Source organism: Kitasatospora sp. NPDC058444, assembly GCF_042721415.1.
GTDB lineage: Bacteria > Actinomycetota > Actinomycetes > Streptomycetales > Streptomycetaceae > Kitasatospora.
This window is the reverse complement of record NZ_JBHXLL010000002.1, coordinates 247,762-304,368: the sequence shown is the minus strand read 5'-3', so window position 1 is coordinate 304,368 and position 56,607 is coordinate 247,762. Positions and strand designations below refer to the sequence as shown.

Here is a 56,607-nt window from a genome sequence, read left to right as displayed (position 1 = left end):
GGGACTTCTTCGCCATTGGCTCACGCCTCCTTGAACGGGAAGCCCAGAGCGCGCAGGAGCGCCCGGCCCTCGTCGTCGGTCTGAGCGGTGGTCACGACGGTGATGTCCATACCGCGCTGACGGTCGACCTTGTCCTGGTCGATCTCGTGGAACATAACCTGCTCGGTCAGACCGAAGGTGTAGTTGCCACGGCCGTCGAACTGCTTCGGGGAGAGGCCACGGAAGTCACGGATTCGCGGCAGGGCCAGCGAGACCAGACGGTCCAGGAACTCCCACATGCGGTCACCGCGGAGGGTGACGTGCGTGCCGATCGGCTGGCCCTCGCGCAGCTTGAACTGCGCGATGGACTTGCGAGCCTTGGTCACGGCCGGCTTCTGACCGGTGATCGCGGTCAGGTCGCGGATCGCGCCCTCGATCAGCTTGCTGTCACGGGCGGCCTCGCCGACACCCATGTTGACGACGACCTTGACCAGGCCGGGCGTCAGCATGACGTTCTCGTACGAGAACTGCTCCTGCAGCTGACCCTTGATCTCGGAGTTGTAACGCTCCTTGAGACGGGGGGTCACCTTCTCAACAGTCGTCTCAGACATCAGATGTCCTCACCGGTTCGCTTGGCAACGCGGATCTTGTTGCCCTCGTCATCGAAGCGGTAGCCAACGCGGGTGACGACCTTCTTGCCGTCCTTCTCCACGACCAGCTGGACGTTGGAGACGTGCACCGGGGCCTCGACGGTGACAATGCCACCCTGAGTGCCCGGGCCCGGCTTGGTGTGCTTCTTGACCCGGTTCACACCCTCGACGAGGACCTTGTTCTCGGCGGGCATGGCCTGGATGACCTTGCCCTGCTTGCCGCGGTCCTTGCCGGTGATGACCTGAACCAGGTCACCCTTCTTGATCTTCATGCTGTTCGCCATGAGTTAGAGCACCTCCGGCGCAAGCGAGATGATCTTCATGAACTTCTTGTCACGCAGCTCGCGGCCCACCGGGCCGAAGATGCGGGTACCGCGGGGGTCGCCATCGGTGTTCTTGAGGACGACGGCGGCGTTCTCGTCGAACCGGATGTACGAACCGTCGGGACGACGGCGCGACTTCACGGTACGGACGACGACGCACTTGACGACGTCACCCTTCTTCACCGAACCGCCGGGGATCGCGTCCTTGACGGTGGCGACGATGACGTCCCCGATACCGGCGTAGCGGCGACCGGAACCACCGAGAACGCGGATGCAAAGGATTTCCTTCGCGCCCGTGTTGTCGGCGACACGCAGTCGCGACTCCTGCTGGATCACAGCTTTCTCCTGATCGTCAACGAGAGCTGACGGGCCGGCCGCTGCTCACACCGGCGCCCGCAAGGGACCCGGTGCACATACGGCCGTACCGCATCAACTTCGTTACTTGGCCTTCTCGAGGATCTCGACGACGCGCCAGCGCTTCGTCGCGGACAGCGGGCGGGTCTCCGCGAGGAGGACCCGGTCGCCGATGCCGCAGGCGTTCGCCTCGTCGTGCGCCTTCAGCTTGTTCGTACGGCGGATGACCTTGCCGTACAGCGCGTGCTTGACGCGGTCCTCGACGGCGACGACGACGGTCTTGTCCATCTTGTCGCTGACGACGAGACCCTCACGGGTCTTGCGGAAACCGCGCGTCTCGTTGGTGTTCTCAGTCATCAGGCGCTCTCCACCGTCTCGATGCCCAGCTCGCGCTCGCGCATCAGGGTGTAGATCCGCGCGATGTCCTTACGGACGAGCTTGAGCCGTCCGTGGTTGTCGAGCTGCCCGGTCGCCGCCTGGAAGCGGAGGTTGAACAGCTCCTCCTTGGCCTCACGGAGCTTGGCAACGAGACCCTCGTTGTCCAGCTCACGGAGGTCAGCAGCCTTGGTGCCGGCCGACATCAGCTCTCACCTGCCTCGCGCCGGATGATCCGGCACTTCATCGGGAGCTTGTGAGCAGCGCGGGTCAGCGCCTCACGAGCCACCTTCTCGTTGGGGTACGACAGCTCGAACATGACCCGACCCGGGTGCACGTTCGCGATCCACCACTCGGGCGAACCCTTACCGGAACCCATGCGGGTCTCGGCCGGCTTCTTGGTGAGCGGACGGTCCGGGTAGATGTTGATCCAGACCTTGCCGCCACGCTTGATGTGACGGGTGACGGCGATACGAGCGGACTCGATCTGCCGGTTCGTCACGTAGGCCGGGGTGACGGCCTGGATGCCGTACTCGCCGAACGCGAGCTCGGTGCCACCCTTGGCAGCGCCGCGGCGCTTGGGGTGGTGCTGCTTGCGGTGCTTGACCCGACGGGGGATCAGCATGGGAGTCAGGCCTCCGTTCCGGTGTTCTCGGCAGCCGGAGCCTCGGCGACCGGGGCCGCGGGGGCCTCGGCAGCGGCGGGGCGACGGCCACGGCCACCGCGCTCGCCACCACGGCGGTCGCCACCGCGGGCGGGACGACCACCCTCGGGACGGGCCGGGCGGTTGCCCGAGCGGGCAGCGGCGTTCTCAGCGCGGACCTCGGCGATGTTCTTGACGTCGCCCTTGTAGATCCAGACCTTCACGCCGATACGGCCGAAGGTGGTCTTGGCCTCGAAGAAGCCGTAGTCGACGTTCGCACGCAGGGTGTGCAGCGGCACGCGACCCTCGCGGTAGAACTCCGAACGGCTCATCTCGGCGCCGCCGAGACGACCGGAGCACTGGACCTTGATGCCCTTGGCGCCGGACTTCATGGTGCCCTGCATCGACTTGCGCATGGCACGACGGAAGGAGACGCGCGAGGACAGCTGCTCCGCGACGCCCTGAGCCACGAGCTGGGCGTCCAGCTCGGGGTTCTTGACCTCGAGGATGTTCAGCTGGACCTGCTTGCCGGTCAGCTTCTCGAGGTCGCCGCGGATGCGGTCGGCCTCGGTGCCACGGCGACCGATGACGATGCCGGGGCGAGCGGTGTGGATGTCAACGCGGACGCGGTCGCGGGTGCGCTCGATCTCGACCTTGGAGATGCCGGCGCGCTCCATGCCCTTCGTCATCATGCGACGAATGGCAACGTCTTCCTTGACGTAGTCCTTGTACAGCTTGTCGGCGTACCAGCGGGACTTGAAGTCCGTGCTGATGCCGAGGCGGAACCCGTGCGGGTTAACCTTCTGGCCCATTACCGGGTCCCTTCCTTGCTGCTGACGACCACGGTGATGTGGCTGGTCCGCTTGCGGATCCGGTAGGCACGGCCCTGGGCACGCGGACGGAACCGCTTCAGGGTCGGGCCCTCGTCAACGTACGCCTCGGAGATGTAGAGGTCGTCCACGTTGGAGTGGTTGTAGTTGTGCGCGGCGTTGGCGATGGCGCTGTCGAGCACCTTGCCGACCGGCACGGTGGCGGCCTGCGGAGCGAAACGCAGGACGGCCTGGGCCTCCGTGGCCGGCAGGCCACGGATGAGGTCCACCACGCGGCGGGCCTTCATGGGCGTGACGCGGATGTACCGCGCCTGGGCCCTGGCTTCCATGGTTGTCCCCTTAATGGAGTAAGTCATTGAGTCGGTCTGGCGGTGAAGCTCAGGCGACTAGCGACGCTTCGACTTGCGGTCGTCCTTGACGTGGCCGCGGAAAGTGCGGGTCGGAGCGAACTCGCCCAGCTTGTGGCCGACCATCGACTCGGTGACGAACACCGGGACGTGCTTGCGACCATCGTGAACCGCGATCGTGTGGCCGAGCATGGCCGGGAAGATCACGGAGCGACGGGACCAGGTCTTGATGACGTTCTGGGTACCCGCCTCGTTCTGCGCGTCCACCTTCTTGAGAAGGTGGCCGTCGATGAAGGGGCCCTTCTTGAGACTGCGCGGCATCTGACCTGCTCCTAGCGCTTCTTGTTGGTCTTGCGGCGGCGCACGATGAGAGCGTCCGACGCCTTCTTCGGGCGACGGGTACGACCCTCCTTCTGGCCCCACGGCGAGACCGGGTGGCGACCACCGGAGGTCTTACCCTCACCACCACCGTGCGGGTGGTCGATCGGGTTCATGGCCACACCACGCACGGTCGGGCGAACGCCCTTCCAGCGCATACGGCCGGCCTTGCCCCAGTTGATGTTCGACTGCTCGGCGTTGCCGACCTCGCCGACGGTCGCGCGGCAGCGCGCGTCCACCAGGCGGATCTCACCGGAGGGCATGCGCAGGTGCGCCATCTTGCCCTCACGCGCCAGCAGCTGGATGCCGGAGCCGGCGGAGCGGGCCAGCTTGGCACCGCCACCGGGACGCAGCTCCACCGCGTGGATGGTGGTACCGACCGGGATGTTGCGCAGCGGCAGGTTGTTGCCCGGCTTGATGTCGGCGCCAGCGCCGTTCTCGATCCGGTCGCCCTGCGTGATGCCGCGCGGCGCGATGATGTAGCGCTTCTCGCCGTCCGCGTAGTGCAGGAGCGCGATGCGCGCGGTGCGGTTCGGGTCGTACTCGATGTGCGCGACCTTGGCCGGCACGCCGTCCTTGTCGTGACGACGGAAGTCGATCACGCGGTAGGCGCGCTTGTGACCGCCACCCTGGTGGCGAACGGTGATCCGACCGGCGTTGTTACGGCCGCCCTTGCTGTGCAGGGGGCGAACCAGCGACTTCTCCGGGGTGGACCGCGTGATCTCTACGAAGTCGGCCACGCTGGAGCCACGACGGCCCGGCGTAGTCGGCTTGTACTTGCGGATGCCCATTTGGCTCTCTCGTCCTCGTCCTTATCGACGATCACGATCTCCGTTAGGAGACCGGACCACCGAAGATGTCGATGCGGTTGCCCTCGGCCAGCGTCACGATGGCGCGCTTGGTGTCCTTGCGCTTGCCAAAGCCCGTCTTGGAGCGCTTGCGCTTGCCCTGACGGTTGATCGTGTTGACAGCCTCGACCTTGACCGAGAAGACCGCCTCGACGGCCTGCTTGATCTGGGTCTTGTTGGCGCCCGGCGACACGATGAACGTGTACTTGTTCTCGTCGAGAAGGCTGTAGCTCTTCTCGGAGATGACCGGCTTCACCAGGACGTCACGGGGGTCCGTGAACGTCTTGCTCGTAACGTCGCTCATCAGGCGGCGCTCCCTTCGAGCTCGCCCTCAGCGGCAACGGCCTTGGCGGACGCGGCCGGACCGGCCACGAAACGCTCGAAGGCGGCCTGGGTGAAGACCACATCGTCGGAGACGAGCACGTCGTAGGTGTTCAGCTGACCGGCGTCCAGGATGTGCACGTGCGGCAGGTTGCGAGCGGACTTCAGGCCCAGCTCGTCCTCGCGCTCGACGACCAGGAGGACGTTCTTGCGCTCGGTGATCTTGCCGAACAGGCTCTTGGCGGCCTTGGTCGACGGCACCTCGGCCGCGACCACGCCGGTGACGACGTGGATGCGGTTGTGGCGGGCCCGGTCGGTGAGCGCACCGCGCAGAGCGGCGGCGATCATCTTCTTCGGGGTCCGCTGCGAGTAGTCGCGCGGCACGGGACCGTGCACGACGCCACCGCCGGCGAACTGCGGCGCACGGGTCGAGCCCTGACGGGCGCGGCCGGTGCCCTTCTGGCGGTACGGCTTCTTGCCGCCACCGCGGACCTCGCCACGAGTCTTGGTCTTGTGGGTGCCCTGACGGGCCGCAGCGAGCTGCGCCACGACGACCTGGTGCATCAGCGGAACGCTGACCTTCGCGTCGAAGATCTCGGCCGGCAGCTCGAGGCTGCCGGTCTTGTCACCCGAGGGCGACAGGATGTCAATGGTGCTCATATCCTTCACAGCCCCTTCGCCGCGGTGCGGACGAGGACGAGGCCGCCGTTCGGGCCCGGGATCGCACCCTTGATCAGGAGCAGACCCTTCTCCGCGTCGACCGCGTGCACGGTCAGGTTCTGGGTGGTCACACGCTCGTGACCCATCCGGCCGGCCATCTTCAGGCCCTTGAACACGCGGCCCGGGGTGGCGCAGCCACCGATGGAACCGGGCGAACGGTGCTTGCGCTGCACACCGTGACCAGCGCCGAGACCACGGAAGTTGTGGCGCTTCATGACACCGGCGAAGCCCTTGCCCTTGGAGGTGCCGGTCACGTCGACCTTGACACCCGCCTCGAACAGCTCGGCGGTGATCTCCTGGCCCAGGGTGTACTCGGACGCGTCCGAGGTACGGAGCTCGACCAGGTGGCGGCGCGGGGTGACACCGGCCTTGGCGAAGTGGCCCGCGAGGGGCTTGTTCACCTTGCGGGGGTCGATCTCGCCGAAGCCGATCTGGACGGCGTCGTAGCCGGCCGGGCTGTCGGCGGTGTGGACCTGGGTCACGACATTGGGCCCAGCCTTGACGACGGTCACCGGGACGACCCGGTTGTTCTCGTCCCAGACCTGGGTCATGCCGAGCTTCTCGCCCAGGATGCCCTTAATCTGCTTAGCCATCTTCGGTGCGCCTCTCAGAGCTTGATCTCGATGTCGACGCCAGCCGGCAGGTCGAGACGCATGAGCGAGTCAACCGTCTTCGGCGTGGGGTCGAGGATGTCGATCAGACGCTTGTGAGTACGCATCTCGAAGTGCTCGCGCGAGTCCTTGTACTTGTGCGGCGAGCGGATGACGCAGTACACGTTCTTCTCAGTGGGCAGCGGCACCGGGCCCGCGACCTGCGCACCAGTACGGATCACCGTCTCGACGATCTTCTTCGCCGAGGAGTCGATGACCTCGTGGTCGTAGGCCTTGAGCCGGATGCGGATCTTCTGTCCCGCCATGGCTACTCAGTAGTCCTTTGTCCTTAGTCACTGCACGACCCCCTCCGACCCCCGCGCTCGGGCGTGTCGCACTCGCGCTTGCAAAAAACCGGCGAAGTACTTCGTCGGTTTCAAACTTTCGGGGTGGGGGGTGCCGGATCGAGGCCCCGCGTACGCTTCCCGGAAGATTCCCGTACTTTCGCCCCGCAGCTGCCGTGGCGTAGAACTCACGCTTGACGGCCATCACGGGAACGACGAGTACATGGGACTCGCTTCCGGTCCTCCCGGCGGGAGGCGCGCAGCATCGGCACTCAACCGAGCAACTTGGACATACTGCCACATGGAGCAGCCCGGATGCCAATCGGGGCCGGTGAGGCGCTCCTCACCGGCCCCGACGGGTGACGTCCCCGCTCAGTCCTTGCGCCAGAGCGCCCAGCCGCGGTCCTTGTTGAACTTCACGACGTGCCAGCCGGGCCGCGGGTTCGACCAGCTGGCCTGCGGCAGGGCGCCCTTGTCCCAGCCGGTCAGGACCGCGGTGGCCGTCTCCGGCAGGTCGGCTCCTTCCTTCAGGTCCTTCGACCAGACCCGGCCCCCGTAGACCTCGTAGGCCATCGCCATCCGGGTGTCCCAGTCGAGGTCCAGGTCCAGGACGACGTTGTCGCCCTTGCGCAGGCCCGCCTCCTTGACCACGCCGACCGCCTGGTACTTGCGCTCCTTGGCGTGCGGCACGGAGACGTTGTCGGTGATGGCGGCCGTCGCGTAGACGGCGAACAGTGCCAGGCAGGCCACCAGCGCGGCGGCCACCCGGCGCCCGCCGGTCACCCGCAGCAGCAGGCAGGCGCCCAGCACCGCCAGCGCGCCGAAGCTCGTCCGGATCATGTGCAGGCCGTCCCAGGTGGAGGCCAGGAACATCGCGTCCGGCACCGTCCACGGGCTGACCCAGAGCTTGAGCACGGCGCCCGCGTACGCGCCGACCGACAGCTGGATGACACCGATCGCCACCGTGCCGACCAGCGCCGCCCCCAGCAGCGCGCGGACCCCGGCCCGCCACAGCGCGGCGAGGCCGACCACCAGGAACAGCGGCACCAGCACCGCGCAGTAGCGGGCGTACACCCAGTTGTCGGTCCGGCCGTTGTCCGCCAGGCCGGCCGCGGAGGCCAGCGCGGTGCCGACCAGCATGGCCACCATGGTGAAGGCCACCACCCGGTCGGCCACCGGGTACCGGCGCCGGAACACCACCACCACGCACAGCACGAGCGCGATCGCCCCGAAGCCGTACGTCGAGACCATGAAGTACCAGAGCTGCCCGAACGTGCGGGCGACGATCGTGCCGATGTAGTCGCTGTTCTCGAGGTTCTCGAAGACCTTGTTGCCGACGTCGCTCGGCGGCACGTCCTTGAAGCGGCTCTCGACGAAGCCCGCCAGCAGCTTCGCGCCCAGGTACGACACCCCGAGCGCGCCGACGCCGGCCAGCGAGGCGAGCCGCGGCGCCCAGCCGAAGGCCAGCACCACGACCAGGACCAGCGCGGTCAGCGCCACGACCACGCCGCCGCGGTCGTGGGTGGCCATCGTGTAGCCGGCCGCCAGGCCCGTCCCCACCGCGTACAGCGCGCGGCGGCGCGTCGAGCCCGGCGAGAGCCAGCCGTGCATCGCGATCACCCAGGCCAGCAGGAGCACCGGGAGCACGGTGTCCGACATGACGAACTGGGAGTAGAAGATCACCGGCGGCACCAGCGCCGCGGCGGTGCCCACCAGGTACGCCTGCGGCCGGGACAGGCCCAGCCGGCGCGCCGCCACCACGGCCAGCGGGAACACCAGCGCGTTGAGCACCGCGTTGATGCCCATGATCAGGTGGTACGCCGTGGCCGGGTTGTCGGCGATCCGCAGCGCCGGCGAGATCAGCAGCGGGTACCCGCCGGGGATCACCACGCCGACCGGCAGCTCGGTGGCCGACCGGCCGGCCAGCACCCGCGCGATCACCAGGTAGGAGTCCTCGTCGGCGTGCACCGACGGGAAGTAGTTGTGGACCGACAGCACCAGGCGGAACACCACCTGTCCGCCGTACCCGAGCAGCAGGGCGACCGGCCAGAACCAGCGGTGGGCGGCGAGCGCCCGCAGCCGGGCCGGCACGACCGGGGTGTCGGGCGCGTTCGTGCCGCCGTTCTCACCCCGGTCCGGACCGTCGGACGTGTGGGCAGAGTCGATCAGCGGCTGCACCGGGACACTTCCCTACTTGTATGAGTTTGACGATCTCGTCATGACCGGCTCCGGGCGGCGCGCCACGGTTCCCGCCACCACTCGTCGAAGCGCATCGGCAGTGTGCCACGCGGTGATCTGCCGGAGCCAACGCACTCCGCCCCCACGGACGACAACGGCCCGCTCCGACAGGATGGTTCGGCCCCTGCTGATCCCCCGCCGCCCGCGGTGCTGGCAGAATCGCGGTGTCCGGCACCGAAACCACACACCGCCTCCGCACCCACTCGCTGCGGAAGAGCAGAAGGACCGAATCAGTGACGACGAGCGTGCAGCCCGCCTCCACCCCGGGCATGCAACAGGGCATACCGTCCAGCCGAACAAGACGGGCAGCCGCTCTGCGTCGCCCCGCCGTCGTCTGGACCGCGGAGGTCCTGACCGCGATCACGGCAGCCCTGCTGATGACGGGCCTGGCGACGTCCATCGAGCTGAACCCGATGTCGAGGATCGGCCAGGTCAGCGGCCTCGCCGCGCTGCAGCTCCGGCTCCTCCTGCTGCTCGGCGTCGTCGTCCTGGCCCTGGTTCCGGCGATGCGCCGCTGGGCGGACGTCCCGGTCCGGTTCGCCGCCGCCGCGGTGGCGGGCCTGTCCTCCGGCGTCCTGGCGGCCGGCGTCTCGCTCGCGCTGCGCGACACCAACTGGCCGCTGTACGCCCAGTCGGGTGACTCCGGCAACCTCCAGGCCTGGGTCAACGCCCTGATGGAGGGCAAGCCCCTCGACGGCGCCTACCCGCCGATGTTCCCGCACATCGTCGCCTTCGTCGCCGAGCACCTCACCCACGGGGACATCGGCTTCGCGCTCAAGCTCGTCGACCTGCTGTTCGTCGCGCTGCTCGGCCCGCTCGCCTACCTGTCCTGGCGGCTGCTGCTGCCCCCGCTCTGGGCGCTCGGGATCGGCGTCACCGCCGCCCTGCCGATGGCGCAGCCGTACAAGCCGTACACCACCTTCGTGCTCGTCGCCTTCCTCCCGGTGCTGGCGAAGCTGATGCAGCTCCTCCAGCGCGCCCCGGAGCTCCCGCGCCGCACCGCCGCCCTCCGCGGCGCCGTGCTCGGCCTCGGGATCGCGCTGCTGTTCAACCTCTACTCCGGCTGGTTCGTGTGGTCCGCCGCCGGCGTGGTGGTCCTCACCGTGGTGCTGCTGCTGCGCGCCCGCCGCACCGGCGGGACCCCCGGCCTGCTCAACGCCCTGACCGCGATCGGCGCCGCCGCCGGGGTCTTCCTGGCCGCCTCCTCCCTCTACCTGGTCCGGCTGCTCGGGTCCGCGGGAAGCACGGTCGACCGCTACTGCTACTTCGACACCTATACCGAGCCGACCTACTTCGCGATGTGGCGCGACGACCTTCCCGGCACCGACGGCCAGAGCACCTGGCCGGTGCCCGGCGAGCTCGGCGGGGTCGGCCTCTTCACGATCCTGCTGCTGGTCGGCCTGGGCGTGGCGCTGGCCCTCGGGATCGGCCGGGCCGTCGTCCTGACCGCCGCCGCCTGCACCGCGAGCGCCCTGCTGATGCGCTACTGGTACGCCTCCCACATGGAGCGCGACCAGGCCGTCATGCTCTACCCGCGCACCAGCGCCCAGCTGCTCTACTGCCTGCTGGTGCTGGTCGGCCTGGCGTGCTACCTGATCGCCCGCCGCCGTCGGAACACCGCTTCGGCCCCCGCCGCCGAGACCGCCGAGCAGACCGGCCGCCGCCTGCCGCTGCGCCTCAACCCGCGCGCGGTGGCCATCGGCAGCATCTGCGCGCTGGGCCTGCTCTTCGGCATGGCCGGCTCCGCCACCGCCAGCAAGTACATGCCCGACCCGCACGAGGGCACCGGCATGCTGGCCTGGATCTCGCAGACCACCGCCGACACCAAGGGGCACTGCTCCCGCTACGCGCCCAAGTGCGTCCCGGCCCCGGGGCTCCTGAACCCGGCGGACCCGAAGGTCGACCTCGGGAAGCTGATCTGCCCGAAGGTCAACCCGTACCCGCGCAAGGGTGAACTGCTCCCCGGGTTCTCCGCGGACCTGCCCGAGTGACCCTCGCCGAACCACGAACGGCACTGGGCCGGTAGTCCGAACTCGGACTACCGGCCCAGTGCCGTATCAGGACGTACGAGGCGTCAGTGCCGCTCTCCGCCGGTCAGCGCGTGGCGGACCAGCACCTTGGCGCCGGCCCGCTGGCCGCGCTTCAGCGCGCCCGGCAGCATGGTCAGCGCGTGCAGGCGGGAGGCGCTGCGGAACCGGGCCGCACGGGCGGCCTTCGGCCAGCCGCGGGCGTCCATCCGCTCGGCCACCGCGTTGAAGTACCGCTCCGCCTCGGTGAACCGGGTGCCGGAGAAGGCCTGCACCGAGGACTCGCTGACGGCGTGCCGCCGGTACTGGAAGACGACGGTGGTGTTGTCCACCATCATCTGCTCGCCGCGCTCCAGCAGGTCGACGACCAGGGCCAGGTCCTGGATCACCGAGTACTCGTCACGGAAGTTGACCGCGCGCAGCGCCTCGCCCCGCCAGCAGATCGACGGGAAGTACAGCCAGTTGCCGCGCAGCACGCTGGCCGCCAGCTCCTCGCCGCCCATCAGCCGCCGGCCCTTGACGGTCGGCGCGTAGATCTTCTCCTTGACGTTGTCCGCCAGGCCGGCGCGGCTGACCTCGCCGTTGCCGTCGATGACCTCGACGCCCGGCTGCACCATGCCCAGGTCCGGGTTGTCCTTGACGATCGACCGGACGGTCTCCAGGTAGTGCGGGTGCAGCAGGTCGTCGCAGCCCATGATGACCACGTGGTCGGCCGTGGACAGCTCCACGCACTTCTGGAAGTTCTTGGTGATGCCGAGGTTCCGCTCGTTGCGCAGGTAGCTCACCCGGTCGTCGCCGAGCGAGGCGAACCAGCCCGGGACGTCCGGCTCCTTGCCGTCGTCGATGACGGTCAGCCGGAAGTCCCGGTCGGTCTGCGCGAGGATGCTCCGCACGGCGGCCTGCATCAGCGCCACGTCGCCGTAGTACGGCAGCATGAACTCGAAGGTCGCCACGGGATCAGGCCTTGCTGCGGTCGACCGGCGCCGAGACCGGCAGGTCCAGGTCGAAGCGCTCCTCGTTCAGGCGGGCGCCCTCGTTGATCGCCACGGTGCGCGCCAGGTCGGTGAGCTTCTTCTCCAGCGAGCGGAAGCGCAGGAAGGTGTTCAGGGTCAGGAAGCCCATCCCCAGCACCATCACGTACAGCACCAGGTCGGTGCCGCGGCCGACGCCGAGCTGGTGGGCCAGCCAGGTCACGTCGGTGGGGCGCAGCACCGCGTAGATGTTCACGATCACGAAGACCGAGAACGCGATGCGCTTCCAGGCGCGGGTGTTGGCACGGTCCCAACGCCGGATGAACATGAAGGCGAGAGTGACCGAGCCGAGAATGAGAACCAGCTGGATCCAGAAGAATTTCATCGGCGGCTACGCTCCCGCAGCGAGATGTCGAAGATGATGTTGACGCCGTTGATCAGGGACTGACCCTTGGCGCGTGAGTAGTCGGTGTACAGGATGTCCACCGGGAGCTCGGCGACCCGGAGGTCCGAGCCGGCGAGGAAGCTGACGATCTCCGACGCGTGCGCCATGCCGTTCATGGTGATCCGCAGCCGGCCGGCGGCCTCGCGGTTCAGCACCCGCAGACCGTTGTGGGCGTCGGTCAGCTTGAGCTTGCGAGCGGTCGGGCTGACGGTCGCCGCGGTGCGCAGGACGACCCGCTTGATCCACGGCACCTGCCCGTTCTGCTCGATGAAGCGCGAGCCGAGGACGACGTCCACGTCGCCCTCGCGCAGCAGGGCGACCATCTTCTCGACGTCGCCGGTCTGGTGCTGACCGTCGGCGTCGAAGGTGGCGAAGTACTTGGCGCCCGGCTGGGCCAGGGCGTAGGCGAGGCCGGTCTGGAGGGCGGCGCCCTGACCGAGGTTGACCGGGTGGCGCACCAGGTGCGCGCCCGTCTCCATGATGTGCTTGGCCGAGTCGTCGCCGCTGCCGTCATCGACGACCACGATGTTCGGGAACGTCTTTCGCGCCCCCTCCACAACGTCGGCGATCACCTGGCCCTCGTTGTAGGCCGGGATCACCAGCCAAACATCGTCGTACTGGGACACGGAGGCTCCATGAATGGGGTCTGGCCCGCGCTGCTGCGCGGTGATCTGAAGGTGAGGGGCGGACACGGTCATTCACCGGCCGTCCGGCTGCTCAACACCGCGGCGTTCGGGTCCCCCGACTGCTGGACGGGGCCGGCGGAATGCGTCGCCGAACGGGCGAAACTCTGCCTCAGCACCGCCAGCATACCGAGGACGGCGGCCACGGAACCCGCCGTGTACGCAATGATCACGCGGGTCGAGACCTCGCCCGGCAGGAACGTCACCCCGGCGAGGACCGCGGTGCCGACCGCCCAGCAGAGCAGCTGAAGGTTGTGCCGCTTGAATACCATCAGCGCCTGGCCGAGCACCATCGCGAACATGTACGCCACGGTTCCGGCGGACAACCAGAAGAAGTCGAGGCAGCCGAGCACCGGCTTGGCGCCGAACAGCACCTGGATCAGCCACGGGCCGAGGGCGACCGCCGGGATCCCGCCGAGCACGCCGAGCCCGCCCACCACGAGGCCGATCTTCTTGAGCATGCCGGTGAAGGCGGCCCGGTCCCCGACCGCGATCGCGGCGGAGAGCCCGTTCAGCAGCGAGGCCTGGAGCGAACCGAAGACGAACAGCGGAACCCGGGCCAGCACCAGCGCGTTGAGCAGGGCGGCGATCAGCGCGGAGTCGGAGGGGGCGAGGAGCTTGGTGCTCACCACGGCCGCGTTCACCACGACCTGCGAGAGCAGCGTGGAACAGATCAACAGGCCGAGCCCGGAGCAGAGTTCGGACCAGCCGACCTGCTCGCCCGGCTTCACCGCGCGCAGCAGCGGCGGCAGCGTGACGATCGTGGCGAGGACCGGCGCGACGGCCAGGATCAGGCTGAACGCGAGCGCCGAGTGCACCCCGGCGACGCCGAAGGCGAAGGCCAGGCCGATCCGCAGGCCGCCGTCCAGGCCGAGCTGGGTGCCGTACGCGCCGAAGCGGCCGAGGCCGGCCAGCACGCCACGGGTGAGGTAGCAGACGGCCATGCCGGTGAAGGCCCCGCCGAGCGCCAGCACCAGCGAGCGGTCGCCGTGGAACATCGACCGCGAGATCGGGCCGGAGGCGGCACCGAGGACGAGCAGGGTCGCCGCGAGGATCCCGCCGGTGAGCAGGGTCGCCCGGCGCAGCACCGGGGCGGCGCCGTGGCCGAGCGCCGCGCGCGCCGCGACGATCCGGGTGAGTTCCTGCTCGATCGGGAAGAAGACGCCGATGCCGACGGACATCACGATCGTCCACAGCAGCGAGACGTTCGCCATGTCGTCGACGGACAGGCTGTGGCCCGCCACTCCGAGGTGGATGTAGGAGGCGGCGCCCAGGACGACGGTGCCGCCGGCCACCGCCAGGGTTCCCGGCGGTAGCGCGGCAGCCACCTTCGTCAGTGCTTTCTTCACTGAGGTCTGTCGCTCTCCGTGGTCCGGGCCGTGGCGGCCAGTTCGGCGAAGACGGGCCGGGCCAGCGCCTCGGCCAGCATGGCCCGCCACTCGGGCAGCGGAGCCAGTCCGGCGGCGGCCCAGCGGTCGTGGGCCAGCACGCTGAAGGCCGGACGGGCGGCCGGGCGGACGAAGGCCTCCGACGTGGTCGGGCGGATCCGCTCCGGGTCCAGCCCGCTCAGCGCGTAGGTCTCGCGGGCCAGTCCGCACCAGGTGGTCCGGCCGCTCGCGGTGCCGTGGTAGATCCCGGCCGGGGCCTGCCCGGCGAGCGCGGCCCGGCCGAGCTCGACCAGGCGGCCGGCCAGCGCGTACGACCAGGTCGGCTGGCCGTGCTGGTCGTCCACCACGTCCAGGGTGTCCCGCTGGGCGGCGAGCTTGAGCATGGTGGCCACGAAGTTCGGGCCGTGCTCGCCGTACAGCCAGGCGGTGCGCACGACGTAGCCGTGCGCCGGGAGCAGCTCGGCGACCGCCTGCTCCCCCACCAGCTTGCCGCGGCCGTACGCGTTCACCGGCGCGGTCGGGGCGTCCTCCGGGCAGGGCTCGGTGGCGTCGCCCGGCAGGACGTAGTCGGTGGAGACGTGCAGCAGCCGCGCGCCGGTCTTGGCGCAGGCCGCGGCGAGGTGGCGCACACCGGTGCCGTTGACGGCGGTGGCGGCGTCCTCCTCGGTCTCCGCGGCGTCGACGTTCGTCCACGCGGCGCAGTTGACCACGATGTCGTGGCCCTCGACGGCGGCCAGGACGGCCGCCGCGTCGGTGATGTCGAGGTCCGCCCGGCGCAGCGCGGTGATCTCGGCGGTCCCGTCGGCGCCCAGCACCGACAGCAGGTCCTGCCCGAGCATCCCGGCCGCGCCGGTGACCAGCCAGCGCACGGGCGCGGCGGCGTTCGCGGTCACTTGGCCAGGGCCGCCTTCTGCTTCAGCGGCTCCCACCAGGCGCGGTTCTCGCGGTACCACGCGATGGTGGCGGCGAGGCCGTCCTCGAAGCGGACCTGCGGCTCGTAGCCGAGCTCCTCGCGGATCTTGCTGATGTCGATGGAGTAGCGGAGGTCGTGGCCCTTGCGGTCCGCGACGTGCTCGACCATGTCCCAGCCGGCGCCGGCGGCCTCCAGGAGCAGGCCGGTCAGCTCCTTGTTGGTGGCCTCGGTGCCGCCGCCGATGTTGTAGACCTCGCCCGCGCGGCCGCCGCGCATGACCAGCTCGATGCCCCGGCAGTGGTCCGAGACGTGCAGCCAGTCGCGGACGTTGCCACCGTCGCCGTACAGCGGCACCTTCTTGCCGTCGATCAGGTTGGTGGTGAACAGCGGGATGACCTTCTCCGGGAACTGGTAGTGCCCGTAGTTGTTGGAGCAGCGGGTCACCACGACGTCCATGCCGTGGGTGCGGTGGTAGGCCAGCGCCAGCAGGTCGGAGGAGGCCTTGGAGGCCGAGTACGGGGAGTTCGGCTCCAGCGGCCAGGTCTCGGTCCAGGAGCCCTCGCTGATCGAGCCGTACACCTCGTCGGTGGAGATGTGCACGAAGCGGCCGACGCCGTGCTTGCGGGCCGCGTCGAGGAGCACCTGGGTGCCGACGACGTTGGTCAGCACGAACGGGCCCGCACCGGCGATCGAACGGTCCACGTGGGACTCGGCGGCGAAGTGCACCACCACGTCGTGACCCGGCATGACCTGGTCGACGGCGTCCGTGTCGCAGATGTCGCCCTGGACGAAGGTGTAGCCCGGGTGGTCGGCCACCGGGGCCAGGTTCTCCAGGACACCCGAGTAGGTGAGCTTGTCAAAGACCGTGATCCGGGCATTCTCGTCAGCCCCGAGGAGCTGACGGACGAACTCCGAACCGATGAATCCGGCGCCGCCGGTCACGAGGATGCGCATAATGCGCGTAGTCTACCGCCGCCCGAACGCCCTCCCGACCCGGCCCCTCCCGCGTTCACCGATCTCGAATAGGGTGCACCCATGCGTGGAATCCTCCTGGCCGGCGGCACCGGCTCGCGGCTGTGGCCCCTGACCCGTGCGGTGTCGAAGCAGCTCCTCCCGGTCTTCGACAAGCCGATGATCTACTACCCCCTCTCGACCCTCGTGATGGCCGGGATAAGCGAAATCCTGATCATCACCACCCCGAACGACCGGGACCAGTTCGAACGGCTGCTGGGCGACGGCTCCCAGTTCGGTCTGAAGCTCCAGTACGCCGTCCAGGAGAAGCCCGAGGGCATCGCCCAGGCCTTCGTGCTCGGCGCGGACTTCATCGGCGACGAGCCGGTGGCCCTGATCCTCGGCGACAACATCTTCCACGGCACCGGCCTGGGCACCGCGCTCACCGAGCACTCCGACATCAAGGGCGGCCGGGTCTTCGCGTACCCCGTGGCCGACCCGACCGCGTACGGCGTGGTCGAGTTCGACGAGACCGGCCAGGTCATCTCCATCGAGGAGAAGCCGACCGAGCCCAAGTCCCGTTACGCCGTCCCGGGCCTGTACTTCTACGACAACCGGGTGGTCGAGATCGCCCGCACGCTGGAGCCGAGCGCCCGCGGCGAGCTGGAGATCACCGCCGTCAACGACGCCTACCTGCGCACCGGCGACCTGCACGTGACGATCCTGGACCGCGGCACCGCCTGGCTGGACACCGGCACGTTCGTGTCGATGGTCCAGGCCTCGGAGTTCGTCCGGGTCATCGAGGAGCGCCAGGGCTTCAAGATCGGCTGCATCGAGGAGGCCGTCTGGCGGGCCGGGCTGATCGACGACGCCCAGCTGCGCGAGCTCGCCGAGCCGCTGCTGAAGAGCGGCTACGGCCAGTACCTGCTGGGTCTGCTCGAAGAGGCGGCCGCCAAGTGAAGTTCCGTGAACTCTCCATCGAGGGCGCCTTCGAGATCACCCCTCAGGTGCACGGCGACCCCCGCGGCCACTTCACCGAGTGGTACCGCTTCGACCGCCTCGCCGAGGTCGTCGGCCACCCGCTGAACCTGGCCCAGGCCAACCTGTCGCTCTCCGCCAAGGACGTCGTCCGCGGCATCCACTTCGCCGACGTCCCGCCCGGCCAGGCCAAGTACGTGGCCTGCACCCGCGGCGCGGTGCTGGACGTCATCGTCGACCTGCGGGTCGGCTCGCCGAACTTCGGCAAGTGGGAGTTCGTCCGGCTGGACGACACCGAGCGCAAGGCCGTCTACATCCCGGAGGGCCTCGGCCACGGTTTCTGCGCCCTGACCGACGACGCCACGCTGACCTACCTCTGCTCGGCGACGTACAACCCGACCGGCGAGCACGGCGTGCACCCGCTGGACCCGGAGCTCGGCATCGAGTGGCCGACCGACGCCCCGCAGCTGTCGGCCCGTGACGCGGTGGCCCCCTCCCTCTCGGAGGCCCTCGCCACCGGTCTGCTGCCGGACTACCAGGCCTGCAAGGCCTACACGGACTCGCTGAAGCAGCAGTAGCGTCCCCCGGCCGGCCGGGGGGCGAGCGCAGGCCCGGACGTCCCCTCGGCCGTTCTCCCTGCCCCATTCACAGGCCCTTTTCCAGGCCGCTCCCCAGCCGGCCGGATCGGACGGACCATGACCCACCATGCGGGACGCTCAGACGGCATACGCGAGGGCGTCGACACCCGACGCCCTGCGTGGCTGAGGGGAGGCAGTCTGTCCGGCCGGGTGAACAGCTTCGGCGCGATCCGGACGACCCTCGCGGTAGCCGTCGTGTTCTCCCACGCCTACCCGCTCGGGTTCGGCCGACCCGCTCCGCTCTCCCACTTCAGCGGCGGCCAGATAGACCTCGGGCGGCTCTCGGTGGTCGGCTTCTTCGCGCTGTCCGGGTTCATGATCACCGGAAGTGCCATGCGCAGCACGTCCGGCCGGTACTCCTGGCACCGCGCCCTGCGCATCCTGCCCGGGCTCTGGGCGTCGCTCCTGGTCTGCGTCCTGCTGGTGGCACCCGCCCTGTACTACCGGACCCACCACTCGCTCTCCGGCTACTGGTCGCACCCGCACGGGCCGCTGAACTACCTGGCGGGTGCCTGGAACGCCTCGCTCTCCACCGGGTTCGACATCTCGAACGTGATCGACGACGGCATGCGGGCCGGCACCAACCACGACCCCGGGATCAACGGCTCCCTCTGGTCGCTCGACTACGAGATGCTCTGCTACGTCATGATGGGCCTGCTGGCCGCCGGCGGCGTGGTGCTGCGCGCGAAGAAGACGGTGCCGCTGCTGACCCTGGTCGGCTGGATCCTGATCTTCGAGGACTGGCGGACGACCCCCGGCTTCGTCAACTACCCGCACAGCATGGGCTTCTACATCCACGTGCCGGTCTTCGGCCAGGTCTACACGCAGTACTTCGTCTACCTGTCGTTCGTCTTCCTGCTCGGCGCCACGGTGCAGCTCTACAAGGAGCGGATCCCGCTCAACGCCGGGCTCGCGCTGCTGTCGGCCGTCGTGCTCGTCGCCAGCATGCGCTACGGCGGGCTGTTCGCGTTCGGCTACCCGGCCTTCACGTACCTGCTCTTCTGGCTGGCGGTCCGGCTGCCCAGGCCGTTCCAGCGGATCGGCGTCAAGCGGGACTTCTCGTACGGCATCTACGTGTACGGCTTCACCGTCGAACAGGCCGTCGCCGCGCTCGGGGGCAACGCGTACGGCATGAAGGTCTACCTCCTGCTGTCCCTCGGCGGGACGGTCGCCCTCGCCGCGCTCTCCTGGTACCTGGTCGAGAAGCCCGCGTTGAAGGCGAAGGACTGGACGCCGCGGCCGGTGCGCGCGCTGGTCGAACGCCGGGCGCGCAAGGTCGTCGTCCCGGCCACGGCCGAGCAGGCCGGGGAACCCGCCAGGTCCACGGTCTCCGCGCCCTGACCGACCGCACGACGCCAGGCCCCAGGTGGCCCGGTTCGCCCTCAGCGGGTCCTGAAGACCCACACCTTGAGGAGGACGAACCGGGCCACCGTCGCGAGGCCGTTGGCCGCGATCAGGCCGGCGACCTCGACCGCCCACGAGGCGTTCGGCGCCAGCCGGGCGAGCAGCGCGAGCGCGCCGCTGCTCAGGCCCAGACCGAGCAGGAAGGCGACGGCGCCCTGGAGCTGCTGGCGCACCGCGCCCTCCGAGCCGGTGATGCCGAAGGTGAAGCGCCGGTTGGCCGCGGTGTTGGCGACCGCGCTCACCACCAGGGCGATCAGGTTGGCCGCCTGCCGGTCGACGACATGGCGGGCCACCACGTACAGGCCGAGGTAGACGAGCGTGCTGAGCACGCCGATGACCAGGAACGACGGCAGCTGCCGCTTGGCGGTGCCGGCCGCCGGGCCGTCGGGTGCCGGTGCCGGCGTGTTGTCGGTGGAGACCATCGGATTGCCCACTGCTTCGTTCGTCGGATCAGGAGAGCTCGTACACAGCCACCCGGCCGTTGTCGAACACCAGCTTGGCGAGGTTCCTGAGCTGTGGCGACTCGGCGCCCGCCAACCGCTGGACCACGAGGTAGCGGACCTCGTGATCGCGGTGCAGCCGGTTCAGGACGTCCGGCGTCGGCGCGTAGAACGCGGCCTCGTTGAGCTGGAACAGCTCGGTGTCCCAGAACGGCGAGCCGGAGGCCGACGACCCGTTCGAGGCGGACATCAGCCTCGGGGCGTACGCCCAGCCCTCGATGAGGACCGAGCGCTCCGAATAGGCGCTGAGCCAGTGCGAACGGTAGTTGGCGCACGGCAGGCCGTCCGCGTAGTCCTCGTACTGCCAGCAGTGGCTGTTCGTCGCCAGGATGTCCGAGGGCGCGCTGTGCGAGCGGATCCAGCGCGCGGCGTTCACCTGGCTCGCCGGCATCACCCAGCTGCCGTCCCACGGGGACTCGTGGGCCTGGATGGCGTCGAGGGCGAGGCCCGGGGTGCCGAGCGTCAGTCCGGCGGTGAGCAGGACGATCCCGCCCCGGCGCCGCAGACCGCGCGCCGCCCTGGAGAACAGGCGCCAGAGCAGCCCCAGGAGGACCGCCAGTACCGCGAACGCGGCCGCCACGGTCAGCGCCGGCAGCAGCGGCGTGTACGGCTCGGTGCCGGTGCCGTCCCCGGTGTGCGTACGCAGGAAGGCCTCCCAGTCCGCCGAGTACCGGTACGAGAGCCAGGTGAACAGCCCGGTCAGGGCCACCGCGCCGACGGCCAGGGCGGACTTGGCGGCCCTGGACAGCGTGGCCCGTTCGAAGGCCTCGCAGTACCCCCAGGCGGACAGCACCGCCCCGAAGGGCATCGCGGAGATGGTGAAGTAGCTGGCGTTGTAGCCGTTGACCATCAGGTAGGCCGCCGGTCCGGCGACCACCGCGCCGAGCAGGAACCACTGCTGCGCGTCCAGCCGGAGCCGGCGCCGCCACAGCAGCGGCACCGCGCCCAGGAGCTTGATCTGGTGGTTCAGGAAGAAGGCGATCAGGACGACCACGACCAGACCGCTCTGCAGCAGCACCGGCCGGCCCTCCACGGGTTCGGCCCAGTACTTCTGGATGTTGCCGAAGGGGAGGACCTCCAGGCCGTAGCTCTCGAAGTCGAAGATCAACGCCGTCGCGAAGAGCTGGGCACCCGCGATGACCGCGCCCAGCCCGACGACCGTCCAGGGGATGCGCCGGGTCCTGATCAGCACCGCCAGGCCGGCGACGGCCAGGCCCGCGAGTGCCACCGGGAGGGTGCTCGCCTTGGCCGCGCTGGAGGCGGTCGCGAACATCGCCGTCAGGACGAAGGCTCCCCGCCCGAACTCCGGTGCCCTGGGCGGCCCGTCCGCGTCGCCCGGGCCGCCGACCCCGCGGAGCCGGTCGGCGACCACGCCGATCAGCGCGATCAGCAGTGGCTGGCTGTACGTCAGCGACATGCTCGACCAGGACATCAACCGGATGGCCGGCGCACCGAAGGTCCAGCTCATCACGGTGTTCGGGTAGACCGCGGTGAACTCCCCGACCGCGAAGAGCAGCAGCGCGGCGAGCGGGCCGGCCCACACCCGACCGGTGATCCGCTGGGCCACCACGGCCGTGATCAGCGCACCGAGCGCGACGAACGCGGGGACGAGCAGCCTGGTCTCGACCACCGGCAGGTCGATGTGGCCCACCATGTCGGTCATCGCCATGTGCGCGAACGTGAACCAGTGGTAGTGGAGCGGCTCCCCCGCCACCTGCGGCAGGGTCGGCGGCATGTGCTGCTTGGCGTTGGCCGCCAGCGACAGCATGTACGGCATGTCGCCGAACAGCCGTGACTTCTCGTCCGTCGCCAGGACCGGGAACTTCGACAGGAAGACCAGGTAGTAGTACAGGCTGGTCAGGCCCACCACCCCGGCCATCGACCAGGACCAGCCGAGGGACTGCCGCCGGTAGCCGCCGGGGCGCCAGTGCCGGCGCAGGCCCGGGACGAGCGCGAACGGGACGACCACGAGGAGCGGCCACCCGACGGCCACCGACTGGAGGCCCGCGCTGACGATGACCGCCCACGCCGCCAGCTCCAGCACCAGCCCGGTCACCGCGCCGAAGACGAGGTCCTCCAGCAGGGTGTGCGGACGCCTGCGCAGGGCCCGGAAGACCAGGGTGCCCGGAAGCACCACGCCCCAGCCCGCGTAGAAGGTGTACCGGGCGATGTCACCGACCCTGGTGTCCGCGGCCAGCAGCAGCCCCACCAGGAGCAGGTACGCGCAGACCGCGGGGAGGAACCGCCAGAAGGCGTGGGCCCCGGTTCCCCCGTCCGCCGTGCCGCCGGACGGCCCGCCGGACGGCGCCGGAACACCCGGACGTCCTCCGGTGGCCGTCGCCGCTCCGGTCGCGGTGCTGTTCGTATGCATGGTGTCCGTTCTCTCGTCCAAGCTCACAGCTCGCAGCACGGCGGCCCGGTGGACGCCGGCGGCGGTCCGTCGACCGGCGGCGGAACGACTCCGGTCAGCCCGTGTAGGAGGCGCTGCGACGAGCCGTCGCGGGGTCGGGCCCCTCCGCCGAGTCGTAGCCGACGAAGTAGGCCGGCCGGGCCTGGGCCGCCGAGTAGATGCGGCCGACGTACTCGCCCAGGAGGCCCATGCAGACCAGCTGCACGGCGCCGAGGAACAGCATGCCCATGAACAGCGAGGACCAGCCGGGGACGGTCTTGTCGAGCGCGTACATGACCACGGTGTAGACGCCGAGGGCGAAGCAGAGCAGGAAGCTCAGCAGGCCGAGCCAGGTGGCGAGCCGCAGCGGGCTCGCGGAGAAGTTGGTGACGCTGTCGACGGCGAGGCGGACCATCTTGGACAGCGGGTAGTGGGTCGAGCCGGCGACCCGCTCCTCGCGCACGTAGACGACCTCGCCGCTCGGGAAGCCGAGCCACGGTACCAGCAGCCGGTAGACCGGCTGGTGCTCGGGCATCGCCTTGAGGGCGTCCACCGCCGCACGGCTGAGCAGCCGGAAGTCGCCGGCCTGGTTGGGCATCTTCTTGCCGACGAGCTTGCGCATCAGCCAGTAGTAGGCGCCGGCGGTGCGGCGCTTGAAGATCGTGTCGGTGCCGCGGTCGCCGCGCACGCCGTAGACGATGTCGAGGCCCTGCTCCCGCGCGAGCGAGAGCATCTCGGGGATCTTCTCCGGCGGGTCCTGGAGGTCGGCGTCGATGGAGACGACGTAGTCGCCGAAGGCGCGGTGGATGCCGGCGGTCAGCGCGGCCTGGTGCCCGGAGTTGCGGGCGAAGCGGACGATCCGGAACTCGGGCCAGTCCTGGTGGATCTTCTGCATCAGCGCCGGGGTGGCGTCCGTGCTCCCGTCGTCGATGCCGACCACTTCGTAGGTGATCCCCAGGCCGTCGAGGATCGGGCGCAGGCGCCGCACGGTCAGCGGCAGCGCCTCCTGCTCGTTGTAGATCGGCATGACGACCGACAACAGCGGCGCCGGCTCCCCGGTTCGCCCGACTCCCTGCTCCACTGCGTTGAGCATCCTTCTTCGCCTGTCCCCATGTGATCCGAAAGCGGTTGGGAGGCATGGACCGCCGGGTCGTCCCACCGGCCGGAATCCTTCCCCCTCCGCACCCTGAGCATCGCGGACGGCGGCGAGGGAGAGCCAATGAGCGGCAGGATAGCAGTCCGTTCCGAGGGCACTCTCAACGGACCTGTTACCTGATCGCCGTCGATTCGACATCCCGACACGCCGCAGGGCCTCGCGCACCAGGAGTGCGCGGGGCCCTGCGGACTGAGCCTGTACGAGGCAGGCAGGTCAGATCGTCAATTACTTGATGATCTTGGTGACCTGGCCGGCGCCGACGGTGCGGCCACCCTCACGGATGGCGAACTTCAGGCCCTCCTCCATGGCGATCGGCTGGATCAGCGCGACCGTCATGCCGGTGTTGTCGCCCGGCATGACCATCTCGGTGCCCTCGGGGAGGGTCACGACGCCGGTCACGTCCGTGGTACGGAAGTAGAACTGCGGGCGGTAGTTGTTGAAGAACGGGGTGTGGCGGCCACCCTCGTCCTTCGACAGGATGTAGGCCTGGGCCTCGAAGTCGGTGTGCGGGGTAACCGAACCCGGCTTGATGATGACCTGGCCGCGCTCGACGTCCTCGCGCTTGATGCCACGGAGCAGCAGACCGACGTTCTCACCGGCCTGGCCCTCGTCGAGCAGCTTGCGGAACATCTCGATGCCGGTGACCGTGGTGGTGGTCTTGGTCTCCTTGATGCCGATGATGTCGACAGTCTCGTTGACCTTGAGGATGCCACGCTCGATGCGGCCGGTGACGACGGTGCCACGACCGGTGATCGTGAAGACGTCCTCGATCGGCATCAGGAACGGCTGGTCCACGGCACGGGCCGGGGTCGGGATGGCCTCGTCGACGGCGTGCATCAGGCCGAGGAGCTTCTCGCCCCACTCCTTGTCGCCCTCCAGCGCCTTCAGCGCGGAGACGCGGACGACCGGCAGGTCGTCGCCCGGGAACTCGTACTCGGAGAGCAGCTCGCGGACCTCGAGCTCGACGAGCTCCAGGATCTCCTCGTCGTCCACCATGTCGGCCTTGTTCAGGGCGACGACGATGTACGGAACGCCGACCTGGCGGGCCAGGAGGACGTGCTCCTTGGTCTGCGGCATCGGGCCGTCGGTGGCGGCGACCACGAGGATGGCGCCGTCCATCTGGGCGGCACCGGTGATCATGTTCTTGATGTAGTCGGCGTGACCCGGGCAGTCGACGTGGGCGTAGTGACGCGCCTCGGTCTGGTACTCGACGTGCGCGATCGAGATGGTGATACCGCGCTGCCGCTCCTCCGGCGCCTTGTCGATCTGGTCGAACGGCGTGAAGGGGTTGATCTCCGGGTACGCGTCGTGCAGCACCTTGGTGATGGCCGCGGTCAGCGTGGTCTTACCGTGGTCAATGTGACCGATGGTGCCGATGTTGACGTGGGGCTTCGTCCGCTCGAACTTCGCCTTCGCCACTGAGTCCTCCTGAGGACAGTTCCTGTACGCCGTGCTGACGTCAGTTGGTCTTTGATCGGTTTTGGTGCGGGTTGTCCGGAGGACATCCCGTGCCGTCCCGCTGCTGGGGGGGCCGGAGGCTCCCGGGAGGATCCGACCGGATCCTCCCGGGTTGCCTCCTAATAGCCTAAGGGTTCGCTATCGTCCCGATTATCGGGACGTCACTCGCCCTTGGCCTTGGCGATGATGTCGTCCGCCACGTTCTTCGGAACCTCGGCGTACGAGTCGAACTGCATCGAGTAGCTCGCGCGACCAGAGGTCTTGCTGCGCAGGTCACCGACGTAGCCGAACATCTCGGAGAGGGGCACCAGCGCCGTGACGACGCGGGCACCGTGACGCTCGTCCATGGACCGGATCTGGCCACGGCGAGAGTTGATGTCGCCGATCACGTCGCCCATGTAGTCCTCGGGCGTGGTGACCTCGACGGCCATCATCGGCTCGAGAAGGACCGGCTTGGCCTTCTTCGCGCCTTCCTTGAAGGCCATCGAACCGGCGATCTTGAACGCGAGCTCGGACGAGTCGACGTCGTGGGCCTGGCCGTCGAGCAGGCTCACGCGGACACCCTGCAGCGGGTAGCCGGCGAGGATGCCGAACTCCATGGCCTCCTGGCAACCGGCGTCGACCGACGGGATGTACTCCCGCGGAACGCGGCCACCGGTGACCTTGTTGACGAACTCGTAGCCCTCGGCCTGCTCGAGCGGCTCGATCGCGATCTGCACCTTGGCGAACTGACCGGAACCACCGGTCTGCTTCTTGTGGGTGTAGTCGATGCGCTCGACCGCCTGGCGGATGGTCTCGCGGTACGCGACCTGCGGCTTGCCGACGTTGGCCTCGACCTTGAACTCACGGCGCATACGGTCGACCAGCACCTCGAGGTGCAGCTCGCCCATACCCGCGATGATGGTCTGGCCGGTCTCCTCGTCCGTGTTGACCTGGAAGGACGGGTCCTCCTCGGCGAGACGCTGGATGGCGACACCCAGCTTCTCCTGGTCACCCTTGGACTTGGGCTCGATCGCGACGCGGATGACCGGGGCCGGGAAGTCCATGGACTCCAGGATGACCGGGTTCTTCTCGTCGGACAGCGTCTCACCGGTGGTGGTCTGCTTCAGGCCCATGACGGCGATGATGTCGCCGGCGCCCACCGAGTCGATCTCCTCACGCTTGTTCGCGTGCATGCGGTAGATCTTGCCGATGCGCTCCTTCTTGCCCTTGACGGCGTTCAGCACCGAGGTGCCGGACTCCAGGCGGCCCGAGTAGACCCGGACGAAGGTGAGCTTGCCGAGGTGCGGGTCCGACATGATCTTGAACGCGAGCGCGGCGAGCGGCTCGTCGTCCGAGGCCTTGCGGGAGATCTTGACGGTGTCGTCGCCCGGCTTGGTGCCCTCGATGGACTCGATGTCCAGCGGGGACGGCAGGTACTTGACGACCGCGTCGAGCAGGGGCTGAACGCCCTTGTTCTTGAAGGCGGTACCGCAGAAGATCGGGGTGAAGTCCGAGTTCAGGGTGCCCTTGCGGATCGCGGTCTGCAGCAGCTCGACCGGGATCTCCTCGCCCTCGAGGGCGAGCTCCATGATCTCGTCGCTGACGTTCGAGACCGTGTCGATCAGCGCCTCGCGGTACTCCGCGGCCTGCTCCTGCAGGTCGGCCGGGATGTCGACGATGTCGTACATCTCGCCCTTGGCGGCCTCGGCGGACCAGACCAGCGCCTTCATGCGGACCAGGTCGACAACGCCCTGGAAGTCCGACTCGGCACCGATCGGCAGCTGCATGACCAGCGGGGTGGCGCCGAGGCGGTCCACGATGGTCTGGACGCAGAAGAAGAAGTTCGCGCCCGTGCGGTCCAGCTTGTTGATGAAGCAGATGCGCGGGACGCCGTAGCGGTCAGCCTGCCGCCACACGGTCTCGGACTGGGGCTCGACACCGGCGACACCGTCGAACACCGTCACGGCACCGTCGAGGACGCGCAGCGAACGCTCCACCTCGACGGTGAAGTCGACGTGACCCGGGGTGTCGATGATGTTGATGGTGTTGTCGACGCCGTCGACGGTCCAGTGACAGGTCGTCGCGGCCGACGTGATCGTGATGCCGCGCTCCTGCTCCTGCTCCATCCAGTCCATGGTGGCAGCGCCATCGTGGACCTCACCGATCTTGTACGACACACCGGTGTAGAACAGGATCCGCTCGGTGGTGGTGGTCTTGCCCGCGTCGATGTGCGCCATGATCCCGATGTTGCGGACCCTGGCGAGGTCAAGGGAGGTTGCAGCCATGGTGGCTCGTTCTCTCTCTGTCTAGTGACGGGGTAGGGACTACCAGCGGTAGTGCGCGAAGGCCTTGTTGGACTCGGCCATCTTGTGGGTGTCCTCGCGACGCTTCACGGAAGCGCCCAGGCCGTTGCTGGCGTCGAGGATCTCGTTCATCAGGCGCTCGGTCATGGTCTTCTCGCGACGGGCGCGGGAGTAACCGACCATCCAGCGCAGCGCCAGGGTGCTGGCGCGGCCCGGACGGACCTCGACCGGAACCTGGTAGGTCGCGCCACCGACACGGCGGGACTTGACCTCGAGGGCCGGCTTGACGTTCTCCAGCGCGCGCTTCAGCGTCACGACCGGGTCCGAGCCGGTCTTCTCACGGACGCCCTCGAGGGCGCCGTAGACGATCCGCTCGGCGGTGGAGCGCTTGCCGTGCAGCAGGATCTTGTTGACCAGCTGGGTGACGACCGGGGAGCCGTAAACCGGGTCGATGATGACCGGGCGCTTCGGGGCGGGGCCCTTACGAGGCATTCTTACTTCTCCTTCTTGGCGCCGTAGCGGCTGCGGGCCTGCTTGCGGTTCTTGACACCCTGGGTGTCGAGCGAACCGCGGATGATCTTGTAGCGGACACCAGGAAGGTCCTTCACACGACCACCGCGCACCAGCACGATGGAGTGCTCCTGCAGGTTGTGGCCCTCGCCCGGGATGTAAGCGGTGACCTCGATCCCGCTGGTGAGGCGCACACGGGCGACCTTGCGGAGAGCCGAGTTCGGCTTCTTCGGGGTGGTCGTGTACACACGCGTGCAGACCCCACGGCGCTGCGGGGAGCCCTTCAGCGCGGGAGTCTTGTTCTTCTCGACCTTGTCCTGCCGGCCCTTTCGGACCAGCTGCTGGATCGTAGGCACCGTTTCTCCGTTTTCTGTGTGCCAAGGCTTGGTGGAACTAACCTGCGGTGTCTCCCTCGCACACGGCCCCGTGGTCGACCCACGCGGTCGGGTGTGTTGGGCTTGTTACGACACGGAATCCCATGGCTGCTGTACAGCGACGGCGCTCTACGCGCGGTGCGCTGGGAAGCGCTCCGGCTCGGCGCGGCGACCGGTGTGCATGCACGCACAAGGACCCGGGGACACCCCAGGCACAAGGTCAGAGCGTACCTAGCGCATGGGGCGCGGTCAAAACAAATGCAACGCCGCAGGTCGCGGGGCTTGCACCGAAAGCGGGCCGGGAACCGGGCCGGGGCGGGGCTCCCTACCACAACCGGGCAGCCCCCGCAGCCCGACCCTACGCCTCCGCGCGGACGGCGGCGAGCGGGGTGCTCCCGTCGTCGGCGCCGTCCCCGGACGTCCCGGCCGACGACGACTCGTCCTGCTGCCGGTCGGTCTCCTTCCGGTCCGACATGGCGACGAGCAGCCCCAGCGCCACCACGGCCACCCCGTACAGCAGCACGCAGGGCTGCCAGCCCACGAACGGCGGCGCCCAGTGGGCCGGGCTGATGAAGAACGACCCGCCGGTACCGACCGTCATGCGGCGCAGCGCCCAGACGAACGCCGCGAAGTCGGCCAGGGCCAGCGCGGCGGAGCAGAGCACCATCAGCCGGCGCCAGGAGAAACCGCCCCGCGGCAGCCGCTCGTGGCAGATCGCGGCGCACACGATCGGCAGCCCGACGGCGAACGGCAGCAGGTAGCGGCCCTGCCAGATCATGCCGACCTCGCGCGCCTGCGTGGCCTGGGCCACCAGCGGTATGACCACGATCCCGATCAGGACCCCCAGGACGGCCAGGGTGTCCCTGAGCCGCGCGTAGCAGAGCGCGAGCAGCACCAGGACGATCGCCACGCCGCACCACAGCAGCAGCGTCGCGGCCGGGGGTTCGGCGTCCAGCCAGCCGAAGTACCCGATCATCTGCTTCATGTACAGCAGGCCGTTGTCGAAGGTCTGCCGGGCCGCGGACAGCGGAGTGAGATTGCTCGGGGCGCTGATGGTCGAGTGGTCCGGGTGGGTCGAGGACCAGACGAGGGCCACAACGGCCGTGACCGCGGTCAGGGCGCCCCAGGCCCAGGTCGCCCGGTGGCGCAGGATCGAGCCCAGCGTGTCCCTGCGCGCGAGCAGCAGGGCGAAGAAGACCGCCCCGCTGAACCAGATCAGGCCCAGCGGCCGGATGCTGATCAGCACGATCGCACCGATGCCGAGCCGGGCGACGCGGCGGCTCAGGAGCTGGGGGTCCGGGTTCATCGACAGCGCGACGGCGGCGCTCCAGACCAGGATGCCCGCGGCGATCTCCGGGCCGCTCGGGTTGACCACGCCGAACATGAACAGCGACATCGGGGTGGCGGCCGCCACCACGCCGAGGAGGCCGAGGGAACGCCGGCGCCACTCCGCCGCCGTGACCACCGCGCTCGCCACCAGGGCGGAGCAGATCGCGGCCGAGATCAGGCGCATCAGGTAGAAGGCCGTCTTGCCCGGGAGCAGCAGGCTGGGCCAGCCGACGGCGAAGTAGTACGCCGGGTGGTAGCGGCCCGCCGACGTGGTCACCTCGGCCGTCCCGGAGCGCTGCTTGAGCGCGGGGGCGCAGTCGGCCGACTGCCAGGACTTGAAGGCGTAGCAGGAGTGGGTCTCCGCCACGTCCTCGTAGATCCGCGGGAGCACCACCCCGCTCTCGGCCCAGTAGCCCTTGATCCCGCCGACCGTGTGCGGGGTCATGACCTCCTCGCCGTTGACCTGCCCCCGGGCGACCGCGCCCGCCCGGATGAGGTGCGCAGGTTCGTCCGGCGAGCCGCCGATCGGAGTCGCCAGTGACCAGGACGCGCTCAGCGCGAACAGGATCGCGAACGCGACCGCCCACAGCCGCCGGGGCGAGGACGGGAGCCGCTCGGCGATGCTCTTGACGGCAGTGATCATCATCTGGAAATGGGCCTTCGGGGTCGGTCCGACTCGGCGTGCGGCGCCTACGGCCGGGCGTGATGGGTGCTCGCATCGACGAGATGTAACAGGCAACGGTCAGCCATGGACGAGAAGACCGTACCGAACCGAGCCCTGAGGGACTAACGGCACCCTCCCGATGGCGGCCCGTGGACCGGGTCGGCCCGGTGCGCGCCGCCGGCGACGGAAGCGGCGCCCGGCTGGACTCAGACGGTACCCAGCAGGATCAGCAGGGTCCAGAAAGCGCACCCCAGGTAGCCGATCACCAGGCCGAGGACGGCCGCCCAGTCGCCGTCCATGTCGCGGCGGCGGATCTCCGAGCGGGCGATGTGGCCGACGACCACGGCGGGCGCGGAGAGGCCGACCAGGCTGGCCACCAGGGAGACCACGGCGAGCGTGTTGGTGGGGCGGACCCGGGTCGGCGGGACGGCCATGAAGGTGGCCGGAACGGGCGTGGCGACGACGGGCGGCGGCGCCGTCATCGGCCCGGAGGGCAGGTCCGCCACCAGCGCGGCCAGCTGGCCGTACGTCTGCGACGCGGCCACGGCCTCGTGGCGCTGCTCGTACTCCTGGACGGAGAGCCGGCCCTCGGCGAACGCGGCCTTGAGCACGTCGAGCGTCCGGTCCCGGTCCGCGTGGCCCGCCCGCATCGCGGCCTGCGGCGAGACCGCGGGCGCCGGCTGCCAGCCCCCCGCCGGCCGTTTGCCGGGCGGATAGCCGGAACCGGGCTCGCCCCATGGCTGTACGGACATCCGCCACCTCCCGGTAGCGCGGCACCCCCGCGCACGTCACTGCTCACTCATAGTGCAGGACGAACGAACGGACCGAGTAGTTGCCGAATCAGCCCAGGAGCCGCCGGGACATGGATTCCGGTCGGCGTGCCTCACCCGTTCGGCGGTTGCGCTCAGGGGATGCTCAACTCGGGCGACAGCCTGTTCGAGCAGTGACAGGCTGAGCCCCGGGAGGCTTCGCACCACGATGTCCGCCCCTCCACCACCACGAGCAGAGAAGGCCGCCATGCAGGCGTCAGCGCCGCCGTCCTCCGACCTCCCCGGGCCGGGAACCCCGTCCGCCGTCAGCATCCAGGGGCTCTGGAAGCACTTCGGCACCCAGGCCGCGGTGGCCGGGCTGAGCCTGGAGCTGCCGGCCGGGGCGTTCATCGGCCTGGTCGGGCCGAACGGCGCCGGCAAGACCACCACGCTGTCGATGGTCACCGGGCTGCTCCGGCCCGACCAGGGCACCGTCCTGGTGCACGGCACCGACGTGTGGGCGGACCCGGTCACGGTCAAGGCCCGGATCGGCATCCTGCCCGAGGGCCTGCGGATGTTCGAGCGGCTCAGCGGGCGCGAGCTGCTCCAGTACACCGGCCGCCTGCGCGGCCTGCCCGGGGCCGAGGTGGACCGGCGGGCCGAGGAGCTGCTGGCCGTCCTGGACCTCGGCCGGGACGCCGACAAGCTGGTCGCCGACTACTCCACCGGCATGCGCAAGAAGATCGGCCTGGCCGCGGCGCTGCTGCACAACCCGGACGTGCTGTTCCTGGACGAGCCCTTCGAGGGCGTCGACCCGGTCTCCGCCCAGACCATCCGCGGCGTGCTCAAGCGCTACGCGGCGGCCGGTTCCACGGTGGTCTTCTCCAGCCACGTGATGGAGCTGGTCGAGCAGCTCTGCGACTGGGTCGCCGTGGTCGACGCCGGCCGGGTGATCGCCCAGGGTCCGCTGGACGCCGTACGGGGCGGGCGCAGCCTGCACGAGGCCTTCCTGGAGCTGATCGGCGTGCGCGAGGACGACGGGCAGGCGCTCGGCTGGCTCGGCGGCGGACAGGCCGGGGGCGCCCGGTGAGCGGTCCCTCGGTGCCCGACGGGCGGACGGTGGTCCGCGCCCTGGTCGCGCTCAAGCTGCGGCTGCTGCGCAACGGGCTGCGGCGCAGCCCCGGCCGGACCACCGTCTACGTGATCGGCGGCGTCGTGGGCCTGGCCCTCGCGGCCGGCGTCGCCGTCGCCCTGAGCGCGCTGAACGGGCGCTACGCGGGCTCCGGCGACGCCGGGGTGATGCTGCTCGGCGTGCTGACCCTGGGCTGGGCCGCGCTGCCGCTGTTCCTCTTCTCCAGCGACGAGAGCGCCGACCCGACCCGGCTGACCATGCTGCCGCTGCGGCCCGGCCCGCTGCTGCGCGGCTCGCTGCTGGCCGCGCTGATCGGGCCGGGGCCGCTGATCAGCCTGGTGCTGGTGACCGGCGCGGTGCTGGCCGGCGCGGCCGGCGGCGTCTCGGCCGCGGTCGCGGTGGCCGGTGTGCCGCTCGCGGTGCTCTGCCTGGTCACGCTCTCCCGGGCGGTCGCGGCGGGCAACGCCCGGATGCTCTCCAGCCGGCGCGGCAAGGACTTCGCGATCTTCGGCGGGCTGGCCTTCGCGCTGCTGGTGCAGGTCGCCAACGTCGGCTCGCAGAGCATCCTCGGCCGCCGGGGCGGGCCGATCGACCTCACCCCGCTGAAGCCGATCGCCTCGGTGCTGCGCTGGATCCCGCCGATCAGCGCGGCGGACGCCCCGCGCACCGCCGGCGAGGGCCGGTACGGACTGGCGCTGCTCCAGCTCGCCGCGACCGCCGGGCTGCTGGCACTGCTGCTGCGCTGGTGGCGGCGGAGCCTGCAGGAGCTGATGGTCACCGCCGACTCCTCCACCCTGGAGGTGGCCCGCGGGGTGCAGAACCCACGCGGCCTGCGCTTCCTGCCCCAGGGCCGGACCGGCGCGGTGATGCAGCGCCACCTGCGGTACGCCTGGCGCGAGCCGCGGGCCAAGGCCGCCCTGTTCACCAGCATCGGGATGACGCTGGTGATCTGCGTGCTGTCGATGGTCCAGGGCTGGGCGAGCGTCTACCTGCTGGCGATGACCGGGGTGTTCCTCGGGCTGCAGATGCTCAACCTGTTCGGCATGGACGGCTCGGCGTTCTGGATGGTCGCCGCCACCCTGCGCACCCCGGCCGACGCCCGGTCCGAGCTGCGCGGCCGGGCGTACGCGGTGCTTTCGTACGCCGTCCCGGTGACGGTGGTGCTCGGGCTGGTGCTGGCCGCCGTCACCGGCCGGTGGGGCGAGCTGCCGTCCGCGCTCGGCCTGGCGCTGACCCTGCTCGGCTGCGGGATCGCGCTGGGCTCGATGTTCAGCGTGCTGGCGCCCTACACGATGCCCGCCGACAGCAACCCGATGCGCAACGCCGCCCCGGGACAGGGCGGGCTGATCCTGCTCAACCAGTTCGGCTCGATGCTCGGCGTCACGGTGCTGGCACTGCCGGTCGGCGGCTACCTCGCCTGGGCGCTGGTCTCGGACGGGCCGAGCTGGCCGGTGCTGCTGGTCGGCCCGCTGTACGGCGCCCTGGTCGCCACGCTGGGCGTGCGGATGGCCGCGGGCCGGCTGCTGGAGCGCACGCCGGAGATCCTGGCCAAGGCCATCGAGCGCTGAGGGCCCCTGAGGGCCCCTGAGGGCGCCGCGGGCCCTGCGAGCGCCGCGCGCGCCGGACGGTCCCCGCCGCGGCTCCGGCATCATGGGCAGGAGGCCGGACCGTCGAGGAGAGCAGGGACACACCGTGGGCAAGCGCGCGCAGCAGGCCGGGACCGCCGGGCCGCTGGTGGAGCAGGCGGTGCGGTCGGTGCTGACGGCCCCGGAGGACGCACTGGACCTCGCCCTGGACACCGGGGCCTCGCTGCTGGCCGCCTCGGCCGGGCAGTGGCCCGAGGTCAGCCGGGCGGTGCTCGGCCACGCGGACACCGTCGTCGGCCGCTGCTGGTCCGCCGGATGGCGACCGGCCGACCTCGCCCGGGTGGTGCGGCGCGAGCTGAAGCCCGTCCACCTGGCCCTGGCGGTGGACCTGATCGCCGCCGAGGGCCGCCGCCACCCCGCGGCCGCCCTGGACCGCCGCTGGCGGGAGCAGCTGAGCGAGCTGGAGAGCGAGGTCTGGTGGTCCGGCGACGAGGAGTACCTCGGCGCCTTCGCCCACCGGCACCGGCTGGACCGCTTCGCGCTCGCCACCGCCGTCCTGGAGCTGCTGCGCACCTGGGGCCGGCTGCCCCCGATCGCCCCGGTGGGGCCCGCCCCCGGGCAGGCCGCCCGGGCGCGGAGCTCGGCGCCGGTGACCGGCGAGCCGCGGATGCTGGCGCGGATCCGGGCGCTGCTGGCCAAGGCCGAGTCCACCGAGTACCCGGAGGAGGCCGAGGCGCTGACCGCCAAGGCCCAGCAGCTGATGGCCCAGCACAGCATCGACGAGGCGCTGCTGGCCGCGGCCGGCGCCGACCGCGACACCCCGGCGGCGCTGCGGATCGGGGTGGACAACCCGTACGAGGGGCCCAAGACGATGCTGCTGGACGCGGTCGCGGCGGCCAACCGGTGCCGGGTGGTGTGGGCGAAGGAGTTCGGCTTCTGCACCGTGGTCGGCTTCGACGGCGACCTGGACGGCGTCGAACTGCTCTACACCTCGCTGCTGGTGCAGGCCACCCACGCGCTGAACAAGGCGGGCTCCCGCAAGGACTCGCGCAGCAAGGCGTTCCGGCAGTCCTTCCTGGTCGCGTACGCGGCGCGGATCCGTGAGCGGCTGACCGCCGCGACCGAGCGCGCCACCAGCGCCGCCGCGGCCGGCCGGCACCTGCGCGAGGACGGCACCGAGGAGCAGCTGCTGCCCGACGAGCGGCTGCTGCCCGCGCTCGCCGCCCGCTCCGAGGCGGTGGAGGAGGAGGTCGGCCGGCTGTTCCCGAAGCTGGTCTCGCAGCGGGTGCGGGTCAGCGACGGCGTGGGCTGGGCGGCCGGACGCGCCGCCGCCGACCGGGCCGCGCTGCACGGACGCGCCGGCGCGATCCGCCGGTAGGGCCCGTCCTGCCGGTCGTTCCCGGGACCTGGTAGAACGTAGTCCGCCACGAACGAAGGGGGACTCGACGTGACGGAACCGGCGGCGGAGTCGGGATACCGGGACCGGGTGCGCGGAGCACTGCTCGGCGGAGCGATCGGCGACGCACTGGGCTGGCCGGTGGAGTTCCAGCAACTCCACCAGATCCAGGACCGGCACGGGCCGGGGGGCGTGACCACGCTGCCGGCCGGGCCCGGGCCGGTCAAGGTCACCGACGACACCCAGATGACGCTGTTCACCGCCGAGGGCCTGATCCGCGGCTTCGTCCGCGGCTGGACGGGCGGCGGCGGCTCGGTGCCGGAGGCCGTCCACGGCGCGTACCGGCGCTGGCTGCGGACCCAGTGCCAGGGCGCGCCGGACGTCGAGCCGCAGCCCCGCCCGTACGACGGGTGGCTGCTGAGCCGGCCCTTCCTGTACGCGCGGCGCGCGCCGGGCAACGCCTGCCTGAGCGGGGTGTCCGAGCACCCGGTGTTCGAGGCGCCGTCCGCGATCGGGCTGCCGGGGCCGATCAACCCGGGCTCCAAGGGCTGCGGGACGGTGATGCGCTCGGCGCCGTTCGGGCTCGCCCGGCTCGGTGCGGAGCAGTCCTTCGGGCTGGCCGTGCAGTGCGCCCAGCTCACCCACGGACACCCCACCGGCTACCTCGCGGCCGGCGCCTTCGCGGCCCTGGTCGAGCGGCTCGTGGACGGCACGGAGCCGTGGGCGGCGGTCGGCGAGACGGTGGAGCAGATCCGCGAGCTGCCGAGCTCCAAGGAGACCGTCCAGGCGCTGGCCCGGGCGGTGCGGCTCGCCCAGGAGGCCGAGCCGGCCGCCGAGACGGTGGAGCGGGTCGGGCTGGGCTGGATCGCCGAGGAGTGCCTGGCCATCGCGGTGTACTCGCTGCTGGCGGCCACCCTGGACCCCGACCCGGTGCGCACCGCGCTGCTGCTGTCGGTGAACCACTCCGGGGACAGCGACTCGACCGGCGCGGTCTGCGGCAACCTGGTCGGGGCCGCGTACGGCGCCGCGGCGCTGCCCGCCGAGTGGGCCGGGGCGGTCGAGGGCCGGGCGGAGCTGCGGCAGCTCGCGGACGACCTGCTGGTGCTGTTCGGCAGCCGCGACCCGCTGCACCCGGGGCTCGGCGGGCGCTACCCGGCCTGGTGACCGGGGGCCGCCCGGCGGTTCTCCGCCGGACGGGCCCTACCCCGCCTGCGGGTCGGTGACCTGGCCGAGGAACAGCGGCGCTCCACCCCGGGAGTCCCGGATCAGGAACAGGAACGGCCGGTCGAGGTGCACCTGGACCGGCCGTTCGACGTTCGGCGCGGCCACCGCCTCCATCCCGACACCGCTGCCGGCCGCCGCGACCGTGCCCTCCTCGCCGACCTCGATGGTGGCCTTCTGCACCACCGTGCCGACGGCCAGCGGCTCCTTGGCGATGCCGCCGAAGTCGGCCCCGTCGAAGGCCGCCCGCACCCCCAGGGAGCGCAGCACGGGGGTGAGCTCCTTCGAGGTGCCGAACCGGAAGCGCGGCAGCCGGAGGTCGACCGGCCGCTCGGCGAGCGCGCCGAGGACGCGGTCGAGCTGGGGCTGGTCCAGGCCCTTGGCGAAGGCGGCGAAGCCGCCCTGCGCGGGGACGATCAGGTCCATCACCAGGGGACCGTCCGCGTACGGCAGTTCGACGGCCTGCCAGGGCTCGCCGACGATCCCGCCGGAGCCGTCGGCGTACTTGAACTCCCCGCTCTGCGCCATCGTGGGGACGGCCGGGGTGGAGCCGTCGAGCTTGTGGAACGGGCGGTCGGCGGTGTTCGAGGGCTTGAAGGCGGTGGCCCACCCGGCCTTGAGGTACAGCGCGTCGGTGAGCACCAGCCGGGTGTTCGGCGTGATCGCGCCCGCGCCGAAGAGGTCCTTGATCCGGCCGTCGGTGGCCTTCTCCACGGCCGCGTTGACGGTCTTGCGGGCCCCGTCCGGGTCCTTGGCGAAGTCGCTCTGGTGCACCCCGGCGTCGAAGGCGGCGGCGAGGGTGGCCAGGTAGTCCGGCTCGACGGCCAGGCCCTGCTGCGTCCAGACGTCGTCGCTGCGGCGCAGGGTGAGCTTGCCGCCGCCCGGCAGGGGCCGGTTCAGCGCGCCGGTGGCGAACGCGTACTGCTGCGGGTCGAGCCCGGTGTGCAGGGCCTTGGCCAGTTCCTCGGCGGTGGCACCGCGGGCACCGGGCAGCAGCATGGCGAGCACGGTGGCCAGGCCGGACGGGGAGACCACGACGTTGCTGCCGGCGGCGTCCGGCTCGGCGGTCAGCGCGTGCAGGAGGTCCAGGCCGAAGGCGTCGGTGGCGGTCGCGGTGGCGGCCACCGAGGCCGGGTCCACGGCCGGCCGGCTCGCGGGCGCGGACGCCCGGAGCTCCACGGGCGCGGCGGCCCCGCCGCTGCCGCAGCCGGCGAGCAGCGGCGCGGCGAGCACGGCCGCGAGGAGCGGCGCGGCCGGACGGCGGAGGGTGCGACGGGTTGCGGTGCGGCGGTTCGTCATGGCCCTTCGACGCGCCGCCCCACCGCCCGGTTCCACCCGGCCGGCGCCCCCGGCTCAGTCCCAGAGCGCCCCGAACTCCAGCAGTTCGTCCCGGTGCTCGATCCGCTCCACCCAGTCGGCCGGCCAGGCCGCCGCACCGTGGCGGGCGCCCGCGAAGGCGCCGGTCAGGCAGGCGAGGGAGTCGGAGTCGCCGCTGGAGTAGGCGGCCCGCCGCACGGCCGCCACCGGGTCGTCCGGGAGCAGCAGGAAGCAGAGCAGGCCGGTGCCGAAGGCCTCCTCGGCGACCCAGCCCTCGCCGGTGGCCAGGCAGGGGTCGGCGTCGGGGTCGGGTGCGGCGAGCGCCGCGTCCAGCCGGTCGAGCACGGTGAGGCACTCGTCCCAGCCGCGGGCCATGACGGCCTGCGGCGAGGGGCCGTACCAGCGGTCGGCGAGGTCGCCGAGCCAGAACTCGTCGTACCGCTCCCGGCTCGCCAGCGCGTACGCCCGCAGCACCGCGGGCAGGCCGGCCGGCGCTTGCCCCTCGGCGAGCTTGCGGACGGCGTACGCGGTGAGGTCGCTGGCGGCGAGGGCGGTGGGGTGGCCGTGGGTGAGCGCGGACTGGAGCTGGGCGGCCCCGGAGTGCTGCCGGGCGTCCAGCTCGCGGAGCAGCCCGATCGGGGCGACCCGCATGTTGGCGCCGCAGCCCTTGGAGCCGGCGTCGCTGGCCTGCTGCCAGCGGTACTCGGGGCGGCTGAGCCGCTCGCAGGCGCGCAGGCAGGTCATGCCGGGGGCGCGGTTGTTCTGCGGGGAGCGCCACCAGTCGACGAACTCCTCGCGGACCGGCCGCTCCAGCCGCAGGGGCGTCAGGGGCCCGCGCGCCAGGGCGGTGCGCAGGCCGCGGGCCAGCGCGAGGGTCATCTGGGTGTCGTCGGTGACCAGCGCCCGCTTCGGCAGCGGGAGCCGCCGCCAGTCCGGATGGTCGGCGGCGATCTCCTCGATGCTCTTGAACTCGGTCACCCGGCCGATCGCGTCCCCGATCGCCAGCCCCAGCAGTGTCCCCGTCGCCTTGCCCACGGCCCTCTCCCCCTCGGTCGTCGGTCGTTCCCGGTCGTCAGACCTCGACCAGCAGTTCCTTGAGCCCGCGGATCACGTAGCCCGGGTTCCACTCGGGCTCGCGGACCAGCCGCAGGCCCGGGGCCCGGCGCAGCAGGGTGCCGTAGGACTCGGTGAGCTCCAGTCTGGCGAGTGGGGCGCCGAGACAGAAGTGGATTCCGGCGCCGAAGGTGATGTGCGGGTTGTCGGTGCGGCCGAGGTCGAGGCGGTCGGGGTCGGCGAAGCGCTCGGGGTCGCGGTTGGCGGAGCCGAAGAGCAGGGCGATCTCGGCGCCGCGCGGGATGGTGACGCCGCGGACCTCGATGTCCTCCAGCACCCAGCGCTCGAACATCTGCAGCGGGGTGTCCCAGCGCATCAGCTCCTCGACGGCGGTGGGCAGCAGCTCGTCCACCGAGCCGCGCAGCCGGGCGAGCTCGTCGGGGTTGCGGAACAGCGCCCACCAGCCGTTGCCGGTGGTGTTGACGGTCGCCTCGTGGCCGGCGTTGAGCAGCAGCACGCAGGTGGAGATCATCTCCTGCTCGCTGAGCGCGTCGGAGCCCTCCTGGGCCTGGATGAGCGCGCTGATCAAGTCCGTCCCCGGCTCGGCCCGGCGCTCGCGGATCAGGGTGCGCAGGTAGTCGGAGAACTCGATGCTGGCGGTGACGGCCCGGCGGGCGACCTCCTCGCTCGGGTTGAGCTCGAACATCCCGGTGATGTCGGCGGACCACGGCCGCAGCAGGTGCCGGTCGCTCTCCGGCACGCCGAGCATCTCGGCGATCACGGCGACGGGCAGCGGCTCGGCGACGGTGGCGATCAGGTCGCCGCCGCCGGCCGCGAGCAGGTCGTCGACCAGTTCGCCGGCCAGCCGCCGCACGGTGGGGCGCAGGCCCTCGACCATGCGCGGGGTGAAGGCCTTGGAGACCAGTCGGCGCAGCCGGGTGTGGTCCGGCCCTTCCAGGTCCAGCAGCCCGTGGTCGTTCAGGGTGTGGAAGGGCTCGTGCGCCGGGTCGGGCTCGGGGCGGCCGAACTCCGCGTGGCTGAAGCGGTGGGTGTAGGTGCGGCCCAGCCGCCGGTCGCGCAGCAGGGCGCTGACGTCCTCGTGGCGCGAGACCAGCCACTGGTCGGTCGGCTCGAAGTACGTCACCGGCGCGTGCTCGCGCAGTTCGGCGTACGCGTCGTACGGGTGGGCCACGAACGCCGCCGACCAGGGGTCGAACTTCGCCGTCGTCGTCATCGGTCGATCACTCCAGGCCAGGAGGGGGGAAGCCGGAAAGATCATCGTACGCATGCGGTGCGTCCGCGAACATGGTCCTCCCGGCCCTGCTCAGGCCCGTTCCAGTACCAGCCGCCGCACCAGCTTCGGCAGCGCCTGCGAGATCGGCTCCCGGATCACCTCGGCCGCGGCCTCGTCGTAGGGCGTCGGCTCGCCGTTCACGATGATCAGCTTCGCCCCGGTCTTCACCGCGTTGTACGGCAGCGCCGCCACCGGGAACACCTGGAGGCTGGTGCCGACCGCGACGAAGACGTCACAGGCCCGGGCGACCGCGTCGGCCTGCCCGAGCACCTCCGGGTCCAGGTTCTCGCCGAACATCACGATGCGCGGCTTGAGAATGCCCCCGCACTCCCGGCAGGCCGGGTCCGGCTCCCCCGCCCCGACCCGTTCCAGCGCGTCCGCCATCGAGCCGACCGCCCCGCAGTCCAGGCACTGCGTCTCCCGCAGGTTGCCGTGCAGTTCGAGCACCTTGCGGGCGCTCAGCCCGGAGCTCTGGTGCAGCCCGTCGATGTTCTGGGTGAGCACCCGCAGCGGCAGCCCGGAGCGCTCCAGGTCGACCAGCGCCCGGTGCCCGGCGTTGGGCTCGGCGCCCACCGTGTCCGTCTCCAGCCGCATCCGCCAGGCCCGCCGCCGGACCTCGGGATCGTCCAGGTACGGCCCGATGGTGACCAGCTCCTGTGCCGACGGGTCCTTCTGCCACAGCCCCTTCGGGCCGCGGTAGTCGGGGATGCCGGAGTCCGTCGAGATGCCCGCGCCGGTGAGCACGGCGATCAGGGGGCGCTTCGCGTTCATACCCCGGACCGTACGGCCCGCGGCCCGCCCCGGGCCACCGAAAATACGGCCGGCGCCTTGCCGGGCTCCGCTTCGGGCCAGGATGCGCGTTTCGGGCCAGGCCGACGCGCGGCGGCCGGCGGCCGACCGGCAGGCCCCGGAGAACACCGAAGACCCCGGGGAACACCGAAGGGCCCGGGGAACACCGAAGGGCCCGGGGAACACCGAAGGGCCCGGAGGCTTGATGCCTCCGGGCCCTTCGAATGAGTAGCGGGGACAGGATTTGAACCTGCGACCTCTGGGTTATGAGCCCAGCGAGCTACCGAGCTGCTCCACCCCGCGTCGGTGAACACGACTCTACGCGAGTTCAGCCGGATCACCTAATCGGCTTCCCCCGGGCGCCCCGGCGGCCCCCCGGGAACCCCCGGGAACGCCGCAGGGCGGCCACCCCTGGGGGGTGACCGCCCTGCGATCGGAGCTACGGGACTCAGCCGGTGTACGGGCCGTAGTCGTAGTCGTCCAGCGGAACCGCCTGGCCGGAGCCGGCGCCGAAGGGCGACAGGTCGTAGTCGTCGTAGCCGACGGCCGAGTACATCGCGGCCTTGGCCTCCTCGGTCGGCTCGACCCGGATGTTGCGGTAGCGGGGCAGACCCGTACCGGCCGGGATGAGCTTACCCAGGATGACGTTCTCCTTGAGGCCCAGCAGCGGGTCCGACTTGGCGTGGATCGCCGCGTCGGTGAGGACCCGGGTCGTCTCCTGGAAGGAGGCGGCCGACAGCCAGGACTCGGTGGCCAGCGAGGCCTTGGTGATACCCATCAGCTGCGGACGGCCGGAGGCGGGGTGACCGCCCTCGGCGACGACGCGGCGGTTCTCCTGCTCGAAGCGACCGCGCTCGACCAGCTCGCCGGGCAGCAGCTCGGCGTCGCCCGACTCGATGATCGTCACGCGGCGGAGCATCTGCCGGATGATGATCTCGATGTGCTTGTCGTGGATCGACACACCCTGCGAGTTGTAGACCTTCTGGACCTCGGCGACCAGGTGGACCTGGACGGCACGCTGGCCCATGATGCGCAGGACGTCGTGCGGGTTGGTGGCACCCATGGTCAGCTTCTGGCCGACCTCGACCGCCTCGCCCTCGCTGACCAGCAGCTTCACACGCTTCGAGACCGGGTAGGCGATCTCGTCGGTGCCGTCGTCCGGCGTGATGACCAGCTTGCGGGTCTTCTCGGTGTCCTCGATGCGGACCCGGCCCTGCGCCTCCGAGATCGGGGCCACACCCTTGGGGGTACGGGCCTCGAAGAGCTCGACGACACGCGGCAGACCCTGGGTGATGTCGTCACCGGCCACACCACCGGTGTGGAAGGTACGCATGGTCAGCTGGGTACCGGGCTCACCGATGGACTGGGCGGCGATGATGCCGACCGCCTCACCGATGTCGACCAGCTTGCCGGTGGCCAGCGAGCGCCCGTAGCACATGGCGCAGGTGCCGACGGCCGACTCACAGGTCAGGATCGAGCGGGTCTTGACCTCGCTGATGCCGTGGCGGATCAGCTCGTCGATCAGCACGTCACCGAGGTCGGTGTTGGCGGTGGCGAGGAGCTTGCCGTCCACCGTGATGTCCTCGGCCAGCATGCGGGCGTAGACGCTGGTCTCGACGTCGTCCGTCTTGCGCAGGACGCCGTCCGCACCGACGGTGCCGATCGCCAGCTTCAGGCCGCGCTCGGTGCCGCAGTCCTCCTCGCGGATGATGACGTCCTGGGAGACGTCGACCAGACGACGGGTGAGGTAACCGGAGTCGGCGGTACGCAGAGCGGTGTCGGCCAGACCCTTACGGGCACCGTGGGTGGAGATGAAGTACTCCAGAACGGTGAGGCCCTCACGGAACGACGCCTTGATGGGTCGCGGGATGGTCTCGTTCTTGGCGTTCGACACCAGACCACGCATACCGGCGATCTGGCGCATCTGCATCATGTTTCCACGGGCACCCGAGTCGACCATCATGAAGATGGGGTTCGTCTTCGGGAAGTTCGCGGCCATGGCGTCCGCGACCTCGTTGGTCGCCTGGGTCCAGATGCCGACGAGCTCCTGCTTGCGCTCGTCGTTGGTGATCAGACCGCGCTCGTACTGCTTCTGGACCTTCTCCGCCTTGGCCTCGTAGCCCTCGAGGATCTGGGGCTTGCTCGGCGGGACGATGACGTCCGAGATCGAGACGGTGACACCCGAACGGGTCGACCAGTGGAAGCCGGCCGCCTTCAGGTTGTCCAGGGTCGCCGCGACGACGACCTTGGGGTAGCGCTCCGCCAGGTCGTTGACGATCGCGGAGAGCTGCTTCTTGCCCACCTCGTAGTCGACGAACGGGTAGTCCTCGGGCAGCAGCTCGTTGAAGAGCGCGCGGCCCAGGGTGGTGGTCAGGCGGAAGGACTCGCCGTCGAACCAGCTCGACTGGCCGTCCTCGTCCACCGGGGCGGTCCAGCCGCGCGGCGGGACGGTGCCGGCCGGCAGGCGCAGCTCGATCGGGGCCTGGACGTCCAGGTCGCGGGCGTCGAAGGCCATGATCGCCTCGGCGGTCGACGAGAAGGTGCGGCCGGCGCCCTTCACGTTGTCGCGGTCCGAGGTCAGGAAGAACAGACCGAGCACCATGTCCTGGGTCGGCATGGTGACGGGGCGACCGTCGGCCGGCTTCAGGATGTTGTTCGAGGACAGCATCAGGATGCGGGCCTCGGCCTGCGCCTCCGCGGAGAGCGGCAGGTGGACGGCCATCTGGTCACCGTCGAAGTCCGCGTTGAACGCGGTGCAGACGAGCGGGTGGATCTGGATGGCCTTGCCCTCGACCAGCTGGGGCTCGAAGGCCTGGATGCCGAGGCGGTGCAGGGTGGGCGCACGGTTCAGCAGGACCGGGTGCTCGGCGATGACCTCTTCGAGCACGTCCCACACGACCGGACGGGCACGCTCGACCATGCGCTTGGCCGACTTGATGTTCTGCGCGTGGTTCAGGTCGACCAGGCGCTTCATCACGAACGGCTTGAAGAGCTCCAGCGCCATGGCCTTCGGCAGACCGCACTGGTGCAGCTTGAGCTGCGGGCCGACGACGATGACCGAACGGGCCGAGTAGTCGACTCGCTTGCCGAGCAGGTTCTGACGGAAACGACCCTGCTTGCCCTTCAGCATGTCGCTGAGGGACTTCAGCGGGCGGTTGCCCGGACCGGTGACCGGACGGCCGCGGCGGCCGTTGTCGAACAGCGCGTCGACGGCCTCCTGGAGCATGCGCTTCTCGTTGTTCACGATGATCTCGGGGGCACCGAGGTCGAGCAGGCGCTTCAGGCGGTTGTTGCGGTTGATGACGCGGCGGTACAGGTCGTTCAGGTCGGAGGTCGCGAAGCGGCCACCGTCCAGCTGCACCATCGGACGCAGGTCCGGCGGGATGACCGGGACGCAGTCCAGCACCATGCCGTTGGGCTTGTTGGTGGTCTGCAGGAACGCGGAGACGACCTTGAGGCGCTTGAGCGCACGGGTCTTCTTCTGGCCCTTGCCGGTGCGGATGATCTCGCGCAGGCGCTCGGACTCCTCCGCCAGGTCGAAGGTCTCGAGGCGGTCCTTGAGGGCCGCCGCGCCCATCGAGCCGGAGAAGTAGGTGCCGAAGCGGTCGCGCAGCTCGCGGTAGAGCAGCTCGTCGCCCTCGAGGTCCTGGACCTTGAGGTTCTTGAAGCGGGCCCACACCTCGTCGAGGCGGTCGAGCTCGCGCTGCGCACGGTCGCGCAGCTGCTTCATCTCGCGCTCGGCGCCCTCGCGCACCTTGCGGCGCACGTCGGCCTTGGCGCCCTCGGCCTCCAGCTCGGCCAGGTCGGTCTCGGCCTTCTTGGCGCGGGCCTCGAGGTCGGAGTCGCGGCGGTTCTCGATCTGCTGGCGCTCGACCGAGACGTGCGCCTCCAGGGACGGCAGGTCGCGCTGGCGGCGCTCGTCGTCGACCCAGGTGATCATGTAGGCGGCGAAGTAGATGACCTTCTCGAGGTCCTTCGGCGCCAGGTCGAGCAGGTAGCCCAGACGGGACGGCACGCCCTTGAAGTACCAGATGTGGGTGACCGGGGCGGCCAGCTCGATGTGGCCCATCCGCTCGCGGCGCACCTTGGCGCGGGTCACCTCGACGCCGCAGCGCTCGCAGATGATGCCCTTGAAGCGGACGCGCTTGTACTTACCGCAGTAGCACTCCCAGTCCCGGGTCGGGCCGAAGATCTTCTCGCAGAAGAGGCCGTCCTTTTCGGGCTTCAGGGTGCGGTAGTTGATGGTCTCCGGCTTCTTGACCTCGCCGTGCGACCACTGGCGGATGTCGTCGGCGGTGGCCAGGCCGATGCGGAGCTCGTCGAAGAAGTTGACGTCAAGCACTGGTCGTCAAGCCCTCTTTCGTAAGTCGAGAGTCGTTCATGTGGTCTGAGGGGGGCCTGGGGGCGGGCCAGCCGCTGCTGCGGCCGGCCCCACCTCCGTCAGACCTCTTCGACGCTGCTCGGCTCGCGCCGGGACAGGTCGATGCCGAGCTCCTCGGCGGCGCGGAACACGTCCTCGTCGGAGTCCCGCATCTCGATGGACTGGCCGTCCGAGGACAGCACCTCCACGTTGAGGCAGAGCGACTGCATTTCCTTGATGAGGACCTTGAAGGACTCGGGAATGCCGGGCTCGGGGATGTTCTCGCCCTTGACGATGGCCTCGTAGACCTTGACTCGGCCGAGGACGTCGTCGGACTTGATGGTGAGCAGCTCCTGGAGCGCGTAGGCCGCGCCGTACGCCTCGAGGGCCCACACCTCCATCTCACCGAAGCGCTGACCACCGAACTGCGCCTTACCACCGAGCGGCTGCTGGGTGATCATCGAGTACGGACCGGTCGAGCGGGCGTGCAGCTTGTCGTCGACCAGGTGGTGCAGCTTGAGGATGTACATGTAGCCGACCGAGACCGGCATCGGGAACGGCTCGCCGGAGCGGCCGTCGAACAGGCGGGCCTTGCCGGTGGAGTTCACCAGGCGCTCACCGTCACGGGTGAGGGTGGTGTTGTCCAGCAGACCGGTGATCTCGTCCTCGCGGGCGCCGTCGAAGACCGGGGTGGCGAGGTTGGTGCCGCCCTGGACGGTGTCGGCGCCGATCGCCTGCAGGCGCTGGGCCCACTCGTCGGCGAGGCCGGAGACGTCCCAGCCCTGCTTGGCGAGCCACCCGAGGTGGATCTCCAGGACCTGTCCCGGGTTCATTCGGGACGGGACACCCAGCGGGTTGAGGATGATGTCGACCGGGGTGCCGTCCTCGAGGAACGGCATGTCCTCGACCGGGAGGATCTTGGAGATGACACCCTTGTTGCCGTGACGGCCGGCGAGCTTGTCACCGTTGGTGATCTTGCGCTTCTGGGCCACGTAGACGCGGACCAGCTGGTTCACGCCGGGGGGCAGCTCGTCGCCCTCCTCGCGGTCGAACACGCGGACGCCGATGACCTTGCCGGACTCGCCGTGCGGCACCTTCAGCGAGGTGTCGCGGACCTCACGGGCCTTCTCGCCGAAGATCGCGCGGAGCAGGCGCTCCTCCGGGGTCAGCTCGGTCTCGCCCTTCGGGGTGACCTTGCCGACCAGGATGTCGCCGGTGACGACGTCGGCGCCGATGCGGATGATGCCGCGCTCGTCGAGGTCGGCGAGGACCTCCTCGGAGACGTTCGGGATGTCCCGGGTGATCTCCTCGGGGCCGAGCTTGGTGTCACGGGCGTCGACCTCGTGCTCCTCGATGTGGATCGAGGAGAGGACGTCGTCCTGCACGAGGCGCTGCGACAGGATGATCGCGTCCTCGTAGTTGTGGCCCTCCCACGACATGAACGCCACGAGCAGGTTCTTGCCGAGGGCCATCTCGCCCTCGTCGGTGCACGGGCCGTCGGCCAGCACCTGGTTGACCTCGACCCGGGCGCCCTCGTCCACGAGCACCTTCTGGTTGAAGGCGGTGCCCTGGTTGGAGCGGGTGAACTTGGCGGCGCGGTACGTGGTGTACGTGCCGTCGTCGTTGGCCACGGTGACGTAGTCGGCCGAGACCTCCTGGACGACACCGGCCTTCTCGGCGGTGATGACGTCCGCGGCGTCGACGGCGCAGCGGTACTCCATGCCGGTGCCGACCAGCGGAGCCTCGCTCTTCAGCAGCGGCACCGCCTGGCGCATCATGTTCGAGCCCATGAGCGCGCGGTTGGCGTCGTCGTGCTCGAGGAACGGGATCATGGCGGTCGCGACCGACACCATCTGGCGCGGCGAGACGTCCATGTAGTCGATCTCGGTGCCGGGGATGTAGTCGATCTCGCCGCCACGGCGGCGGACCAGGACGCGCGGCTCGGCGAAGTGCAGGTCCGCGGTCAGCGGCGCGTTCGCCTGGGCGATGACGTAGCGGTCCTCCTCGTCGGCGGTGAGGTAGTCCACCTTCTCGGTGACGACACCGTCGACGACCTTGCGGTACGGGGTCTCGATGAAGCCGAAGGCGTTGACCCGGCCGTACGAGGCCAGCGACCCGATCAGACCGATGTTCGGGCCTTCGGGGGTCTCGATCGGACACATGCGGCCGTAGTGCGAGGGGTGCACGTCACGGACCTCGAAGCCGGCCCGCTCACGGGACAGACCACCGGGGCCCAGCGCGGACAGACGGCGCTTGTGGGTCAGGCCCGACAGCGGGTTCGTCTGGTCCATGAACTGCGACAGCTGGCTGGTGCCGAAGAACTCCTTGATGGAGGCGACGACCGGCCGGATGTTGATCAGGGTCTGCGGCGTGATCGCCTCGACGTCCTGGGTGGTCATGCGCTCGCGCACGACGCGCTCCATGCGGGCGAGACCCGTACGGACCTGGTTCTGGATGAGCTCGCCGACGTTGCGCAGGCGGCGGTTGCCGAAGTGGTCGATGTCGTCGACCTCGACCACGATGTCGCGGCCGTCGTCGTCACGCCACTCGGTCTCGCCCGCGTGCAGCTTCACCAGGTACTTGATCGCACCGATGATGTCGGGCTCGGTGAGCACGCCGGAGTCCAGCGACTCGGCGTTGCCCAGCTTGCGGTTGACCTTGTAACGGCCGACCTTGGCGAGGTCGTAGCGCTTCGGGTTGAAGTACAGGTTCTCCAGAAGCGTCTGCGCGGCCTCGCGCGTGGGCGGCTCGCCCGGGCGCAGCTTGCGGTAGATGTCCAGCAGCGCGTCGTCCTGGCCCTGGGTGTGGTCCTTCTCCAGGGTGGCGCGCATCGACTCGTACTCGCCGAACTCCTCGAGAATCATCTCGTTGGTCCAGCCGAGCGCCTTGAGCAGCACGGTGACGGACTGCTTGCGCTTACGGTCGATGCGGACGCCGACCATGTCGCGCTTGTCGATCTCCATCTCCAGCCAGGCACCACGCGAGGGGATGACCTTGCAGGAGTAGATGTCCTTGTCGGACACCTTGTCCAGGGTGGAGTCGAAGTACACACCCGGGGAGCGGACCAGCTGCGACACGACGACACGCTCGGTGCCGTTGATCACGAACGTGCCCTTGTGGGTCATGAGCGGGAAGTCGCCCATGAAGACCGTCTGAGACTTGATCTCACCGGTCTCGTTGTTGGTGAACTCGGCCGTGACGAAGAGCGGGGCCGCGAACGTGAAGTCGCGGTCCTTGCACTCGTCAATGGAGTTCTTCGGCGGCTCGAAACGGTGGTCGCGGAAGGTCAGCGACATCGACCCGCTGAAGTCCTCGATCGGGGAGATCTCCTCGAAGATCTCCTCCAGACCGGACTTCGTGGGGACGTCCTGACCACTCTCCAGTGCCGCCTCGACCCGGGCCTTCCAGGCCGCGTTGCCGAGCAGCCAGTCAAAGCTCTCGGTCTGCAGGGCCAGGAGGTTGGGGACCTCGAGGGGCTCCTTGATCTTCGCGAACGAGACGCGGAGCGGGGCGGTGGATGCGGCGGAATTGTTCGAGGCGTTGCGCGGCGCGGCCAAGAGGGGGGTCCTTCCGAGGGCTCGGAGCTCACTACGCGCGTACCAGCCGGGCCTGCTTGGGCTTGGTGCCGCCTCCCTCGCCACTGGCCTCCGCCGGGGTCGAAACCCCAGGTCAGAGCCGCTTTGCGGAGGCGGTGCCAGACCCCTTCAGGGCAACGCAAACTCCGGGCGACGAGTCACGGAGCAGCTAACAGGCAGCGCAAAGGGACAGTGTAGCCAAAGGCGACACTGCTGTCCAGCTCTGATTCGGAGACCGAATCGGAGACTCCTCCCGGTAGCCGGCGAGCGCGGGCGCCCACCGGGTACTGCTCTAACTCACGTGGAGTCATTTCCCGCCGGAGCCGCTGGTTATGCATCCACCAGCGAACCAACCGGGCGGACTCGCGCCTTGAGAATCGCGCGCCTCGCCAGGTTCGTCAAGGGCCCGCCGGCGGCGCGGGCCTCGACCGGTCTATCGGTCCGGAGCCGCCCGGCGTTACAGAAGCCGTGGTGGCGCCGCCCTCGACGACGGTGATCACCATACCCCTCGGCACCGACGGTGCCGAGTGCGCCGTCGGCCACACCGGCGGGCCGTACCGGCCGGTCGGGGGAACCGGGTCGCGGACGCCCCGACGGGGCCCGGCACGGGCCCGGAAACGCGAAAAAGCCGGGCCGACCACCCGCAAGGGTGATCGGCCCGGCTTCAGGCCCCCTCAGAGGGGGCGAGAAGTCACTTGACGGTGACCTTGGCGCCGGCACCCTCGAGGGCGGCCTTGGCCTTCTCGGCAACGTCCTTGGCAACCTTCTCCAGGACCTTGGCACCAGCGGTGTCAACGAGGTCCTTGGCCTCCTTCAGGCCGAGGGAGGTCAGGGTGCGCACCTCCTTGATGACCTGGATCTTCTTGTCGCCGGCGGCGTCGAGGATGACGTCGAACTCGTCCTGCTCCTCGACGGCCTCGGCGGCCGGGCCGGCAGCACCGGCGGCGGCAACGGCGACCGGGGCGGCAGCGGTGACGTCGAACTTCTCCTCGAAGGCCTTCACGAAGGCAGCGAGCTCGATGAGGGTGAGCTCCTCGAACTGCGCGAGCAGCTCGTCCTGGGTCAGCTTCGCCATGATGGCGTCCTTCCACTAAATCGGCAGGTGGTGCCGTATGTACGGGTTGGGCGGGCACGGGCCCGCAGCGAGGCGTGAGCCTGCCGAATTACTCGGCGGCGGCGTCCTCGGCGGCGGGAGCCGGCGTACCGGCACCGCCCTGCTCGACCTTGTCGCGCAGCGCGTCCACAGTGCGGACGAGCTTCGACGGCAGGGCCTGGAAGAGCGCGGCAGCCTGGGACTGCTTGGCCTTCAGGGCACCCGCCAGCTTGGCGAGCAGCACCTCGCGGGACTCGAGGTCCGCGAGCTTCTTGATCTCATCGGCGGACAGCGCCTTGCCGTCAAGGACACCGCCCTTGATGATGAGAGCGGGGTTCTCCTTGGCGAAGTCACGCAGAGCCTTCGCCGACTCCACCGGGTCACCGGTGACGAAGGCGACAGCCGTCGGACCAGTGAACAGGTCGTCGAGCTCCGTGATCCCGACCTCATTGGCCGCAATCTTGGTCAGCGTGTTCTTCACCACGGCGTACTCGGCGTTGTCGCCGAGCGAGCGACGCAGGGTCTTGACCTGCTTCACCGAGAGACCGCGGTACTCGGTGAGCAGCGCCGCGGAGGAGCCACGGAACTTGTCCGTGATCTCGGCGACGGCAGCAGCCTTGTCGGGCCTGGCCATAGGCTTACGCCTCCTTCCGTGATGTCGAAGTCGGGCCGACCGCGAAAGTCGACCTAGGTCGCCGTGGACCACCGGACGGAAGGGAAGCTCCTGCGGAAACGCAACGAGCCCCGGTGCGCAGGCGCACGGGGCTCGGAACGACCTCGACGGGCGGCCGCGCGAACGCGGTACCCGGAAGTCGAAGCTCCAGACACACCTGCGCGGGCTGCCTGCGACGAATCGCAGATCCTTCGGCCACCTGCTCCCTGACGGGCGCGGCGGCAACCAGCGGTCTTTGGCTTCGGCCAGCGTAGCGGGAGCCCTTCGCAAGGTGCAAATCGTCCCCGGACGGACGGTCGTCCGGCACCGCTCAGCGGGCCAGCGGGGAGACCGTCCGGACGCCGGTGTCCACGGTGTCCGTCTCGGCCGGCGCCTGCGCCGAGAGCAGTGCCCCGGCGAGGTCGGTGTAGAGCACCGAGTCGTCCGCCCGGCCGCTGTCCCCGCTGCCGGTGCGCTGGAGCCTGACCAGCTGGTCCTTGTCGTTGAGCCAGAGGTCCAGGGTGAGCGAGGTCGAGCCGCCGGGCGCCAGCGCGGCCCGCAGCCCGTCGCGGCGGGCCTGGGTCAGCTGGGTCTGGGCGGCCGCGTACTTCTCGGCGGTGGTGGTGACCCGGTAGTGCTCGGTGGTGGAGTCCTCGGACTTCTCCTCGCCGACGAAGACCGGGTCCGTCCCCTCGGCGGTGGCCGCGGTCAGCGCCTCGACCGGGCTCAGCAGGTCGATCAGCCCGGCGTACGGCGTCTCCTTGTGACCGTCCGCGTCCGGCGGGACGGTGAAGCGCTCCCAGTGCCGGCCGCCGTTCCTGGCCGCGGTGGCGGCGTCCCCGCCCTGGTAGGCGACCGTGTCCACGACGATCAGCTGCTCGGCCTCGGCCGGGGTGGAGCGCTTGATCTGGAGCGCGGTCTTGGGCTGCCAGAACAGCGGGCCGGAGCCCGCGTCCGCGCCGAGCCGGTAGCTGACCTTGGCCCGGCGGGCGGTCTGCATGGCCAGCTGGGCGGAGAGCAGGACCCCGTGCGGCGAGCGGTCGGTGGGCTTGGCCTGGGCGCTCGGGGAGGCGGTGGGCGGCGGGGCGCTGGCCGTGCTCGGGCTGCCGGACGGCGTGGCGGGCGCGCCGCCGCCCCCGTCGCAGCCGGTCAGCCCGCTCGCCAGCAGGGCGACGACGGCCACTGCCGCCAACCGCTGCCGTGCCGCCATCGTCCGTTCCCCTCTCGCCCGGCCCCGTCCGACGGCGGCCTCGTCCCGGCCACCTTGCCACCCGTTCCCGGTCCGCCCGGCGTCGGCCCCCTCCGGCGGGCGAACCCACCGGGTCGGCCGAGCCGGGCTACCCGGGCGGTCGGGTCAGCTGCCGCTCGCGGCCTTCTCGAGGTCGGCGAGGGAGATGGCGTCGGCCGGGGTGGCGGCGATCACCGGGGTGCCGTAGTCCGAGTAGTCGACGGTGACGTTCAGCGCGCCGGCCTTGGTCTCGGCCTGCTCGCTGCGCTTGACCACCAGCTTGTCCGTGTCGACCCAGACGTCGATCCGGTCGCTGGTGATGCCGGCCGCCACCAGGTTCTGCTTGATCTTGTCGGCCTGGGCCTGGGTCATGCCCTGGGTGGTGGCCGCGGCCACGTCGTCGGCGTTGAGCACGCCGGAGTAGTGGGTGGTGGCCTTGCCGTTCACCGTCTCCTGGCCGACCTCGGTGACCTTGCCGCTGGCGATCAGCGTCCGGACGCCCTGCACCGGGTCCGCGCTCTGGAGCTGGTCGGCCGTGCCGCCGGACGCCTTGGCCATGTCGGCCTTGCTGTAGCGGACCCACCTCGGGGCACCCTGCTCCAGCAGCTCCCCGCCCAGGGCCATGTACATGGCCTCCTTGGTGTACAGGTAGTGCACGTTCGGGCCGCCGGTCAGCGGCTCCAGGAGCTTGGCCATCGGGGAGCCCGACAGGTCCATCGTGAGGTCGGCCTCCAGGCCGTCGGCCCAGGAGACCGCGCCCTTGCCCTTCATGGTGACCTGGCCGACCTGGATCACCTCGTCGACCTTCGCCGACTTGGCCGCGCTGGTCTTCTGGGTGACCTGCTCCAGGTAGACCGCCGGGCTGACCTTCTCCGGCTTCGCACCGGTGGTCGGGGCGGCGGCCGACGGGGTGGCCGAGGCGGCGGCGGCCGTGGTCGGCGCGGCCGGGGCGGCCTTCTTGTCGTCGTTGTTGTTGCAGGCGGTCGCGGTCAGCGCCAGAGCGGCGAGGACGACGGCGACGGCGGTGTTGCGGGTTCCAGCCATGATTCCCCCCTTGCGGACCCCGGGCGCGTGGCGCGCCCGGGGTGGTAGCCGGTTGTTGCGGGTGGGCCCGGTGTCCGGTGCGGCCGGATCAGCCGAGCAGCTTGAGCAGGTCGGCCTCGCTGCCGAGGTCGCCGGCGGGCGGCGCCGCGATCGCGGCGGCCTTGCCGAGGTTGGAGTACTTGATGGTGACGGCCTGCTTCTCGCCGTTGGTGTCGCCGTACTCCTTGTACTGGACGAGCTCCTGGCTGCCGTTCAGCCAGAAGTCGATGGTGAGGTTCTTGCCGTCCTCCTCCAGCGTCTTCTGGACGGCCTTGCGCTGCTCCGCCGGGAGCCCCGACATCCCGGCCACCAGCGCGGCGGTGTCCTGCTCCGCCCGCAGGTGGGTGGTCTTGACGCCGTCCACGGTCTCCTCGCCGACCTTGGAGAGCTTGCCGCTCTGGGCCGCGACGGTGAGCAGGACGACCGGGTTGGTCATCTGGCCGACGGCCTGGAAGCTCGCGCCCGTGGTGTCCGCGGGCACCTTGACCCAGTGCTTGCCGCCCAGGGCCGGGGCCACGTCGTCGCCGCCGCCGAGGTAGGCGTCCGCGCCGAGCACCCGGATCCGCAGCTTCTTGCCCTCGATGTCGCTGGCCAGGTCCACGGACGCCTTGGCCGGGTCCTTCCAGTCCGCGTCGCCGGTGCCGGCGGTGTCGGTGGGATCGGCCGGGATCAGGGTGACCTTGCCGTTGCCGGCCTTCTGCATCACCGCGGCGGAGGCGGCCAGCGCGGCCTTCGGGTCCCCGGCCAGGGCCGCCGCGAGCGGGTCCGCGGCCTTGGTCTCGGTCGGCTTGGCGTCGGCGGGCTTGGCCTCGGCGGTCTTGGTGTCGCTCCCCTTGGCGTCGCCGCTCTTGGTGTCACCGCCGCAGGCGGTGGCGGCACCGAGCAGGACGGCCGCCGTCGCGACGGCCGAGGCGAGGCGCAGAGCGCGCATGAGGGTCCCCCCGTGAGTTCCAGATCCCCATGGAAGAACCGATTGTCAGCTCTTCTCATGTTCTTTTCATGCGGACTCTAACGGATCGCCGATATTCCCACGTACCGGATATCCCCCTCCCCGTCACCCGCCCGCGGCGGGTGTCGCGTCCGTCGCCCCGGAAGCCGAGACATCGGTCGTGGTCACCGTGGTTCCCGCACTCCCCCGGACCGTCTCGCGCAGCCGCAGCAGCTGCATGCCGGGCCCGACCCAGATGTCGTAGCCGATCGCCGTCGCCCCCTGCCGCCGGTACCAGTCCAGTGTGGCGGCGCGCCGCCGCGGGCTCAACTCGTGGTCCTCGCCGAACAGTTCGGCCACCGGCGCGGAGCCCTGGTAGTGCGCCGCGGTCACCCCGGCCAGCTGCTCGCCGCCGAGCGAGGTGAGCTTGACGCCCTGGGCGACCTCGTACGCCCGGCCGCCCGGACCGGTGATCAGCGCCGTCGTCCAGCCGCCCGCGAAGCCCTCCGGGTCGGGACCCGCCCCGGGGTCGACCGACTCGGCGGTGCTCCGCTCCGCGTGCTTGGCCGCGCCGCCCTGGTAGACGAGGTCGAGGGCGCCGTCCTTCACGGTCAGCTGCCCGCTGCCCAGCTCGTCGGTGACGGCCAGCCGGGCCTCGTCCGACGCGCCCCAGACCAGGGAGCCGCTCGCGGTGCGCCGGCCGCCCGGGCCCTCCCGCACCACGTCGATCCGGGCGCTGCCGGCGTCGTCCAGCGTCTGCGCGGCCATGAGCACCACCTGCTTGGGCGGCACCGGCGCGGGGCCCCCGGGGGTCGCGGTGGTCGGAGCGGCCAGCAGGCTGCACCCGGTGGTGGCGAGCAGCAGCAGAGCCGCTGCGAGAACGGTGGGGCGAGGGGCGGGCGGCACGGCACACTCCGGCGGTCACAGGTGCTCCACGTGGTCTGACCGGCAGAGCGTACGACGGTTCGGCCCGCCGTTCCCATCCGCCCGTGTCCCGATCCGGCAACCGCTGCGGGCGGCCGCCGCCCCCCGGCCCGGCCCTCGTTCCCGGCCCGGCCGTCGTCCCCGGACCGGCCCCGGTCGCACCCCGGGTCGCACCACCGGTCGCACCCCGGGAACGACGGCGGGCCCGCACCCCCGGTGAAGGGGGTGCGGGCCCGTCGTACGGACTGCTCTAGAGCACTGGGGCTCAGACCGCGGCCGGGTCCTCCTCGACGAGGAGGTTGCGGGTGCGGTTCGGGTCCACCAGGATGCCGGGGCCCATGGTGGTCGAGAACGCGGTCTTCTTGATGTAGCGGCCCTTGGCGGCGGACGGCTTGGCGCGGAGCACCTCGTCCAGCGCGGCGGCGTAGTTCTCGACCAGCTGCTCGTCGGTGAAGGAGGCCTTACCGATGATGAAGTGCAGGTTCGAGTGCTTGTCGACGCGGAACTCGATCTTGCCGCCCTTGATCTCGTTCACGGCCTTGGCCACGTCCGGGGTCACGGTGCCGGTCTTCGGGTTCGGCATCAGGCCACGGGGACCGAGCACGCGGCCGAGGCGGCCGACCTTGCCCATGAGGTCCGGGGTGGCGACGACGGCGTCGAAGTCGAGGCGGCCCTTGGCGACCTCGTCGATGAGCTCGTCCGAGCCGACGATGTCGGCACCCGCAGCACGCGCGGCCTCGGCACGCTCGCCGGTCGCGAAGACCAGGACCCGAGCGGTCTTACCGGTGCCGTGCGGGAGGATCACGGTGCTGCGGACCATCTGGTCGGCCTTGCGCGGGTCGACGCCCAGACGCATGGCGACCTCGACGGTGCCGTCGAACTTGGTGGTGCTGGTCGCCTTGGCGAGGCGGACGGCCTCGAGGGGGGCGTAAAGGCGCTCGCGGTCGACCTTGGCGTCCGCGGCCTTCAGGGCCTTGCTGCGCTTCATAGCTGCTCCTGAATGGTGAATGGAGTTGTGGTGTCACGGGCCTGGCGCAGGCCCTACCACAGGGGACGAGAAGGGGATCAGCCCTCGACGGTGATGCCCATCGACCGGGCGGTGCCGGCGATGATCTTCTCCGCGGCGTCCAGGTCGTTGGCGTTCAGGTCGGGCATCTTGGTGGTGGCGATCTCGCGGACCTGGGCGCTGGTGAGCTTGGCGACCTTGGTCTTGTGCGGCTCGCTGGAGCCCTTCTCGACACCGGCGGCCTTCAGGATGAGGCGCGCGGCCGGCGGCGTCTTCGTGATGAAGGTGAAGGAACGGTCGTCGTAGACCGTGATCTCCACCGGCACGATCATGCCGCGCTGCGACTCGGTCGCAGCGTTGTAGGCCTTGCAGAACTCCATGATGTTGACGCCGTGCTGACCCAGCGCGGGGCCGACCGGCGGCGCCGGGTTGGCCGCACCGGCGTTGATCTGGAGCTTGATAAGCCCCGTGATCTTCTTCTTCTTGGGAGGCATGTCTCTCCGGGTCCTTCCGAGAGGTGATTGCTGGTGCGTGCGGAACCGGGGCGACACCCGGCCGCCAGCACACACATCGGACCAGGCTAACGCGTCCGCGCCGCTGGACCAAAACGGATCCGGGGCAGAGCCGTCGGCCCCGCCCCGGATCCGAAGACCTTGGGACTAGTTCTTCTGGATCTGGTCGAAGGAGAGCTCGACCGGGGTCTCCCGGCCGAAGATCTCGACCAGGCCCTTGACCTTCTTCGAGTCCGGGTTGATCTCGTTGATGGTCGCCTGCAGCGTCGCGAACGGACCGTCGGTGACGGTGACCGAGTCGCCGACCTCGAAGTCCAGCACCTGGATCTCGCTCGGCTTGATCGGCGAGGGCTTGCCGGCCTCCTTGGCCGCCTGGCGCTCGACGTCGGGGGCGAGCATCTTGACGACCTCGTCCAGGGTCAGCGGGTACGGGTCGTAGGCGTTGCCGACGAAGCCGGTGACACCCGGGGTGTTGCGCACGACGCCCCAGGACTCGGGGGTGAGGTCCATGCGCACCAGGACGTAGCCGGGGAGCTTGTTCTGGCGGATGGTCTTGCGGTCGCCGTTCTTGATCTGGACGACCTCCTCCTGCGGCACCTCGGCCTGGAAGATGTACTCCTCGACGTTCAGCGAGACGGCGCGCTGCTCCAGGTTCTGCTTCACCCGGTTCTCGTAGCCGGCGTAGGTGTGGATCACGTACCACTCG

The 56,607-nt window shown here is 70.3% G+C and carries 54 protein-coding genes and 1 tRNA gene (2 of these 55 cut by a window edge); 8 read left to right on the top strand and 47 right to left on the bottom strand.

Going from position 1 to position 56,607, the window contains the following annotated elements; translation table 11 throughout:
* The 16 genes from ACFWP2_RS03985 to ACFWP2_RS03910 form a co-directional block, all read right to left on the bottom strand.
* Positions 1–16 carry the 5' end (the start) of a type Z 30S ribosomal protein S14 gene (locus ACFWP2_RS03985; protein WP_030393303.1) on the bottom strand. It extends 170 nt beyond the left edge of the window, so the window shows 16 of its 186 coding nt (coding positions 1–16); its start codon is at positions 14–16; its stop codon lies beyond the left edge, outside the window.
* Between the two features lie 4 nt (positions 17–20).
* A complete protein-coding gene (rplE, locus tag ACFWP2_RS03980) occupies positions 21–590 on the bottom strand; it encodes a 50S ribosomal protein L5 (RefSeq protein WP_030393302.1) in 570 nt (189 codons plus the stop codon).
* The gene (rplX, locus tag ACFWP2_RS03975) at positions 590–901 is read right to left on the bottom strand and encodes a 50S ribosomal protein L24 (RefSeq protein WP_030055828.1); all 312 of its coding nucleotides are present in this window, start codon (positions 899–901) and stop codon (positions 590–592) included. Before rplX ends, rplE begins: the two co-directional genes overlap by 1 nt.
* A gap of 15 nt (positions 902–916) precedes the next feature.
* Entirely contained in the window at positions 917–1,288 is a 372-nt protein-coding gene (gene rplN / locus ACFWP2_RS03970; RefSeq protein WP_030393301.1) for a 50S ribosomal protein L14, read from the bottom strand.
* 102 nt (positions 1,289–1,390) lie between these two features.
* The gene (gene rpsQ, locus ACFWP2_RS03965; protein ID WP_030055826.1) at positions 1,391–1,663 is read right to left on the bottom strand and encodes a 30S ribosomal protein S17; all 273 of its coding nucleotides are present in this window, start codon (positions 1,661–1,663) and stop codon (positions 1,391–1,393) included.
* Positions 1,663–1,887, bottom strand: a complete 225-nt coding sequence (gene rpmC, locus ACFWP2_RS03960) for a 50S ribosomal protein L29 (protein ID WP_049649042.1) — start codon at positions 1,885–1,887, stop codon at positions 1,663–1,665. Before rpmC ends, rpsQ begins: the two co-directional genes overlap by 1 nt.
* Positions 1,887–2,306, bottom strand: a complete 420-nt coding sequence (gene rplP / locus ACFWP2_RS03955; protein ID WP_030055824.1) for a 50S ribosomal protein L16 — start codon at positions 2,304–2,306, stop codon at positions 1,887–1,889. The genes rpmC and rplP overlap by 1 nt, the downstream gene beginning before the upstream one ends.
* Before the next feature lie 5 nt (positions 2,307–2,311).
* Complete coding sequence (gene rpsC / locus ACFWP2_RS03950; protein WP_380447991.1) at positions 2,312–3,136, bottom strand: 30S ribosomal protein S3; 825 nt, start codon at positions 3,134–3,136, stop codon at positions 2,312–2,314.
* A complete protein-coding gene (gene rplV / locus ACFWP2_RS03945; RefSeq protein ID WP_095874452.1) occupies positions 3,136–3,483 on the bottom strand; it encodes a 50S ribosomal protein L22 in 348 nt (115 codons plus the stop codon). The genes rpsC and rplV overlap by 1 nt, the downstream gene beginning before the upstream one ends.
* A 57-nt stretch (positions 3,484–3,540) precedes the next feature.
* Complete coding sequence (rpsS, locus tag ACFWP2_RS03940; protein ID WP_030055821.1) at positions 3,541–3,822, bottom strand: 30S ribosomal protein S19; 282 nt, start codon at positions 3,820–3,822, stop codon at positions 3,541–3,543.
* 11 nt (positions 3,823–3,833) lie between these two features.
* On the bottom strand, positions 3,834–4,670 hold the full coding sequence (gene rplB, locus ACFWP2_RS03935; RefSeq protein ID WP_030393297.1) for a 50S ribosomal protein L2: 837 nt from the start codon (positions 4,668–4,670) through the stop codon (positions 3,834–3,836).
* A gap of 43 nt (positions 4,671–4,713) precedes the next feature.
* Complete coding sequence (gene rplW / locus ACFWP2_RS03930) at positions 4,714–5,031, bottom strand: 50S ribosomal protein L23 (RefSeq protein ID WP_030280768.1); 318 nt, start codon at positions 5,029–5,031, stop codon at positions 4,714–4,716.
* Positions 5,031–5,708, bottom strand: a complete 678-nt coding sequence (gene rplD / locus ACFWP2_RS03925; RefSeq protein ID WP_380447989.1) for a 50S ribosomal protein L4 — start codon at positions 5,706–5,708, stop codon at positions 5,031–5,033. The genes rplW and rplD overlap by 1 nt, the downstream gene beginning before the upstream one ends.
* A gap of 5 nt (positions 5,709–5,713) precedes the next feature.
* Positions 5,714–6,361 carry a 50S ribosomal protein L3 gene (rplC, locus tag ACFWP2_RS03920; protein WP_189916064.1) on the bottom strand — a complete coding sequence of 216 codons (648 nt, stop codon included), beginning with the start codon at positions 6,359–6,361 and terminating at the stop codon, positions 5,714–5,716.
* 14 nt (positions 6,362–6,375) lie between these two features.
* Positions 6,376–6,684 carry a 30S ribosomal protein S10 gene (gene rpsJ, locus ACFWP2_RS03915; RefSeq protein WP_012785157.1) on the bottom strand — a complete coding sequence of 103 codons (309 nt, stop codon included), beginning with the start codon at positions 6,682–6,684 and terminating at the stop codon, positions 6,376–6,378.
* Between the two features lie 390 nt (positions 6,685–7,074).
* On the bottom strand, positions 7,075–8,880 hold the full coding sequence (locus ACFWP2_RS03910) for a hypothetical protein (protein ID WP_380447987.1): 1,806 nt from the start codon (positions 8,878–8,880) through the stop codon (positions 7,075–7,077).
* A gap of 293 nt (positions 8,881–9,173) precedes the next feature.
* Between ACFWP2_RS03910 and ACFWP2_RS03905 the strand changes: the two genes are divergently transcribed.
* Positions 9,174–10,931: a hypothetical protein gene (locus tag ACFWP2_RS03905; RefSeq protein WP_380447985.1), complete on the top strand. Its 1,758-nt coding sequence runs from the start codon at positions 9,174–9,176 to the stop codon at positions 10,929–10,931.
* Positions 10,932–11,014: 83 nt separating this feature from the next.
* On the opposite strand, the gene ACFWP2_RS03900 is transcribed toward ACFWP2_RS03905, so the two are convergent.
* The 6 genes from ACFWP2_RS03900 to rfbB form a co-directional block, all read right to left on the bottom strand.
* The gene (locus tag ACFWP2_RS03900; RefSeq protein WP_380447983.1) at positions 11,015–11,920 is read right to left on the bottom strand and encodes a glycosyltransferase family 2 protein; all 906 of its coding nucleotides are present in this window, start codon (positions 11,918–11,920) and stop codon (positions 11,015–11,017) included.
* A gap of 4 nt (positions 11,921–11,924) precedes the next feature.
* The gene (locus ACFWP2_RS03895) at positions 11,925–12,323 is read right to left on the bottom strand and encodes a DUF2304 domain-containing protein (RefSeq protein WP_380447981.1); all 399 of its coding nucleotides are present in this window, start codon (positions 12,321–12,323) and stop codon (positions 11,925–11,927) included.
* Positions 12,320–13,009 (bottom strand): glycosyltransferase family 2 protein, encoded by a 690-nt coding sequence (locus ACFWP2_RS03890; protein WP_380447979.1) that lies wholly within the window; start codon positions 13,007–13,009, stop codon positions 12,320–12,322. Before ACFWP2_RS03890 ends, ACFWP2_RS03895 begins: the two co-directional genes overlap by 4 nt.
* A 68-nt stretch (positions 13,010–13,077) precedes the next feature.
* Positions 13,078–14,394 carry a lipopolysaccharide biosynthesis protein gene (locus tag ACFWP2_RS03885; RefSeq protein ID WP_380447977.1) on the bottom strand — a complete coding sequence of 439 codons (1,317 nt, stop codon included), beginning with the start codon at positions 14,392–14,394 and terminating at the stop codon, positions 13,078–13,080.
* Between the two features lie 17 nt (positions 14,395–14,411).
* Positions 14,412–15,347: a dTDP-4-dehydrorhamnose reductase gene (gene rfbD / locus ACFWP2_RS03880; protein ID WP_380447975.1), complete on the bottom strand. Its 936-nt coding sequence runs from the start codon at positions 15,345–15,347 to the stop codon at positions 14,412–14,414.
* Positions 15,344–16,321: a dTDP-glucose 4,6-dehydratase gene (gene rfbB / locus ACFWP2_RS03875; RefSeq protein ID WP_380447973.1), complete on the bottom strand. Its 978-nt coding sequence runs from the start codon at positions 16,319–16,321 to the stop codon at positions 15,344–15,346. The genes rfbD and rfbB overlap by 4 nt, the downstream gene beginning before the upstream one ends.
* A gap of 81 nt (positions 16,322–16,402) precedes the next feature.
* Between rfbB and rfbA the strand changes: the two genes are divergently transcribed.
* From rfbA to ACFWP2_RS03860, 3 genes are all read left to right on the top strand, one after another.
* Complete coding sequence (gene rfbA, locus ACFWP2_RS03870; RefSeq protein WP_380447971.1) at positions 16,403–17,278, top strand: glucose-1-phosphate thymidylyltransferase RfbA; 876 nt, start codon at positions 16,403–16,405, stop codon at positions 17,276–17,278.
* Positions 17,275–17,874, top strand: a complete 600-nt coding sequence (locus tag ACFWP2_RS03865) for a dTDP-4-dehydrorhamnose 3,5-epimerase family protein (RefSeq protein ID WP_380447969.1) — start codon at positions 17,275–17,277, stop codon at positions 17,872–17,874. The genes rfbA and ACFWP2_RS03865 overlap by 4 nt, the downstream gene beginning before the upstream one ends.
* 210 nt (positions 17,875–18,084) lie before the next feature.
* Positions 18,085–19,275 (top strand): acyltransferase family protein, encoded by a 1,191-nt coding sequence (locus ACFWP2_RS03860; protein WP_380447967.1) that lies wholly within the window; start codon positions 18,085–18,087, stop codon positions 19,273–19,275.
* 41 nt (positions 19,276–19,316) lie between these two features.
* Here ACFWP2_RS03860 and ACFWP2_RS03855 read toward each other — a convergent pair whose 3' ends face one another.
* The 9 genes from ACFWP2_RS03855 to ACFWP2_RS03815 form a co-directional block, all read right to left on the bottom strand.
* Positions 19,317–19,772 carry a GtrA family protein gene (locus tag ACFWP2_RS03855; protein WP_380447965.1) on the bottom strand — a complete coding sequence of 152 codons (456 nt, stop codon included), beginning with the start codon at positions 19,770–19,772 and terminating at the stop codon, positions 19,317–19,319.
* A 16-nt stretch (positions 19,773–19,788) separates the two neighbouring features.
* Positions 19,789–22,209 carry a hypothetical protein gene (locus tag ACFWP2_RS03850; RefSeq protein WP_380447963.1) on the bottom strand — a complete coding sequence of 807 codons (2,421 nt, stop codon included), beginning with the start codon at positions 22,207–22,209 and terminating at the stop codon, positions 19,789–19,791.
* A 94-nt stretch (positions 22,210–22,303) separates the two neighbouring features.
* A complete protein-coding gene (locus ACFWP2_RS03845; protein WP_380447961.1) occupies positions 22,304–23,254 on the bottom strand; it encodes a glycosyltransferase in 951 nt (316 codons plus the stop codon).
* 354 nt (positions 23,255–23,608) lie between these two features.
* Positions 23,609–24,802, bottom strand: a complete 1,194-nt coding sequence (gene tuf, locus ACFWP2_RS03840; RefSeq protein ID WP_326846505.1) for an elongation factor Tu — start codon at positions 24,800–24,802, stop codon at positions 23,609–23,611.
* A 200-nt stretch (positions 24,803–25,002) separates the two neighbouring features.
* Positions 25,003–27,108: an elongation factor G gene (fusA, locus tag ACFWP2_RS03835; protein WP_380447959.1), complete on the bottom strand. Its 2,106-nt coding sequence runs from the start codon at positions 27,106–27,108 to the stop codon at positions 25,003–25,005.
* A gap of 39 nt (positions 27,109–27,147) precedes the next feature.
* Positions 27,148–27,618 (bottom strand): 30S ribosomal protein S7, encoded by a 471-nt coding sequence (gene rpsG, locus ACFWP2_RS03830; protein ID WP_030055803.1) that lies wholly within the window; start codon positions 27,616–27,618, stop codon positions 27,148–27,150.
* Between the two features lie 2 nt (positions 27,619–27,620).
* Positions 27,621–27,992: a 30S ribosomal protein S12 gene (gene rpsL / locus ACFWP2_RS03825; RefSeq protein WP_014144289.1), complete on the bottom strand. Its 372-nt coding sequence runs from the start codon at positions 27,990–27,992 to the stop codon at positions 27,621–27,623.
* A 376-nt stretch (positions 27,993–28,368) separates the two neighbouring features.
* Complete coding sequence (locus ACFWP2_RS03820; protein WP_380447957.1) at positions 28,369–29,985, bottom strand: DUF2142 domain-containing protein; 1,617 nt, start codon at positions 29,983–29,985, stop codon at positions 28,369–28,371.
* 224 nt (positions 29,986–30,209) lie between these two features.
* Positions 30,210–30,755: a DUF1707 and DUF4190 domain-containing protein gene (locus tag ACFWP2_RS03815; RefSeq protein ID WP_380447955.1), complete on the bottom strand. Its 546-nt coding sequence runs from the start codon at positions 30,753–30,755 to the stop codon at positions 30,210–30,212.
* 265 nt (positions 30,756–31,020) lie between these two features.
* On the opposite strand from ACFWP2_RS03815, the gene ACFWP2_RS03810 reads away from it, so the two are divergent.
* The 4 genes from ACFWP2_RS03810 to ACFWP2_RS03795 all read left to right on the top strand — a co-directional run bounded on the left by ACFWP2_RS03810 (position 31,021) and on the right by ACFWP2_RS03795 (position 36,030).
* Positions 31,021–31,842, top strand: a complete 822-nt coding sequence (locus tag ACFWP2_RS03810) for an ABC transporter ATP-binding protein (protein ID WP_380447953.1) — start codon at positions 31,021–31,023, stop codon at positions 31,840–31,842.
* Positions 31,839–33,452 carry a transporter gene (locus ACFWP2_RS03805; protein WP_380447951.1) on the top strand — a complete coding sequence of 538 codons (1,614 nt, stop codon included), beginning with the start codon at positions 31,839–31,841 and terminating at the stop codon, positions 33,450–33,452. Before ACFWP2_RS03810 ends, ACFWP2_RS03805 begins: the two co-directional genes overlap by 4 nt.
* 124 nt (positions 33,453–33,576) lie before the next feature.
* Positions 33,577–34,848, top strand: coding sequence for a DUF2786 domain-containing protein (locus ACFWP2_RS03800; RefSeq protein ID WP_380447949.1), 1,272 nt, complete (start codon positions 33,577–33,579; stop codon positions 34,846–34,848).
* Positions 34,849–34,917: 69 nt separating this feature from the next.
* Positions 34,918–36,030 (top strand): ADP-ribosylglycohydrolase family protein, encoded by a 1,113-nt coding sequence (locus tag ACFWP2_RS03795; protein WP_380447947.1) that lies wholly within the window; start codon positions 34,918–34,920, stop codon positions 36,028–36,030.
* Between the two features lie 36 nt (positions 36,031–36,066).
* On the opposite strand, the gene ACFWP2_RS03790 is transcribed toward ACFWP2_RS03795, so the two are convergent.
* The 16 genes from ACFWP2_RS03790 to nusG form a co-directional block, all read right to left on the bottom strand.
* Entirely contained in the window at positions 36,067–37,386 is a 1,320-nt protein-coding gene (locus ACFWP2_RS03790) for a serpin family protein (protein WP_380447945.1), read from the bottom strand.
* 54 nt (positions 37,387–37,440) lie between these two features.
* A complete protein-coding gene (locus ACFWP2_RS03785; RefSeq protein ID WP_380447943.1) occupies positions 37,441–38,439 on the bottom strand; it encodes an ADP-ribosylglycohydrolase family protein in 999 nt (332 codons plus the stop codon).
* A 37-nt stretch (positions 38,440–38,476) separates the two neighbouring features.
* Positions 38,477–39,691, bottom strand: coding sequence for a cytochrome P450 (locus ACFWP2_RS03780; RefSeq protein ID WP_380447941.1), 1,215 nt, complete (start codon positions 39,689–39,691; stop codon positions 38,477–38,479).
* Positions 39,692–39,781: 90 nt separating this feature from the next.
* A complete protein-coding gene (locus tag ACFWP2_RS03775; protein ID WP_380447939.1) occupies positions 39,782–40,522 on the bottom strand; it encodes an NAD-dependent deacetylase in 741 nt (246 codons plus the stop codon).
* A gap of 247 nt (positions 40,523–40,769) precedes the next feature.
* Positions 40,770–40,843: transfer RNA gene (locus ACFWP2_RS03770), tRNA-Met, on the bottom strand.
* Positions 40,844–40,988: 145 nt separating this feature from the next.
* Positions 40,989–44,882, bottom strand: coding sequence for a DNA-directed RNA polymerase subunit beta' (locus tag ACFWP2_RS03765; RefSeq protein ID WP_380447937.1), 3,894 nt, complete (start codon positions 44,880–44,882; stop codon positions 40,989–40,991).
* Positions 44,883–44,980: 98 nt separating this feature from the next.
* Positions 44,981–48,457 (bottom strand): DNA-directed RNA polymerase subunit beta, encoded by a 3,477-nt coding sequence (gene rpoB, locus ACFWP2_RS03760; RefSeq protein ID WP_380447935.1) that lies wholly within the window; start codon positions 48,455–48,457, stop codon positions 44,981–44,983.
* A gap of 709 nt (positions 48,458–49,166) precedes the next feature.
* Positions 49,167–49,550 carry a 50S ribosomal protein L7/L12 gene (gene rplL, locus ACFWP2_RS03755; protein WP_380447933.1) on the bottom strand — a complete coding sequence of 128 codons (384 nt, stop codon included), beginning with the start codon at positions 49,548–49,550 and terminating at the stop codon, positions 49,167–49,169.
* 88 nt (positions 49,551–49,638) lie between these two features.
* Entirely contained in the window at positions 49,639–50,202 is a 564-nt protein-coding gene (rplJ, locus tag ACFWP2_RS03750; protein WP_207809823.1) for a 50S ribosomal protein L10, read from the bottom strand.
* Between the two features lie 349 nt (positions 50,203–50,551).
* Positions 50,552–51,430 carry a hypothetical protein gene (locus ACFWP2_RS03745; RefSeq protein WP_380447930.1) on the bottom strand — a complete coding sequence of 293 codons (879 nt, stop codon included), beginning with the start codon at positions 51,428–51,430 and terminating at the stop codon, positions 50,552–50,554.
* Positions 51,431–51,574: 144 nt separating this feature from the next.
* Entirely contained in the window at positions 51,575–52,492 is a 918-nt protein-coding gene (locus ACFWP2_RS03740; RefSeq protein WP_380447928.1) for a hypothetical protein, read from the bottom strand.
* A gap of 88 nt (positions 52,493–52,580) precedes the next feature.
* Positions 52,581–53,462: a hypothetical protein gene (locus tag ACFWP2_RS03735; protein WP_380447926.1), complete on the bottom strand. Its 882-nt coding sequence runs from the start codon at positions 53,460–53,462 to the stop codon at positions 52,581–52,583.
* Positions 53,463–53,585: 123 nt separating this feature from the next.
* On the bottom strand, positions 53,586–54,365 hold the full coding sequence (locus tag ACFWP2_RS03730) for a hypothetical protein (RefSeq protein WP_380447924.1): 780 nt from the start codon (positions 54,363–54,365) through the stop codon (positions 53,586–53,588).
* Positions 54,366–54,648: 283 nt separating this feature from the next.
* On the bottom strand, positions 54,649–55,371 hold the full coding sequence (rplA, locus tag ACFWP2_RS03725) for a 50S ribosomal protein L1 (RefSeq protein ID WP_380447922.1): 723 nt from the start codon (positions 55,369–55,371) through the stop codon (positions 54,649–54,651).
* 77 nt (positions 55,372–55,448) lie between these two features.
* A complete protein-coding gene (gene rplK / locus ACFWP2_RS03720) occupies positions 55,449–55,883 on the bottom strand; it encodes a 50S ribosomal protein L11 (protein ID WP_380447919.1) in 435 nt (144 codons plus the stop codon).
* 165 nt (positions 55,884–56,048) lie between these two features.
* On the bottom strand, positions 56,049–56,607 hold the 3' portion of the coding sequence (gene nusG, locus ACFWP2_RS03715) for a transcription termination/antitermination protein NusG (RefSeq protein ID WP_380447917.1). The gene runs 305 nt beyond the window's last position; 559 of the gene's 864 nt are visible here — the last part of the coding sequence; the start codon falls outside the window, past its right edge; it ends in the stop codon at positions 56,049–56,051.

What these genes read in the sequence shown, in the direction of transcription:
- rplE (WP_030393302.1), bottom strand. Translation starts at nt 590, where the DNA reads ATGTCTGAGACGACTGTTGAGAAGGTGACCCCCCGTCTCAAGGAGCGT.
- rplX (WP_030055828.1), bottom strand. Translation starts at nt 901, where the DNA reads ATGAAGATCAAGAAGGGTGACCTGGTTCAGGTCATCACCGGCAAGGAC.
- rpsQ (WP_030055826.1), bottom strand. Translation starts at nt 1,663, where the DNA reads ATGACTGAGAACACCAACGAGACGCGCGGTTTCCGCAAGACCCGTGAG.
- rpmC (WP_049649042.1), bottom strand. Translation starts at nt 1,887, where the DNA reads ATGTCGGCCGGCACCAAGGCTGCTGACCTCCGTGAGCTGGACAACGAG.
- rplP (WP_030055824.1), bottom strand. Translation starts at nt 2,306, where the DNA reads ATGCTGATCCCCCGTCGGGTCAAGCACCGCAAGCAGCACCACCCCAAG.
- rpsC (WP_380447991.1), bottom strand. Translation starts at nt 3,136, where the DNA reads ATGGGCCAGAAGGTTAACCCGCACGGGTTCCGCCTCGGCATCAGCACG.
- rplV (WP_095874452.1), bottom strand. Translation starts at nt 3,483, where the DNA reads ATGGAAGCCAGGGCCCAGGCGCGGTACATCCGCGTCACGCCCATGAAG.
- rpsS (WP_030055821.1), bottom strand. Translation starts at nt 3,822, where the DNA reads ATGCCGCGCAGTCTCAAGAAGGGCCCCTTCATCGACGGCCACCTTCTC.
- rplB (WP_030393297.1), bottom strand. Translation starts at nt 4,670, where the DNA reads ATGGGCATCCGCAAGTACAAGCCGACTACGCCGGGCCGTCGTGGCTCC.
- rplW (WP_030280768.1), bottom strand. Translation starts at nt 5,031, where the DNA reads ATGAGCGACGTTACGAGCAAGACGTTCACGGACCCCCGTGACGTCCTG.
- rplD (WP_380447989.1), bottom strand. Translation starts at nt 5,708, where the DNA reads ATGAGCACCATTGACATCCTGTCGCCCTCGGGTGACAAGACCGGCAGC.
- rplC (WP_189916064.1), bottom strand. Translation starts at nt 6,361, where the DNA reads ATGGCTAAGCAGATTAAGGGCATCCTGGGCGAGAAGCTCGGCATGACC.
- rpsJ (WP_012785157.1), bottom strand. Translation starts at nt 6,684, where the DNA reads ATGGCGGGACAGAAGATCCGCATCCGGCTCAAGGCCTACGACCACGAG.
- ACFWP2_RS03895 (WP_380447981.1), bottom strand. Translation starts at nt 12,323, where the DNA reads ATGAAATTCTTCTGGATCCAGCTGGTTCTCATTCTCGGCTCGGTCACT.
- rfbB (WP_380447973.1), bottom strand. Translation starts at nt 16,321, where the DNA reads ATGCGCATCCTCGTGACCGGCGGCGCCGGATTCATCGGTTCGGAGTTC.
- rfbA (WP_380447971.1), top strand. Translation starts at nt 16,403, where the DNA reads ATGCGTGGAATCCTCCTGGCCGGCGGCACCGGCTCGCGGCTGTGGCCC.
- ACFWP2_RS03850 (WP_380447963.1), bottom strand. Translation starts at nt 22,209, where the DNA reads ATGCATACGAACAGCACCGCGACCGGAGCGGCGACGGCCACCGGAGGA.
- ACFWP2_RS03845 (WP_380447961.1), bottom strand. Translation starts at nt 23,254, where the DNA reads ATGCCGATCTACAACGAGCAGGAGGCGCTGCCGCTGACCGTGCGGCGC.
- fusA (WP_380447959.1), bottom strand. Translation starts at nt 27,108, where the DNA reads ATGGCTGCAACCTCCCTTGACCTCGCCAGGGTCCGCAACATCGGGATC.
- rpsG (WP_030055803.1), bottom strand. Translation starts at nt 27,618, where the DNA reads ATGCCTCGTAAGGGCCCCGCCCCGAAGCGCCCGGTCATCATCGACCCG.
- ACFWP2_RS03820 (WP_380447957.1), bottom strand. Translation starts at nt 29,985, where the DNA reads ATGATGATCACTGCCGTCAAGAGCATCGCCGAGCGGCTCCCGTCCTCG.
- ACFWP2_RS03815 (WP_380447955.1), bottom strand. Translation starts at nt 30,755, where the DNA reads ATGTCCGTACAGCCATGGGGCGAGCCCGGTTCCGGCTATCCGCCCGGC.
- ACFWP2_RS03810 (WP_380447953.1), top strand. Translation starts at nt 31,021, where the DNA reads ATGCAGGCGTCAGCGCCGCCGTCCTCCGACCTCCCCGGGCCGGGAACC.
- ACFWP2_RS03790 (WP_380447945.1), bottom strand. Translation starts at nt 37,386, where the DNA reads ATGACGAACCGCCGCACCGCAACCCGTCGCACCCTCCGCCGTCCGGCC.
- ACFWP2_RS03780 (WP_380447941.1), bottom strand. Translation starts at nt 39,691, where the DNA reads ATGACGACGACGGCGAAGTTCGACCCCTGGTCGGCGGCGTTCGTGGCC.
- ACFWP2_RS03775 (WP_380447939.1), bottom strand. Translation starts at nt 40,522, where the DNA reads ATGAACGCGAAGCGCCCCCTGATCGCCGTGCTCACCGGCGCGGGCATC.
- rplL (WP_380447933.1), bottom strand. Translation starts at nt 49,550, where the DNA reads ATGGCGAAGCTGACCCAGGACGAGCTGCTCGCGCAGTTCGAGGAGCTC.
- rplJ (WP_207809823.1), bottom strand. Translation starts at nt 50,202, where the DNA reads ATGGCCAGGCCCGACAAGGCTGCTGCCGTCGCCGAGATCACGGACAAG.
- ACFWP2_RS03745 (WP_380447930.1), bottom strand. Translation starts at nt 51,430, where the DNA reads ATGGCGGCACGGCAGCGGTTGGCGGCAGTGGCCGTCGTCGCCCTGCTG.
- ACFWP2_RS03740 (WP_380447928.1), bottom strand. Translation starts at nt 52,492, where the DNA reads ATGGCTGGAACCCGCAACACCGCCGTCGCCGTCGTCCTCGCCGCTCTG.
- ACFWP2_RS03735 (WP_380447926.1), bottom strand. Translation starts at nt 53,462, where the DNA reads ATGCGCGCTCTGCGCCTCGCCTCGGCCGTCGCGACGGCGGCCGTCCTG.
- rplA (WP_380447922.1), bottom strand. Translation starts at nt 55,371, where the DNA reads ATGAAGCGCAGCAAGGCCCTGAAGGCCGCGGACGCCAAGGTCGACCGC.
- rplK (WP_380447919.1), bottom strand. Translation starts at nt 55,883, where the DNA reads ATGCCTCCCAAGAAGAAGAAGATCACGGGGCTTATCAAGCTCCAGATC.